The sequence below is a fragment of the Pseudomonas sp. SID14000 genome (assembly GCF_002165135.1).
Classification (GTDB): Bacteria; Pseudomonadota; Gammaproteobacteria; order Pseudomonadales; family Pseudomonadaceae; genus Aquipseudomonas.
Genome location: NZ_NFZQ01000014.1, coordinates 1 through 54,734, shown reverse-complemented (window position 1 = coordinate 54,734; position 54,734 = coordinate 1). Strand labels below are relative to the sequence as shown.

Here is a 54,734-nt window from a genome sequence, read left to right as displayed (position 1 = left end):
TCTGATGCTCGATGCAATCGAACGGCTCGAAGTAAACCTGAAAACTGTAATCGCCCACGTCGTTGGCTACCACGATCCGATGGCATATACAGATGCTCGGTTCATACAGCCGAAATACACCCGGAATTTCACCTCGCGTGGCAAGGTTCGAAACAAATGGAGTGAGTGGGAGAGCAAACAGCGTGAACTACTGAATAGAAGCAGCGAGGACGCTATCCAGTGGCACCGCCTTTCCTGCAGACCTATCCCGTTTTGGGTTGCTGTGGAAGCTTGGGATTTTGGTACGTTGTCTCGCTACTTCGAGATGCTCCGAGGTACCTATCAGAATCAGATTCTGGCAAGGTTCGGATTGGATCATGCGCAGATCTTTGCCCGCTGGTTGCAAGAGATCAACCTGTTGCGCAATCGGTGCGCTCACCACACTCGAATCTGGAATCAGGTATCGCCGAACCCCCTGTCCGCGCTGGCTGTCGACCCGTTCTTCGCGGCTCTTAACTTGGATAACAACGCCCTGACTAGGCCTTACGGGCTAGTGTCCATCATCTGGTTCCTGCTTAAAAAGCTGGCTCCAAATTCTGATTGGATCAGCAAGGTCGCGGATCTGGTTGATCGCAAGCCGAGGCTGCCAGGATGCACTTTTGCATCATTTGGCTTACCCGGCGAGAGCGGATTTCCACGTGCCGCCTTCGGGATTTAGCACCCCGCAGCTTCGGGTCTGCGGGGCTTTTTCGTTGTGGGTTAAACCTACCTGGATCGGTAATGTCCGGCTATTGAACGTATGTAGCCTTTGATGCCTCGTTCAATGCTTGCTTCAAAACCTGAGCATCGTTGGTCTTCATGGCTTCTTGCAGGAACACTTTGATCGTTTCGGAACTATCGAGAAACCTGGAAGCCTCGAAACGCTTGGTGTTGCTCAAATCCAAGTCGAGAGTTGGCATATCGACGTTCATCTTTTCATCATCCCCAATTCGGCATCATCCAACAGCGCCTTGGCCATCGCACTCAGGTAATGCGAGGCCCAGATCAGTTTCTGGTCGCCGTCCATCAGGCCGGTGATGATCAGGTCGCGGACGTAGCCCATCAGTTCGGATGCCTGTTCGCGGGCGTCCTGGCAGGGGATGCCGGGTTCGATGCGGAATAGCGGGTGGGTGTTGTTTTCGCCTTGGTAGAAGCAGGTCTTGCCGACTGTGGTGGGTTGTTTTGTGTCGTCGGTGGGCATTGGTGAATCTCCCGGGGATTTTGGGTGTCTGTACCGGCCTGTTCGCGGGTGAACCCGCTCCCACAGGTACGGCGCAGTACTTGGGGCGCAGCTCATTACCCTGTGGGAGCGGGTTTACCCGCGAAGAGGCCAGACCTGCTTAGTGCAAGGTGCGCGGCTCAACCGGTAGATGTGCCTGCATCTGCAATTGCATCAATGCCGACTCGACCAGCCCCTGTACCGCCTCCATTTCATGGATCACGGCCTGCATCACGATCGAACTTGGGGCAGTGGGTGTGAGTTGCACGGATTGGCGGGCCACGAACAGGGCGCAGAGTACGTATTCTGAGGACTGGACCAGGGTGTCTTGCAGCGCCTGGGTGGAATCGAGGGAGTGGGGTGGATCGGGGACCATCTTGCGCATGTAAGCTCCTTGGGTAAGTGGAGCCGCCTGGCAACGCTGTCAAACGAATGGAGGCAGCTATACATGGGTTGACAGACCGGTACCCAAGGACCCGGCGCACACGAATGTGCCCCATGCACAGCTGCCATAAAGCGCTGCAACGGAAACTTGAGTAATCGGCCTGTCAAAGCCGGTCGTTGATTTTGCAACGACAAGCCGAGACTAGAGCGCGACCCAATCCGTCGCAACAGTTTGAGCGGTTTGCCAGTATGTTTGGGAAATGGCCTACAAGGAAGGGGATGATTCTGAGTTTGGGTTGTAGGACGGGGTCGCTGCGCGGCGCTTTCGCAGCACAAGGCTGCTCCCACAGGTACTGTCCAATGCTTGAGGGCAGTGATAACCCTGTGGGAGCGGGCGTGCCCGCGAAGAGGCCTGGCCTGCTAATGCAAAGTGCGCAGTTCAGCCGGCAATGGGCCCGCATCACAATCGAACTTGGGGCAGTGGGTTACGGCTGTTTCCAAGCACGAGGTGAGCGCACCCTTGCTGTCTGAATCGTGGCCATGCCGTTACCAGTCCAGGGTGTATGCCACGCTGAATGTGCGGCCCTCAGCGTTGGGGTATGGCGCTCTGCCGCTGGCTTGCGTCAGCAGCGTTTCGTAGCTGCGGTTGGTCAGGTTGTGGATGCTCCCCTCCAGGCGGCCCTCGGGCAGATTCAGGGTGCCGATCAGGTCGACCAAGGTGTAGCCGTCGATTTCGCGGCCATTGTTGTCCTTGGCGGCGGCATCGTAATCGGCCAGTTGCATGCCTTGCAGGCGCACGCTGTAGTCATCGTTGGCATAGCCGACGAACAGTGTGGTCTTGGCGGGGGCGATGCGGGTTGCCGGCAGGTCGATCCATTTGCCGTTCTGCTCTGTTTCACCCTTGGCATAGGCGTAGGTACCGCCCACCGACCAGCGCTCGGTCATGTACCAGGTCAGGCTGCTCTCGATGCCGCGCACACGTTCCTTCTGGTTGATCAGGCGCAGCACGCGGTCGTTGGCGTCGAAGAACTGGGTAACATCCGAGGTATTGTTGTACACCGTCACCTGCGCTTGCAGCGGGTTCCAGTTGCCACGCCAGCCGAGTTCATAGCTGTCGACCTTGATCGCTTGCGCATTCAGGTTCTGGATGTTGTAGCTGCTGTTCACGTCGCGCAGGAAGCGCTGGATATCCGGCAGCGAGAAGCCCTGGCTGAAGTTGGCGAACAGGTCCTGGTTCTCGGTGAAGTGGTACACCGCGCCGAGGTTGTACAGGGTGTCGTCGTACTTGAGGGTACCGCCTGGCAACGTGGCCCGGTTGCCGGTCTGGACGATCTCGCCATAGGCGATGCTGTCTTCGACCTTGCTCTCGATCCATTCACGCCGCACCCCGCCACGGAAGGTCCAGTCGCCCACGTCCCAGGCCATTTGTGCGAACAGCGCGCGGGTCGTGGTTTCCAGGTCCGGGCCCAGCTCGTAGGTGGTGCCGGTCTTCTGGTAGTCCAGGCCGTTGACGGTGTACTGATCACCGCGCTGGCGGGCGAATTCGTGGCTGTAGTCCGCACCCCACACCAGGCTGCCCGTGGCTGGCCCGATGTCTGGCAGCGGTGTATCGATGGCCGTGCGTACGCCGTAGACGGTGGTTTCGCTGTCGGTGGCCGAAACGCCGGCGCGCCCGCGTGAGATATCCGGGAAGAACAGGGCTTCGGATTTTCGCCAGTAGCTTTCGATGTTCAGGCCTTGGCCGAAGAAGTCCTGGTCGGTGTAGTTGAGGTTGGCGGCGCGGTTATGTGTCGAGGGCTGGTCATCCAGTTCCAGGCCTTTCACCGCGACTGCTTCGCGGGTGTTGCGCGGGTCCTTGGTGTAGCCCGTGTCCTGCTCGTCCTTGTAGTCCTGCAGGCCGAGGGTCAGCTTCTTGTCGTCATCTAGCGCGAAGCCGAAGCGCCCCTGCAGGTCGTAGGTGTCGGTGTCCATGTTCGACCCCTGCGACGTGTCCTGGGGGATGCGCTTGCCGTCGGCATCGAACTGGTCGTTGCGCTGGGTGTACGCGCCGGACAGGTACCAGTCCACCGGGCCCTGGCGGCCTGTTGCGCTCTGGAAGCCTTCGTAGGCGAAGCCCTTGTGGCTGAAGTTGTCGCCTGTCGTCATCCCCAGCTTGCTGGTGAAGGCGAGGTCCTGGCCTTGGTTGCGCTTGGTGATGATGTTGATCATCCCGCCGGAGGCACCGGCGCCATACACACTGCTGGCCCCGGAGATGACTTCGATGCGTTCGATGCTGTCGGGCGAGATGCTGTTGAGCTGGCGGAAGTTGTCACGGGTGGCGTTCTGCGACACCCCGTCGATCAATACCAGCATGTTGCGACCACGCAGGGTCTGGCCGTAGTTGCTCATGCCGCCGCTGGACGGGGCGAGACCGGGGATGAGTTGCCCGAGGATGTCGGCAACCCGGCGGCCAGCACCCATCTGTTCGCGGATCTGAGGTGCGTCGATGACCTGCACCGAGCCCGGAATGGACGCGATCGTCGATTCGACACGGGTGGCGGAGGTCACCGTCGCTTGCAACTGCACGGCATCGTCGTGCGGCGTTTCTTCGGCCCAGGCTTGTGGGCCGAAGGCGGCGGTCAAGGAAATCAACAGCGAAAGTCGAGAGGGTTTCATGGCAGTGCTTTTCTAGGTGTTATTGGAAGGGGTGGCAGAAAAGAACGAAGGTGAAGCGTTGTGGCTGCGCCGTATGATGCCGATGAACAGCGCGGCACCCAGGTAGGCCAGGGCGACGAACCAGAAGGCATGGTGCAGGCCGGCGATGGCCATGGCGGCGCCACCGAGCACGGTGCCGAGCAAGGCGCCGGCCTTGGCCGCGCTGTTACCCAGGCCCATGGCGAAGCCCTGCTGCTGATGACTGACCGTTGAGGCGATCAGCATGTAGGCCACCGGTAGCAAGGCACCTTGCCAGGCACCCCAGATCAGCCGGGTGGCCAGGAAGGCCGGCCATTCTCCGACCAGGGCCGTCGCGGCCAGGGTGGCGGCGCACAACCAGGCGACCAGCTCGATCACCCTCAGGGTGCGTGCGGGTTGCAGGCGATCAAACAGCCGCCCCCACAGCGGCGCCGAGAGCGCCAGGGTCAGCGCACTGGCGCCATAGGTTGCGCCGATCAGCCAGCTGGGTGCCGCGAGCACTTGTGAGACATACAGGGCATAGAACGGCTGCGGCATGATCTTGGCAGCCTGGATCAGCACGATGACCAGCAGGATCCCGCCGAGCCAGCGCTTGGGCAGGGCCTCGGCTTTACTGCCCGGCTGTTTCGATGGCCGATGATGCGGCGGGTCCGCTGGCAGCCAGAGGGCGGCCAGGGCACACGCCAGGCAGATGCCGGTGGCGCTGAAGCAGAGCAGGGCGAAGCCAGAACTGTCGATCAGCCATCCGCCCAGCGCCGGGCCCAGCAACGACCCCACAGCGGTGGCCGACTGCAGGTGTGCCAGAGTGCGGCCACGCGAGGTGGCATCGCACCAGTGCAGCGCATAGGCCTGGGCCGCGGCGAGAAAGCCGGCCAGTGCACCTTGGGCAATGCGGATAGCGACCAGCCCCCAGGCGTTGCTGATGATCGCTGCCAGGCCCTGGCAAAGTGCCAGGGCCAGCAATGCCCGCAGGATCATGGGCTTGTGGCCGGTACGGTCACCCAGGCGCCCCCAGAATGGGGTCAGCAACATCGCCGCCACCATGGGCCCGGCGTAGACCGCCGAAGACAGTACGGCGGTCAGGTTGCTGCCGATATCACCTGCCAGCGCCTGGATCTGCAGCGGCCAGAAGGGGCCGCTCATTTCCATGGCCCCCATCGACAGCAGCTGGATGACGATCAGCAGTCGCAAGGCGAATGCATTAGCGTTCATCGGCACCTGCTCGCAGGGGGTTGGCCAGGCGCCCGACGATGTCGGCGTGGCCGTCGATCAGGCGCATGCGCATGAACGACTTGGCCGGCCAGTCCAGTTCGAGCAAGGCTTCACGTTCCTGCACCCAGCGCTCGGGGCGCACCTGCGATTCGAGCGACGAGAAGCAGTTTTCGACCTGGCGGGCGAGCAGCGCCCAGAGGTCGTCCTCCGCTGCCTCCCAGTGACGCGCACAGAGCAGCACCAGTTCACCCAGGTGGCACATGAAGGTGGTGTGCAGCAGCTTGTCGCGGACGAAGGCGTCGTCGTCGAACAGGGTCATCTTCGGGTCATGCAAAACCAGATCGAGGCCGTGGGCGTGGAGGCTCGCACGGTCGATGCGGATATCGCCGAAGTCGCGAATCAGCAGGCGTGCCGGCGCGCCATCGGTGCCCATGACCATGAAACTGTTCTGCTGGTGGGCTTCGAACGCCACACCGTACTTGAGGTACATGCCGAGCAGGGCGGGGACGGCGATACCGATGTAGCGGGTGAAGAATTCCACCATGGCCGCGCGGTCGTCACGGCCGGTCGTGAGCTTCACCCATTGGCGTACCAAGGGGTTCTGCGCTTCGTCCGTGGCGAACAGGCTGCCCACGGGGATCGCGATTTCACCCTCCGCCAGCCGGCTCCAGGGGTTGTCGCGGTACAAGGTGCCGAGATGACGGGCGTGATCATCGTTGGCCGGGGCGGGGGTGTAGTGGACGCCGATGCGCTCCGGCACGATGTCCAGCAGCGCCGCAAGGTCGGGTTCACGCTCCAGAATCTGCAGCAGCAGGTGGCTTATCCGTGGGCCCATGCGTGCCGAGCGTGGCGATACCGTGCGCTGCACGCTGGTGAGTCGCAGCGAAACCGGCAACTTGACCATCGGGGCGGTGCGGCTGGCTTGCGGCAGCACGGTCCGGAAGGACATGGTCGGGGCCGCGTTGAAGGCGACGATATCGGTCTTGATCAACAGGCGATCCGACATTTCCCCGGTGAAATCCTGGGCCAATGCCTCGTCGGCTTGCCAGGGGTGCACCGGCAAGGGCAAGTAGTCGTCAATGGCCAGGCCGCAGGCCGTCAGATGATGTTCGAGTTGCCGCGCGGCTTCAGGGAAGTGTTCGCTCCACCAGTGCCAGTAGTCTTCGGTGCCAGGCAACTTTTCCACATGAGCGTACTGGCGATGAAGTGCATACAGTTGAATATCAAGTGTTGCGCAGAACTCAGGCGAATAGTTGATAACTTGGTCGGTATTCAATCCTAACTTGGTCTTGTAGTTGGGATGCCACGGGTGCCCGAGTGTGCCCCATTGTTCCAGAAGAATTGACGGGTTGAACGGCGCATCCATGCGCTGCAGGGCGGCCAACAGACCTGCGTTACCGCTTTGTTCTGCCAGGGATCGTGACCAGTTGTCGTGATAGGCCAGGCACAGCGTGTCATTGATCAGGCTGTCGTCCAGTTCGACCGCCAGCCTTTTGATCACGGCCTGGCTGGGCGCTTGTTCGAAGGCATCACTCAAGACAGTCAGGAGTTCTGACGGCCAGGCGATGCGGTGATCGGCAGCGTTTGTGCGGTGAACGTAAACGTAACCGCGCAGATCCCAGCTATTCATGCCGCCGGGGCGCAGGTAGTCGAAGCTGACGCTCGATGTTCCCCCTGGCAGGTCGATGCGCGGGGTCGGTAAGGAAAGCGAGGCGCTGTTACGAATCAGGCCTTCTCTGAGCAGCGCCTGGGTCAGGCGTTGCAGGCTGCGGTTGCGAGCCGGCTCTAGTGCGGCCTGCAAGTGCGAGAGGGTAATGGACCGGGCTTCGAATTGTGGCGTGCACAGGGCCTGTGCCCAGCGAGACAGCAGCAGCTGCTCCGAAGGTTTGGAGAGGGGGAACATACGAAATCCTTGTCGCGGAAGTTTGGCGGCGGGCAGAGACTACAAAGGCAAAGATGCAAATGCAAGAGATTATCAATTTTATTTACGTGTTCTTTTTACGCATGCCACCAACTAGGCTTACTTGGCCTAAGGGAATCTACGTGCTGGCCATTACATGGCATGAACTTGACTGTTTTATCAATTTTCATGTCGGTTTTCTGCGCCGCAACAAAGTGTTTTGGTACAACTCTAACTATCAACGGCGAGGTGTTTTGGCGGGGCAAGCAAGCAGTCGGCAGAGGCGTCGCACGCTGAGCTCACATTGCCAATCCGGGCCTGATCGACCGGCTTCGTCAATCCCTATCTTTCCGTCATACAAGATGAAGCCCCCGGAAACGAAAGTTTTCAGGGGCTTTTTATGGTGTCGTCGGTGGGCATTGGTGAATTTCCCTTGGATCCTGGGTGTCTGTACCGGCTTCTTCGCGGGCACGCCCGCGAAGAAGGCCATGCGCTGCTTGGATCCATTGCCCAGGTTCTGTATCATCCCGTCGCCATCAGACGATGGCCGAAGATGATTCATATAAAGGATTTAGTATGAAAAAGCTGTTCAAGGCTACCGTAGCCGTTGCTGTCGTTTCGGGTGTTGCCCTGCTGTCGGGTTGCACTGGTCAGGTTTACAACCAGCCGAAAAACTGCACCTACGACTACCTGTTCCACCCTTCGGTTTCCATCTCCAAGATCATCGGTGGCTGCGGCCCGATCGATAAACTGCCTCAGCAGCAGTAATCTTGGCGGTACCCAGATCGCGACGCTTGCGGCGTGATCCAAGGCCCCCGGTCATGTAGATGATCGGGGGTTTTTGTTTTTCGGCGTGACAATCTGCCACTGGGGCAACCCGTCGCCTTGACGTTCCGACCGGTAATTTGTTTGCGCTGGCATTTAAGCTACAATCGGAAAAACGATTCAGCCATGTCGGTCAATTCGACAAAAGGCCGAGTCGTTTTCTGGTTCTCTGGCTGCTGAACAATGATCAACAACAAGCTTGCGCTGCAGAACACGCTTTACCTGGGCCAGCCACAGGCCCGCCCTCTGTTCTCCTGACTGGAATTGATCAATGTTCAAGAAAGCTGGCAAGACCTTGCTAGGTCTGGCTGTCGCTGCAAGCTTCATGCAAGCGCACGCCGCAGAAACCAAGAAAGTAGACGTGCTGCTGGTCGGCGGCGGCATCATGAGCTCGACCCTGGCCGTGTGGCTGCACGAGCTGGAGCCAAGCTGGTCGATGGAAATGGTAGAGCGCCTGGATGGCGTGGCCGAAGAAAGCTCCAACGGCTGGAACAACGCCGGTACCGGCCACTCCGCGCTGGCCGAGCTGAACTACACCCCGGAAGACAAAGACGGCAACGTCAACATCGCCAAGGCCATCGAAATCAACGAGGCCTTCCAGGTCTCCCGCCAGTTCTGGGCCTGGCAGGTCCGCCAGGGCGTGCTGAAGAACCCGCACTCGTTCATCAACACCACGCCGCACATGAGCTTCGTGTGGGGCGATGACAACATCAAGTTCCTGAAGAAGCGTTACGACGCGCTGCAGGCCAGCCCGCTGTTCCGCCCGATGCAGTACTCCGAGGACCATGCGCAGATCGCCAAGTGGGTCCCGCTGATGATGGAAGGCCGCGACCCGAACCAGAAGCTGGCCGTGACCTGGACGCCGATCGGCACCGACGTCAACTTCGGCGAGATCACCCGACAGTTCGTCGGCCACCTGAAAACCCAGAAAAACTTCGACCTGAAGCTGTCCAGCGAAGTGCAGGACATCACCCGCAACAAGGACGGCTCGTGGCACGTCGAGTACAAGAACCTGAAGGACGGTAGCGAATCGGCCACCGACGCCAAGTTCCTGTTCATCGGTGCCGGCGGCGGCGCGCTGAAGCTGCTGCAGAAGTCGGGCATTCCTGAAGCCAAGGAATACGCAGGCTTCCCGGTGGGCGGCTCGTTCCTGGTGACCGAGAACCCGACCGTGGCCATGCAGCACATGGCCAAGGCCTACGGCATCGCCTCGACCGGCGCGCCACCCATGTCGGTTCCGCACCTGGACACCCGCGTGCTGGATGGCAAGCGCGTGATCCTGTTCGGCCCATTCGCCACCTTCTCGACCAAGTTCCTGAAGAACGGCTCGTACCTGGACCTGCTGAGCAGCACCACCACCCACAACGTGTGGCCGATGACCAAGGTCGGCATCGATCAGTACCCGCTGGTGGAATACCTCGCTGGCCAGCTGATGCTGTCTGATGATGACCGCTTCGAAGCCCTGCGCACCTACTTCCCGAACGCCAAGAAGGAAGACTGGCGCCTGTGGCAGGCCGGCCAGCGCGTGCAGATCATCAAGCGTGATGCCGAGAAAGGTGGCGTGCTGAAGCTGGGCACCGAAGTGGTTGCTTCCGAAGACCGCACCATTGCCGGCCTGCTGGGTGCATCGCCAGGTGCTTCGACTGCTGCACCGATCATGCTGAACGTGCTGGAAACCGTGTTCAAGGAGAAGGTCGCTACCCCTGAGTGGCAGGCCAAGATCAAGCAGATCGTGCCTAGCTACGGCACCAAGCTGAACGAGTCGGCGGCAGCCACCCAGAAAGAGTGGAACTACACAGCTGAAGTGCTGCAGCTGGAGAAGCCACCGGTGATCGACGAGAGCGTCGGCACCACGGTTGCACCGAGCCAGCCGGTTGAGAGCAAGCCTGAGAATGACATGGCGCTGTAAGCGGCTATTGTTGTGAGAGAAGCCACGGGGGAGACCTCGTGGCTTTTTTGTTGCCTGTTCCGGCCCTTTCGCGGGTAAACCCGCTCCCACAGGGATAGCGCCAAGCCTGTGGCCAGCGCGGTCCGTGTGGGAGCGGGTTTACCCGCGAAGAGGCCGGCACAGGAAAATCATTGCTGCCGCAGAATGCAGTCCAGCAACCCGGGAAACCGCTCCGCCAGCATCTCGCTACGCAACGAATTCATATGCATAGTCCCCACATTGCGGGTATGCACCAACCCCGCATCACGCAGCACGCGAAAATGGTGGGACATGCTCGACTTCGGCCGGCCGCCGTCCAGCTCGCCGCAGCTGGCTTCGGCCACGCCCGCCAGGTGGCGCACGATACCCAGGCGCACCGGGTCGCTCAGGGCATAGAGCAGGCGTTCCAGGGTGAGGTCTTCAGAATTGGGATGTTGATAGGCTCGCATGGTCGTCATGATAACGGGGCTATCATTAATTGCCATAGTTCGATTATGATCGAACAATCGTAATCAAACAGCCCGGGAGCTTCCCCATGTCCGCCTTGTTCGAACCGTACACCCTCAAGGACGTTACCCTGCGCAACCGCATTGCCATCCCGCCGATGTGCCAGTACATGGCCGAGGACGGCATGATCAACGACTGGCACCACGTGCACCTGGCCGGCCTGGCCCGTGGTGGTGCCGGCCTGCTGGTGGTCGAGGCCACTGCCGTGGCACCGGAAGGGCGCATCACCCCCGGTTGCGCCGGTATCTGGAGCGATGCCCACGCCCAGGCTTTCGTGCCAGTGGTGCAGGCAATCAAGGCCGCCGGTTCCGTGCCGGGTATCCAGATTGCCCATGCCGGGCGCAAGGCCAGCGCCAACCGCCCGTGGGAAGGCGATGACCACATCGCTGCCGGCGACCCCCGCGGTTGGGAAACCATCGCCCCGTCCGCCATCGCCTTCGGTGCACACCTGCCGCAAGTGCCGCGCGAGATGACCCTGGACGACATCGCCCGGGTCAAGCAGGACTTCGTCGATGCCGCCCGCCGGGCGCGTGATGCCGGCTTCGAGTGGATCGAGCTGCACTTTGCCCATGGTTACCTGGGCCAGAGCTTCTTCTCCGAGCACTCCAACAAGCGTATCGATGCCTACGGTGGCAGCTTTGACAACCGCAGCCGCTTCCTGCTGGAAACCCTGGCTGCGGTGCGTGAGGTATGGCCAGAAAACCTGCCACTGACCGCGCGTTTTGGTGTGCTGGAATACGATGGCCGCGATGAGCAGACCCTGGAAGAGTCGATCGAGCTGGCGCGCCGCTTCAAGGCTGGCGGCCTCGACCTGCTGAGCGTGAGTGTCGGCTTCATCATTCCCGACACCAAGATCCCGTGGGGCCCGGCGTTCATGGGGCCGATTGCCGAGCGCGTGCGCCGTGAGGCGAAGCTGCCGGTGACCTCGGCGTGGGGTTTTGGTACGCCGCAACTGGCGGAAGCGGCGCTGCAGGCCAACCAGCTGGACCTGGTATCGGTAGGGCGTGCGCACCTGGCAGACCCGCACTGGGCATATTTTGCGGCCAAGGAGCTGGGGGTGGAGAAAGCCTCCTGGACCTTGCCGGCACCATATGCGCACTGGCTGGAGCGTTATCGCTAAGGCATGAAGGGGCTGCTTTGCAGCCCATTCGCGGGTAAACCCGCTCCCACAGGATCTCCACTGCTCTCAAGGCCTGTGCGATCCCTGTGGGAGCGGGTTCACCCGCGAAGAGGACAGTACAGGCTAAAACCGGTCCAACCGGTAAGCCGCCATATCAGCCCCACTGTCCCTGTCAGCCAACCGCCCCACCCACTCCGCCGTCACCGCCGCCTGGGTCAATCCCAGGTGCTGATGCCCGAATGCCAACAGCACTCGCCCATCACACACCCGGTCGATCACCGGCAACGAATCCGGCAACGAAGGCCGGAAGCCCATCCATGGTGTCGCTCCCTCCACACTCAGATCCCGCTGGAACAAGCCCTTGCTCAACCGGTGCAACTGCCACGCCCGCTGCATGCTTGGCGGCGCGTCGAGCCCGGCGAATTCCACCGTGCCGGCCAGACGCAAGCCCCCGGCCATGGGCGTCATGATGAACTTGCGCTCCAGTGAAGTAACTGCAAACGGCAAACGCTGATGCTCGCCAGGCAACATCAGGTGATAGCCGCGCTCGGTGTCCAGTGGCACCTGCTTGCCGGTCAACGCGCTGGTCAACCGCGCAGAGTGCGCGCCACAACTGATCAGCACCTGGCGGGCATCGAGCGTGCCCTGGTCGCAGGCCAGGCTGACCCCGCCGCTGTGCAGCCGTCCGCCATCGACCTGTGCCTGGACAAAACGCACGCCGCTGGCCTTGGCCGCTTCGAACAATTCGCACACCACCCGGTAGGGGTCGATGAAGTGGCCGGTACGCGGGAAGAACAGCCCGCCCAGCAGTGACGGGCTCAGTTGCGGCGCCGCTGCGCGTACGGTTTCTGCCGACCAGAAGTCCACCGCTACCGCCTGCTGTTGCATGCGTGCACGCAAGGCCTCCAGCACCTGGCGCGACTCCGGTCGCTCGAACACCAGCAACGAGCCATCTTCCTGGAACAGTTCGCTGCGCCCGATCGAGCCCAGCAACCGCTGCCAGGCACCCAGGCTGCCTTCGTTCAATGTGCGAATGCCGGCCACGCTGCGCTGAAACGGGCCCGGGCGCAGGTTGAGCAGCAGGCGGGTGAACCAGGGCATGGCCTTGGGCAGGTACTTCCAGTCCAGGCGCAGCGGGCCCATCGGGTCCAGCAGCATGCGCGGCAGGCGTTTGAGGATCGACAGGTCGGCAATCGGGAACACCTGCTCGGTTGCCAGGTGCCCGGCATTCCCGTAGGACGCGCCCTGGCCGGGTGCCTGGCGGTCGACCAGCGTTACCCGGCGGCCCTGGCGGGCCAGTTGCAGGGCACAGGCGACGCCGACAATGCCGGCGCCGACCACGGCGATATCGGTTTCAGCGGTTTCGAGCATCCTTAGCCTTCCCGTTTACCGTCGAGCAGGCGCCGCAGGTGCAGCGGGTTGCCGTGCTTCAGCGCCTGCGGCAGCAGGGCATCGGGGAAGTCCTGGTAGCACACCGGGCGCAGGAAGCGCAGGATCGCCGCCGTGCCCACCGAGGTGGTGCGGGCATCGGAGGTGGCCGGGAACGGCCCGCCGTGGACCATCGCGTCGCACACCTCTACACCGGTCGGCCAGCCATTGACCAGGATGCGCCCGGCCTTGCGTTCAAGGGTTGGCAGCAGGGCGCGGGCGCTGTCGATGTCGGCGTCGTCCAGTTGCAGGGTGGCGGTCAACTGGCCTTCCAGATGTTCGGCCACCTGGCGGACCTGCTCATCGTTGGCGCAGGCCACCACCAGCGACGCCGCGCCGAAGATTTCGGCCTGCAAGGCCGGGTCGGCAAGGAACGCTTCGGCCTGGGTCACGAACAGCTGCGCCTGGCACTGGTTGGGGCCTTGCCCGGCCTGGCCACTGGCGGCGGCCTGGGCATTGGCGTTTGCGGCCAGGGCGCCGACACCGGCCTGGTAGGCACTGAAGATGCCCGGGGTGAGCATGGTCTGTGCAGCAGCCTGGCGCACGTGTTCGCTGGCGGCGTCGATGAAGCGCTGCAACGCCGGCCCTTGGCGGGCTATCACCAGGCCGGGGTTGGTGCAGAACTGGCCAGCGCCCTGGGTCAGCGAGGCGACGAAGCCTTGTGCCAGTGCCTCGGCGCGGGTTTGCAGGGCGCTGTCGAACAGGAACACCGGGTTGATCGAGCTCATTTCGGCGTACACCGGGATCGGCTCCGGGCGGGCCTGGGCCGCCTGGCACAGCGCAATGCCACCGCTACGCGAGCCGGTAAAGCCAACGGCCTTGATGCGTGGGTCGCTGACCAGCGCAATGCCCACTTCACGACCGGAGCCGTACAACAGCGAAAACACACCGGCCGGCAAGCCGCACTGCTTCACGGCCTTTGCCACTGCCTGGCCGACCAGTTCGCTGGTGCCCGGGTGGGCGCCGTGGGCCTTGACCACCACCGGGCAACCGGCGGCCAGGGCCGAGGCGGTGTCGCCACCGGCCACCGAGAAGGCCAAAGGGAAATTGCTGGCGCCGAATACCGCCACCGGCCCCAAAGCCACCTGGCGCTGGCGCAGGTCGGCGCGCGGCAGGGGCTGGCGCTCGGGCAGGGCGTTGTCTACCCGCACGTCCAGCCATTCGCCGGCCCGCACCACACGGGCGAAGGTGCGCAGCTGGGTGCAGGTGCGGCCACGTTCGCCCTGGATGCGCGCCTTGGGCAGGCCGCTTTCGGCCACGGCGCGGTCGATCAGGGCATCGCCCAGCGCCTCGATCTGCGTAGCGATGGTTTCGAGGAATTGTGCCCGTTGCTCGAGCGAGGTTTCACGGTAGGCATCGAACGCTGCCCAGGCCAGAGTGCAGGCCTTGGCCACGTGTTCGCCGGTGCCGCCGAGGTAGGCCGGTTCCAGCGCCTGGCCGGTGGCCGGGTCGATGGCGCGGATGGCTTCGCGGCTGCCGGTTACCGGCGTCTGGCCGATCAGCAGGTTGCCTGTGAGGGTCATGGAGCCTCCTTTGGAATCAATATCAAGGGAGACCGCAACTCTTGAGGGAGCGGGTTTACCCGCGAAGCAGGCGACTCGGTGCCTGGCACCGGCTTCGCCGGTGTTCGCGGGTGAACCCGCTCCCACAGGGGCTGCGGCTCGGCCTGGAATCAGGCGATCAGGCGATGTTCTGCTCAGCCGACCAGCTGGCGTACCAGGTGCGGAACAGCGCGTACTGCTGCTCGGCATAGTTGCGCTGGGCGTCGGTCAGCACGTCGGTCTCGTTGAAGTGCAGGCTGTATTCGCTGTCACCATTCAGCACCATCAGGTGCTTGTAGTAGAGGACCAGGTCGCAGCCTTCATCGAACGATGACAGCACCGCCAGTGCCGCTTCCAGTTCCCGTGCCAGGCGGCGGGCCTTGGCATCACCCTTGGCCGCCTGCTTGCTCAGGCTCACCAGGTGCAGCACCTCACGCGGCAGGGCGTTGCCGATGCCGGTGATGGCGCCGGTGGCGTTGCAGTTGACGAAGCCATGCACCACCTGGGTGTCGACGCCGACCATCAGGGTCACGTCGTCATCCTTGGAGGTGATGTGCTCGGCGGCGTAGCGCAGGTCGGCGCCACCGCCGAACTCCTTGAAGCCGATCAGGTTGGGGAACTCGCGGCGCAGTTCGAAGAACAGGTCGGCGCGGGTGGCAAAACCATAGTAGGGGCTGTTGTAGATCACCGCCGGCAGCTTCGGCGCGGCAGCCAGGATGGCCGAGAAGTGGTGCTTCTGGGCAATCAGCGAGGCGCCGCGGCTGAGCACGCGGGGGATGACCATCAGGCCGGCGGCACCGACCTTGGCCGCGTGGGCGGCGTGAGATACCGCCTCACGGGTGTTCACCGCGCCGGTACCGACGATGGTCGGGATGCCGGCGGCCACCAGGCGCGCCACGCCCTCCTGGCGCTCGGCTTCGGTCAGCAGCGGCCAGTCGCCCATCGAGCCGCAGTACACCACGGCGCTCATGCCAGCTTCGATCAGCTCGCGGCCCTTGCGCACCAGGGCGTCGAAGTCCGGCTTGCGCTCGGCGGTGCAGGGGGTCATCAGGGCGGGCATGGTGCCGGTGAAGATGTTGTTGGTCATTGTTGTCACTCCTCGCGATATTCGATTTTCTGGAAAAAGCCGGGGTCAGATGCCCCAGGCGAACGGGTCCTGTTCGTCGATCAGCAGGGTGCTGTCGGCGGTCATGTAGGCGCGGCCGGTGATGAACGGGCGAATGCGTTCGCCATCGCGCTCGTAGCGGCCCTGGAACTGGCTGCCGGTGATACTGGCCTGTACCCAGGTCTGGCCTTCGTCGAGCTTGCCGTCGGCGGCCAGGCAGGCCAGCTTGGCGCTGGTGCCCGTGCCGCAGGGCGAGCGGTCGTAGGCCTTGCCGGGGCACATCACGAAGTTGCGGCTGTCGGCGTTGGCATCGTCGGCAAACAGTTCGATGTGGTCGATGGGGGCGCCGTTTTCACCGGTGATGCCCTGGGCTTCGAGGGCCTTGAGCATCGCCCAGGTGTACTCGGTCAGCGCTTCGCGGTTGCCCAGTTCGATGTGCTGGCCGTGTTCTGAGACGAGGAAAAACCAGTTGCCACCCCAGGCGATGTCGCCGCGTACCTGGCCATGGCCGGGCACCTCCACCAGCACTTGCTGGCGATAGCGGTAGGACGGCACGTTGCCGACGGTGACGGCACCGTCTTCATGCAGGGTGGCGCTGACCTGGCCGACCGGGGTGTCGATCTTGTGCACGCCCGGTGCGATCAGGCCCAGGTGCTGCAACGAGGCGACCAGGCCGATGGTGCCGTGGCCGCACATGTTCAGGTAGCCAGCGTTGTTGAAGAAGATCACCCCGCACGTGGCGTCGGCCGACACCGGTGGGCAGTACAGCGCACCGACCAGCACATCGTTGCCGCGAGGCTCCAGCAGGCAGGCGCGGCGCCATTGGTCGTGCAGCTCGCGCAGCTCGTCGCGCTGCTCGGCCATGCTGCGGCCATGCAGTTGCGGGAAGCCTTTCATCACCAGGCGGGTCGGTTCCCCGCCGGTGTGCGAGTCGATGACGTGAATGTGTTTCATGGGCATATCCATTCGAGAGTAGGTCAGGAGGCGACGGCGGCAGGGCGCTGGCCTGGGTAGCTTTCGGCGGAGGCTTCGCTTTCATCCTCGCCCTCCAGGCGCACCAGGTGCGCAGGTACGCCGGTGGCCGCGCCCCAGTAGTAGATGCCCAGCGCACAAGCGGCCACGACCACGGTGTCGAGCGGGTGGTCGAGCACTCCCAGGCCGCCGAAGCTGCCCAGCCACGACAGCAGGATGGTCACCGCGTAGAAGCCGATCAGCCACGCCGACGAGCGCACTTGCTGGGTCAGCGACAGGTGCTGGGTCGGCACGAAACGGCCGCACAGCAGGTACAGGACGAACATGACGATCTGCAGGGCCAGCAGCCACGACACGGTCTTCCAGCCCGACCAGTACACGATCAGCGCGGCGATGATGAACGACAGCGGGCCGAGCACGCTCATGCCCTTGACCCGGAACGGGCGCGGCATGTCGGGGGCGTTGCGGCGCAGTGCGGCGACGGTGACCGGGGCCACGGCGTAGCTCAGTACCAGGGCGGCGGAAACCACGTTGATCAGTGCTTCCCAGGACGGGAAGGGCAGGGTCCAGAACACCGACAGGCCGAAGGTCAGCCACAGCGCCGGGCGCGGGATGCCGGACTCGGCATCGATGCGGGTGAAGTACTTGAAGAAGGTGCCGGTCTGCGCCCAGCCGTAGACCACGCGCGGGGTGGCGTTCATGTAGATGTTGCCGCAGCCGCTGGGCGAGATCACCGCGTCGGCCACCACCAGGTAGGCCAGCCAGCCCACACCCAGGGCCAGGGCGATGTCGCGGTAGGGCAGGGCCAGTTCCTTGGTCACTGCGGCCCAGCCGTTGCTCAGCATTTCGGTCGGCACGCTGCCGAGGAAGGCCAGTTGCAGCAGGGCGTAGATCGCGGTGGACAGCAATACCGAGAGGATCAGCGCGATCGGGATGGTGCGCTGTGGGTTCTTCACTTCACTGGCCACCGAAATGATCGGCGTCAGGCCCAGGTAGGCGAAGATGATGCCACCGGCCGATACCGCCATTTCAACGCCGGACAGACCGAACGGGGCAAAGCCCTGGACCTCGAAGTTTTCCGGCTTGAAGAAGGTGAACAGCACGCCGATGACCAGCAGCGGCACGATGAACTTGAACACGCTGACCAGGTTGTTCGCCTTGGCGAAGGTTTTCACGCTGCGGTAGTTGAGGAAGAAGAACAGCCCCAGCAGGGCGAACTGCACCAGCCAGCCGAGCACAGTCGGGTCGCTGGAGCCGGCCTTGGTCAGCCCGGGGAACCAGGCGGCGGCGTATTGGCGCGAAGCGACCACTTCGATGGCGATCAGGCTGGAAAAGGCGATCAGGGTAATGAAGCCCATCAAGTAGCCCAGCAGCGGGCCATGGGAGTAAACCGGGTAGCGCACCACGCCCCCGGCGCGCGGCAGGGCAGCACCCAGTTCGCAATAGACGATGCCCAGCAACAGCACGGCGAAGCCGCCAAGGAACCAGGACAGGATGCCGGCCGGGCCGGCGATGGCCGAGACGTGGCTGGCGGCGAACAGCCAGCCGGAGCCGAAGATGGCGCCTAGGCCGATGAAGGTGAGGTCCAGCAATGACAACTGTTTCTTGAATTTGCCTGACATGGGTTCGCCTTTTTGTTGGTTATTGGATAGGCAGGTCTGATGTCACGAGATGCGGCTTTTCGGGCCGCGCTCTTGTAGGACTTGGGGCGGCTTGCGTGGGGCATAGAGTGGACCGATCAGGGCGGCGGATCTTGATGGTTTTCTGCAGGGCTGATGACGAAATCGGCACAGTTGCAGAAAAACAGTGGCGAGAGGAACGGGGGGTGAATAGGCTGTAAGCCATACCGCATAAGGGTTTTAGACATTTACTCGCTGTGCCGGCCCTTTCGCGGGTAAACCCGCTCCCACAGGTACCCCCGCAGCTTCGAGGGCTGCGCAGTACCTGTGGGAGCGGGTTTACCCGCGAAAGGGCCGGCACAGCAGACCGAGACAGAGCAGATGACCAACACCCCCCTGGCAACCCTGTACCAGTCCCTCGACCAGCACCGCCCCGCCAGCCTCGAGGCGCTGCTCGCCGGTGTCTCCCTGCTGCTGCCAATCCTCGACGCCATCCCCAACGCCGCGATCTTCATCAAGGACCCGGCCGCCCGCTACGTGCTGGCCAACAACACCCTGGTCCAGCGCTGCGGCCTCAAGCGCCTGCAACCGCTGCTAGGCAAGACCAGCGCCGAAGTGTTCCCGGCACAGCTGGGCCCCGGTTACACCGAGCAGGATCGTCGTGTTCTCAAGGAAGGGCTGGTGCTGGAGGACCAGCTGGAGCTGCACTTGTACGGCAGCCGCGAACCTGGCTGGTGCCTGACCCACAAGCGCCCGCTGTACGACCAGGCCGGCGAGATCATCGGCCTGGTCGGCATCTCGGTCGATTTGCAATCAGCCGCCGACAGCCACCCCGCCTACCAACGCCTTGCGGCGGTGGACGAGCATATCCGCCGGCATTTCCACCAGCCGATCAGCATGGGCGAGCTGACCCGTATCGCCGGCATTTCCGTGGCCCAGCTGGAGCGCTACTGCAAGCGGGTGTTCCACCTCACGCCACGGCAGATGATCCACAAGGCGCGCCTGGAGCACGCCCACCGCCTGCTGCACTCGGAACTGCCGATCACTGAAGTGGCGATGTGCTGTGGCTATACCGACCACAGCGCCTTCAGCCGCCAGTTCAAGCAACTGACCGGCTTCACCCCGCGCCAGTACCGCCAGGCGACCAGCGCTCAGCTGGCCTGAAACAGCGCCCGCGCCTCATCGAAGCACTGCTCGGCAATGGCCGAGCGCGGCTCGCTGCGGCGCAGCAGCAGGCCGACCGGGCTGTGGATGGCGGCATCGGCCACCGGCAGGATGCGCAGGTGCTCGCTCAGGTCCTCCAGGCCGCAGTCCAGCGGCATGACTGCGCAGCACATGCCGGTGTTGATGGCCTGGATCAGCTGGAAGCTCGAGTCGCTTTCCAGCACCGCATTCGGCTCCAGGCCACGGCTGCGGAAACTCAGGTCCAGCGATTGGCGGTAATGCATGCCCTTGCTCAGCAGGCCCAGCGGAATGTTGCCTAGCTCGTCCCAGCGCAGGGTGTCGCTGGTGAACTGGAAGTGCCGGGTATCGTGCAGCAGGCCCATGGTGGTGGTGCCCAGTTCGATCACTTCGAAGAAGCTGGTGTTGACCTGGTCCAGGTAGCAGATGCCCAGGTCGAGCTGGTTGCGGCTGAGCCCGTCGATGATCTGTTCCGAGCTCAGCGAGCTGAGCTGGAAGTGCAGTTCGGGGTATTTTTCACGCAGCGGCAGCAGCAGGTGCATGGGGTTGAAACTGGCCAGCGGCACCGTGCCCAGGCGCAGGCTGCCGACCACCTGGCCACGGCAGCTGGCGGCCTCGGCCTGCAGGCCGTCGTGGGCGGCGAGCAGGGTGCGGGCCCAGGCCAGGATGCGCTCGCCGGCCTCGGTGAAACCTTCGAAGCGCTGGCCACGCTTGACCAGCACCAGGTCCAGTTCGTCCTCCAGGTTGCGCAGGCGCATGGACAGCGTCGGCTGAGTGATATGGCACAGCGCCGCTGCCTGGCCGAAGTGGCGGGTCTGGTCGAGGGCGATGAGGAACTTGAGCTGCTTGATGTCCATGGAAGTGCCTGGTATCGGGTTGTGCAGACCATAACTCAGGTCTGCGATAGATGTCATTGATCAGCCGGTATGCCATATCGATTGGACGCCCCCGGGCCATGCCTCTAGCGTGGCGGCATGCCATTCGAGGAGCCTCACCGTGCGCGTCCAGCTCGACGCGGTCTTCGTACCGCTCAATATCGCCGTTCTGACCGTCAGCGACACCCGTACCTACGAAAACGACACCTCTGGCGAGCTGCTGGCCAGCCGCTCGGTGGAGGTCGGCCACCGCCTGGTAGCGCGGGCGTTGCTCAAGGACGACCTGTACAAGATCCGCGCCCAGGTCGCCACCTGGATTGCCGACGAGCAGGTGCAGGTGGTGCTGATCACCGGCGGTACCGGTTTTACCGGCCGTGACAGCACGCCGGAAGCGGTCGAGTGCTTGCTGGACAAACGCATCGATGGCTTTGGCGAACTGTTCCGTGCATTGTCGATTCTCGATATCGGCACCTCGACGGTGCAGAGCCGGGCGTTGGCCGGCCTTTCGAACCGGACGTTGGTGTGCTGCCTGCCGGGCTCCACCGGGGCCTGCCGTACGGCGTGGGAGGGCATCCTGGCGGAGCAGCTGGATGCGCGGCACCGGCCGTGCAACTTCGTCAAGCACCTGAAGCCGATCGAGGCCTGTGCAAGCCGGGGCTGAGTTTTCTCCTGTCCTGGCCTCTTCGCGGGTAAACCCGCTCCCACAGGTAACGCGCAGGGTTCGAAACCTGTGGGGGCCCTGTGGGAGCGGGTTTACCCGCGAAAGGGCCGGCACAGGCCACTGCATTCGGTCAGCTCAAAACATGGTCCACCGGCAACAACGCCGGCGGCAGCTGTTGTTCTCCCAACCCCGCCAGCACATCGCGCTCCACGGTCCGCACCATGGCATCGGTCGGCAGGTCGTTCTCATCGCGCCCGAACGGGTCTTCCAGCTCATTGCCAATCGCATCCAGCCCGAAGAACGTGTACCCCACGATGGTGGTGAACAGCGGCGCCAGCCAACCCAGCGGCTCGGCCAGGGCAAACGGCAGCAACAGGCAGAAGATGTAGATGGTGCGGTGCAGCAACAGCGTGTAGGGGAACGGCAACGGTGTGCCCTTGATCCGCTCGCAGGTGGCCTGCACTTCGGTCAGGCCCACCAGCCGCTGTTCCAGCAGGCTGTAGCGCCAGTCACTGATGTGCTGCTGTTCGGCCAGCCGCGAGCAGTGCCCGCCGATTTCGCGCAGGATGGCGTCGCACACGTTGTGCGGGCTGATAGCTTCGGGCCGGGCCAGCCAAGGCCGGGCGGCGGCCAGTTCGTCCTCGCTGCGCAGCCGTGCATTCAGTGCATGGGCAAAGCCGCACAGGCTGCGCAACAGTTCGGCACGCAGGGTTTCGTCGGTAATCACCAGGCTTTCGCGCACGAACGAGCGGGTTTCGATGATCAGCTTGCCCCAGGCCTTGCGCCCCTCCCACCAGCGGTCATAGCAGGCGTTGTTGCGAAAACTCATGAAAATCGACAGCGACAGGCCGAGCAAGGTGAACGGCGTGGCGCTGACCGGGTAGAAAAATGCCGGGAAATGTCGCTCGACCAACACGATCAGCGCGGCCAGCAGGGTGACTGTCAGGCAGCGCAGGGCAATGCGCTTGACGATCGAACCCTTGAGGGTGAACAGCACACGCAGCACATCGGGGGTGGGGTGGACGATCATGGAAATCCAGAGGCGGCTGGCTAGCCGCCGGTCATGTTCATGAAACGCAGGATCTGCACATCGCCACCGACTTCGAAGTGATGGCGGTAGGGCTTGAGGTGCAACGAGTCACGAATGGCCTTTTCCAGGCGTTCAGGGTTGCCGGGGTGGGCGCGCAGCACCTGTTTCAGGTCCACCGAGTGTTCATTGCCCAGGCACAGCAGCAGGCGACCTTCGACAGTGAGGCGCACGCGGTTGCAGGTGGCGCAGAAGTTGTGGCTGTGTGGCGAAATGAAGCCGACCCGAGTGTTGGCGGCTTCGGCCAGGCGCCAGTAGCGGGCCGGGCCTTGGGACGACTCGGTCGACTCGACCAGGGTGAACTGCTCGGCCAGCAGCGCGCGTACTTCATCGCTGGAGCAGAACGACTCGCCGCGTTCATGTTCGCTGATCACGCCCAAGGGCATTTCTTCGATGAAGGTGATGTCCAGTTCGCGGTCGATGGCAAAGCGTACCAGGTCGACCAGCTCGTGGTCGTTGCGGCCCTTGAGGACTACGCAGTTGAGCTTGGTGCGCTTGAAGCCGGCCTGGCGGGCGGCGTCGATGCCGGCGATCACCTGGTGCAGGTCGCCGGTGCGGGTCAGTTGTTTGAAGCGTTCGGCGTCCAGGCTGTCGAGGCTAATGTTCAGGCGCGTGACACCGGCGTCGAACAGCGGTTGGGCCAGGCGCCCGAGTTGCGAGCCGTTGCTGGTCAGGCACAACTCGCGCAGGCCGGGCAGGGCAGCGATGCGCCCGCACAGGTCGACGATGCCCTGGCGCACCAACGGCTCGCCGCCGGTCAGGCGGATCTTGCGGGTGCCGAGAGCGACGAAGCGCTCGGCCACCAGGAACAGTTCTTCGAGGCTGAGGATTTGCTGGCGCGGCAGGAACTGCATGTCTTCGGCCATGCAGTACACGCAACGGAAGTCGCAGCGGTCGGTGACCGACATCCGCAGGTAGTCGATTTTCCGGTTGAAGCCGTCGATCAGGGGCCGGCTGTTCTGTTCCACGTTCGCGCTCGAATGGGTTGGGACTTGAGTCCAAGCTATAACCTGGCCGCAGGGCCGTCAAATTGCTTTGTCCGACCGATTGATCGATGGCCTCTATCACTTGGCGCAGCATCTTCAGCGCCTATGAGATCGAGCGCCGCCCGCGCGGCGCTTCGCGGCACAAGGCCGCTCCCACATTTGTTTCGGGCCAGTTATTCCTGTGCCAGGTGGGTTGCAGCTTTGGTGCATGGCTGGAGATTGATGGGGTGCAGTGGCGTACCGTTCGATATCGAATGGAACAAACAAAGCGGACAGAGGTGAAACCACAGGAGTGACTGGCCCGAAACAAATGTGGGAGCGGCCTTGTGCCGCGAAGCGCCGCGCGGGCGGCGCTCGATCTCATAGGCGCTGAAGATTCTGTGGCAAGCACCTGGCAGCCCCAACACATCTCCAGAAAATACCCATGATCGAAACCACCTATCACCCCGTAAGATCTTTCGATTGGACGGCTCTCCCCCACGCTCCATAGGCTGAAAAAAAGCATCGAAGCGTGAGGATTCATCGCATGAGCCAGGACCAACACATCAGGGACTACAAGGGCGCCGCCGCCGGCTGGGGGGCGCTCAAGAGCGTGACCAAGAGCTGGCTGGGCAGCGAAAATGCCTTCAAGAACCTGCGGGCCATGCTCAAGACCAACCAGAACGGTGGCTTCGACTGCCCCGGCTGCGCCTGGGGCGAGTCGCCGGAAAACGACATGGTCAAGTTCTGCGAGAACGGCGCCAAGGCGGTCAACTGGGAGGCCACCGGCCGCTCGGTGGACCCGGCGTTCTTCGCCAGGTACAGCGTCAGTGCGCTGGCCGAACAGACTGACTACTGGCTGGAGTACCAAGGCCGCCTGACCCACCCGATGCGCTATGACGCGGCCACCGACCACTATGTCGAAACCAGTTGGGAAGAAGCTTTTGCGCTGATTGCCCAACATTTGCGCGCACTCGATTCGCCCGACGAGGCCGAGTTCTACACCTCGGGCCGGGCCAGCAACGAGGCGGCGTTCCTCTACCAGCTGTTCGTCCGTGCCTACGGTACCAACAACTTCCCCGACTGCTCGAACATGTGCCATGAGGCCAGCGGCGTGGGCATGTCGGAAACCCTCGGCGTGGGCAAGGGCACGGTGGTGTTCCACGACCTGGAGCTGGCCGACGCCATCTTCGTCATCGGCCAGAACCCCGGCACCAACCACCCGCGCATGCTCGAACCGCTGCGTGAAGCGGTGAAACGTGGTGCCCAGGTGGTCTGCTTCAACCCGCTCAAAGAGCGCGGCCTGGAGCGCTTCCAGCACCCGCAGCACCCCTTCGAGATGCTCAGCAATGGCTCCGAGCCAACCAACACGGCCTACTTCCGTCCGGCTTTGGGCGGCGACATGGCAGTGATGCGCGGCATCGCCAAGTACCTGCTGCAGTGGGAGCGCGAAGCACAGGCCAATGGCGAACCGGCGGTGTTCGACCATGCCTTCATCGCCGAGCACACCAGTGGTATCGACGCTTACCTGGACGTCGTGGATGCCACGCCCTGGGCGCACATCGTCGAGCAATCGGGCCTGACCCAGGCCGAGATCGAACTGGCTGCGCGCATGTACCGCAAGGCCGAACGGGTGATCATGTGCTGGGCCATGGGCGTCACCCAGCACCGCCACTCGGTGCCGACCGTGCAGGAAATCGTCAACCTGCAGTTGCTGCGCGGTAACGTCGGCAAGCCCGGCGCCGGCCTGTCACCGGTGCGTGGCCACAGCAACGTGCAGGGCGACCGCACCATGGGCATCGACGAGAAGCCCGGGGCTGCGCTGCTCGATGCCATTGAAAAGCGCTTCCGGTTCCGCGTGCCGCGCGCCCACGGGCACAATGCGGTGCTGGCGATCAAGGCCATGGAAGAGGGGCGGGCCAAGGTGTTCATAGGCCTGGGTGGCAACTTTGCCCAAGCTACGCCGGATACGCCACGCACCCATGCGGCGATGCGCAATTGCGCGCTGACCGTGCAGATTTCCACCAAGCTCAACCGCTCGCACCTGGTCACCGGCCGCGATGCGCTGATCTTGCCGTGCCTGGGCCGTACCGAAATCGACATGCAGGCCAGCGGGCCGCAAGGGGTGACCGTAGAGGACACCTTCAGCATGGTGCACATCTCCCACGGCCAACTGCGCCCGCGCTCGCCGCACCTGCGCTCGGAGCCGTGGATCATCGCCGGCATGGCTCAGGCGACCCTGGGCAAGCAGCCGATCGACTGGGAATACGCTGTTGCCGACTACGGCCGTATCCGCAGCATGATTGCCGATGTGATCCCCGGTTTTACCGATTTCAACGAGCGCCTGCAGCACCCGGGCGGCTTCCACCTGGGCAACAACGCCGCCGACCGTACCTGGCGCACGGCCACTGGCAAGGCGCGCTTCAGCTTGCACCAGCTGCCGGAGCAGTTGGTGAATGCCAAGGTGCTGGCGCGCGGTGACAAGCCCGACCTGATCCTGCAAACCCTGCGTTCGCACGACCAGTACAACACCACCCTCTATGGCCTGGACGACCGTTATCGCGGGGTGTTCGGCCTGCGTGAAGTAGTGTTCGTCAACGAGGTCGACATCCGCCGGATGGGCTTCGAGCCGGGCGAGCATGTGGACCTGGTGTCGCTGTGGGAGGATGGCGTGGAGCGGCGGGTGTCGGGCTTCCGCCTGGTGGCGTATGACGTGCCCGAGGGGCAGGCGGCGGCCTATTACCCGGAGACCAACCCGCTGGTGCCGCTGGAAAGCTATGGCGAGGGGACCTATACCCCGACCTCGAAGTTCGTGGCGATCAAGGTCGAGAAGGCCAAGGCCGGGAACCGCATTGCGGCGGTGCTGGCCTCGGATTGATCGGTTGCCTGTGCCGGCCTCTTCGCGGGCAAGCCCGCGAAGAATCCAGCACCGATTAGGAACGATGCACCGGGTAAGCCGTGGTGTACTTCATCTGCTCCATGGCAAAACTGGACGTGATGTTCGACAGCCCGTCAGTACTGGTAATCAGCTTTTTATAAAACCGGTCGTACGCCGCAATATCCCCCACCACCACCCGCAGCATGTAATCCCAGTCGCCGGACATACGGTAGAACTCCATCACTTCCTCGAACCCGGTCACGGTCGCGGCAAACTGCTCCAGCCAGGCGCTGTCGTGGCGCTGGGTCTTGAGCTGGACGAACACCGTCAGCCCCAACCCCAGCCGTTCCGGGTCGAGCAGGGCGACGCGACCGACAATGTAGCCGTCTTCCTCCAGGCGCTTGACCCGCTTCCAGCACGGCGTGGTGGACAAGTTGACGGCCTCGGCCAGGTCCTTGAGCGAGATCGAGGCGTCGCGCTGAAGCAGGGTGAGAATGTGCTGGTCGAAACTGTCCATATCGCGCGTGGGCCGTGGAGAAAAATTTTTCACAGATTACCCCAAGGCCAGAAGATTTGGGTTGTGCGATAGTGGCAACTTTCATTCTGCCAATGGGCCTGACCATGTCCGACAAGCCGCGCAATTTCGCCACCCGTACCATTCACGCCGGTGAGCAGTTCAGCGTCGCCGATAACGCTATTTTTCCGGCGATCGTCACTGCCAGCTCGTTCACCAAGCGCAGCCTGGACGACAAGCCGGAATACTCCTACAGCCGCGTCGGCAACCCCACCCGGCATGCCTACGAAACCTGTGTCGCTGCCCTGGAAGAAGGGGTTGGCGCGGTCGCCTGCGCCTCGGGTGTGAACGCCACCGCCACCGTGCTGGAGCTGTTGCCCAAGGATGCCCACGTGGTGGTGATGAACGGTGTGTACGGCGGTACCTTCCGCATCCTCGAAGACTACCGCAGCCGCACCTCGGGCCTGACCACCACCTACGTCGACCTCAACGACCTCGAGGCGGTGGCTGCCGCCATCAAGCCGGAAACCCAGCTGATCTGGATCGAATCGCCGACCAACCCGCTGCTGCACCTGGTCGATATCAAGGCTGTGTGCGACCTGGCCAAGGCGCGGGGCATCCTTACCTGCATCGACAACACCTTCTGCTCGCCGTGGAACCAGCGCCCGATCACCCTGGGCGTGGACCTGGTGATGCACTCTGCCAGCAAGTACATCGGCGGCCACTCCGACCTCACCGGCGGCGTGGTGGTAGCAGCCAATGATGCGCTGTTGGCGCGCTTGCGCCGTATCAGCATGGCGATTGGTGCGGTACAGGGGCCATTCGACTGCTACCTGGCCCTGCGCGGTCTGAAGACCCTGGATGTTCGCATGGAGCGCCAATGTGCCAATGCCCTGCAGGTAGCACGTTTCCTCGAAAGCCACGCGCAGATCGAGCAGGTGTATTACCCGGGGCTGGAAAGCCACCCGCAGCATGAGCTGTGCAAACGGCAGATGCGCAGTGGCGGGGCGGTGGTGGCGATGAAGGTCAAGGGCGACCGGGCCGCGCTCAACCGGCTGGTGGAAGCGCTGCAGATCTTCGTGCTGGCCGACTCGCTAGGCGGGGTGGAGAGCATGATCAACCACTCCTGGAGCATGTCGCACTGCTCGCTGAGCCCGGAGCAGAAGGGCGTGATGGGAATCAGCGAGAACCTGCTGCGATTGTCGGTGGGGATCGAGGATTACCGTGACCTGGTCGAGGACCTGGATGGGGCGTTGAAGGCTGCGGCTGCTATGTGAGGGTTGCTGGCCTCTTCGCGGGTAAACCCGCGAAGAGGCCGGTGGATTCAATGAATTCCTGTCAGGATTTGGGCGGATGAATGATCCGTTCGATCTTGTCCTTGATCAGCAACCGTTCCTTGCGCAGGCGGTTGACGGCCTCGTCGTTGGTACCGTTGCCTTCGGCGGCGACCACCTCCTTGTCTTTTGCGTTGTATTCCTTGTGCAGTGAGTGCAGTGTCTGGTCCTTTTCCATGAGCGCCTGGAATGCATCAGCGGTAACGTGCAGGTCAGCGAGCAGATCATGCGGAACTGGCATTTCTTCACCTCTGTCGGGGTTGGCGAATGGTCCTGATCTTTGAGGATAGTCGTCTTTGCGCAGGTAGGGGGCTGGGGTAGGATGTCGCATCTCCCCGTGACCCGGAACCTGTGCCATGCCTCACCTGAACCTGGAATACAGCGGCAACCTGCGCGAGCTGAACATCGATACCTTGCTGCTGCGCCTTAACCAGGCCCTGGCCGGCAGTGGCCAGTTTCCCGACGAGGCCGACATCAAGAGCCGTGCCCAGGCCTTCGGCCAGTTTCGCCTGGGCACCGCGCCCGGCGAGCGCGCCTTTGCCCATGTGCGCCTGGCCATCCTCAGTGGGCGCTCGGCCGAGGTGAAGAGGCAACTGTCCGCCAGCCTGCTGGAAGTACTGCGTGAAGCCATTCCCGAGCAGCCCGGGCTGGACATCCAGCTGTGCGTGGAAGTGCTGGACATCGACCGCGAGCCGTACGCCAAGGCACGCCTGCCAGGCTGAACAAGCGCTACATGAACTTCTTTTAATGTTGAAAAGGCGCCCGCTCACGAATTTGTTGGCGTCTTTTTCACAAAATATTGATGGCACGCTTTCTAGAGTTCAGCCAAGTTTCCCCGGTGCCGCGCTGGCCCTTGGGCTGATAATCACTCTTGATTGCGAACGCTGATGCTCAACTTCAAATCCCTGCGGACTGAATGGGTCACGTTGCTGGCCAGCCTTTACCTGCTGATCGGCTTCAATGTCTTTCTCTGGCAGCATCTTGAACAGGTCGTGCCGCCCGGTTTGCCGGGGCTTTGGCTGAGCCTGGCGTTTGCCGTGCTGATGCTGTTCGCGTTCAACCTGATCCTTACGTTGTTCGCCTTCCGTTATATATTGAAACCGATACTTATCGTGTTGTTCATGAGTGGAGCGGGTGTGGCTTACTTCATGAACCAATACGGTGTGCTTATTGACGCGGGTATGTTTCGCAATATCGCGGAAACCAACGTGGCGGAAGTGCGTGACTTGCTTTCGTTAAAGTTTGCCTTGTATATCCTGGGCCTCGGCGTAGTACCTTCGGTACTGTTATGGAAGGCACCAATCGCCTACCGCGCCTGGCACCGTGAACTGCTCGGCAAGCTGGTGGTTGGCGGTGCCTGCGTGGTGGCACTGGGCTCGGTGGCACTGGTTAACTACCAGGGGCTGTCGTCGCTGTTTCGCAACCACCACGAACTGCGTCTGATGCTCACCCCGAGCAATATCGTGGGTGCCTCCATCGGTTATGTCAGCGAGCGCGTCGGTACCGCATCGCGGCCCTTCCAGCATTATGGCGAAGATGCCAAACGTGATGCCGCCTGGCAGAAGCATGAACGTAAGTCGCTAACGGTACTGGTGGTGGGTGAAAGTGCACGGGCAGACCACTTCGGCGTGCTCGGCTACAACCGCGATACCACGCCGAATCTTGCCAGGGAGCAGGGCTTGCTGGCGTTCTCCGATGTGCACTCCTGCGGCACGGAAACCGCCGTCTCGGTGCCGTGCATGTTCTCTGGCATGAAGCGCAAGGACTACGATGCCCGCGTGGCGAAGAACCGCGAAGGGTTGCTGGACATCCTCCAGCGTACCGGCCTGGCGGTGCAGTGGCGTGACAACCAGTCGGGCTGCAAGGGCACCTGCGACCGCGTGCAGTTCGTCGATGTCAGCAACCTGAAGGACACGCAACTGTGCGCTGAGGGTGAATGCCATGACCAGATCCTGCTGCAGGGCCTGGGTGAGCTGATCGATAACCTCGACAAGGACACCGTGCTGGTGTTGCACCAGATGGGCAGCCACGGGCCTGAATATTTCAAGCGCTACCCGGCCGCCGACCAGCGCTTTGCCCCGGTGTGCCAGAGCAACGCGCTGGACCAGTGCAGCGAGCAGGAAATCGTCAACGGCTACGACAACACCCTGGCCTATACCGACAAGGTGCTGGCCTCGCTGATCGACACCCTGCGCAGCAAGCAGGACAAGGTCGACACGGCGATGATCTACCTGTCCGACCATGGCGAGTCGCTGGGTGAGTACAACCTGTTCCTGCACGGTACGCCGTACGCCATCGCCCCCGAGCAGCAGAAGCACGTGCCGCTGCTGACCTGGTTCTCCGACAGCTACAAGGAGGACTTCGGCGTTGACACCGACTGCCTGGCCAAGCTCAGCGATGCACCGCTGTCGCAGGACAATCTGTTCCATTCGATGCTCGGCCTGTTGCAGGTGCATACCGAGGTTTACCAGCAGTCGCTGGACATGTTCGCCAGCTGCCGACCATGGCTGACCGCCAAGCGCTGAGTCTGGCTTCATGCGGTCACTGTAGGAGCAGCCTCGTGCTGCGAAGAGGCTGGTACAGCCAACACGGTACCATGATCAGTGCAGCGGCCCTTTCGCAGCACAAGGTTGCTCCTACAAAAGGCGACGGTGCGGCACCGTTTATCTATTCCAGGGATGGCGCAGGTTTCACCAGCAGTGCCCGCGCCGTATATACTGCGCGCCAATGTTAGTGGGAGAGCCTCGTGGCCATCGAAATACACTGGATCCGTGACGACCAGAGCCTGGCCGAACACTGCCGGAACTGGCACGAACTGCCCTTCGTCGCCGTCGATACCGAATTCATGCGGGTCGACACCTTCTACCCGAAAGCCGGGCTGATCCAGATCGGCGACGGCCAGCGTGCCTTCCTGATCGACCCGCTGCTGATCGGCAACTGGCAACCCTTGGCCGATCTGCTGGATGACAGCGGCGTGGTCAAGGTGCTGCATGCCTGCAGCGAAGACCTCGAAGTGTTGCTACGCCTGACCGGCAAGCTGCCACAGCCGCTGTTCGACACCCAGCTGGCCGCCGGCTACCTGAACCTGGGCTTCTCCATGGGCTATTCGCGCTTGGTGCAGGATGTACTGGGTATCGAGCTGCCCAAGGGTGAAACCCGCTCCGACTGGCTGCAGCGTCCGCTGTCCGACACCCAGGTCAGCTATGCCGCCGAGGATGCCGTGCACCTGGCCGAACTGTTCACCGTATTGCGCCCACGGCTGTCCGACGACAAGTACGCCTGGGTGCTGGAAGATGGCGCCGAGCTGGTCGCGCAGCTGCGCCGCGAAGTCGACCCCGAGAGCCTGTACCGCGACGTCAAGCTGGCCTGGAAGCTGGCCCCCCAGCAACTGGCAGTGCTGCGTGAACTGTGTGCCTGGCGCGAGCGTGAAGCACGCAACCGCGACGTGCCGCGCAACCGCATCCTCAAGGAGCACTCGCTGTGGCCCATGGCCAAGAGCCAGCCGAACAACCTGTCGGCCCTGGCCAAGATCGACGAGATGCATCCGCGCACCATTCGTCAGGACGGTGAGTTCCTCATCCAGCTGATCAAGCGTGCTGCCAGCCTGCCAGCCGAACAATGGCCACAGGCCTTGCCCGAGCCTTTGCCGATCGAGGCCGCTGGCATCCTCAAGCAGCTGCGTGCCATCGGCCAGGCCGAAGGCGAGCGTCTGGGCATTGCCCCCGAGCTGATGCTGCGCAAGAAAGCCCTGGAAGCGCTGCTCAAGAGCGGCTACCCCAATGGCCCCTATCAATTGCCCGATTCGCTGCGCGGCTGGCGCCGTGAGCGCATGGGCCAGGCCCTGCTGGACAGCCTGGCAGGCGCCGGAGAGACCCGATGAAACGCATTTGCTCTATCTACAAGAGCCCCCGCAAGAACGAAATGTACCTGTACGTACTCAAGGCTGACGGCCTGGAGCGCGTGCCCGAAGGCCTGCTGCCGTTCTTCGGCACACCCATGCATGCTTTCGACCTGGTGCTTACCCCCGAGCGCAAGCTGGCCCGCGAGGACATCGCCAAAGTACTGGAAAACCTCGACAACCAGGGCTATCACCTGCAGATGCCGCCGCCGGAAGACGACTATATCGAGCATCTGCCCGAAGAGTTGCTGCGCCGTAACGACCCGGCCTGATCATGCGAGTACTGATTGCTGAGCATGATCATGCTCGATACGCCGAGATTTTGCGCGCAGCCGCGCCTGAACTGGAAATCCTGACCAGCGGCGACTCCGCCGAACTGGCCCGCCAGGCGCCACAGTGCCCGGTGTGGCTAGGCCAGCCGGACCTGCTGGCGAGCCTGCTGCGCCAGGGCCACAAGCCGGGCTGGATGCAGTCCACCTGGGCCGGTATCACCCCGCTGCTGGCCGAGGGCCTGCCGCGTGACTATCGCCTGACCCGCGCCGTGGGCATCTTTGGCCAGGTGATGGCCGAGTACATGCTCACCTACATGCTCGGCCATGAACGCGAGGTGCTGTCGCGCCTGGTCAGTCAGGTCGAACGGCGTTGGGACGACCGCCCGGGGCGTACCCTGGAAGGGCGCAAGGTGCTGATCGTCGGCACTGGCGACATTGGCCAGCGGGTGGCCGAGTTCCTGCAGGCGTTTGGCGTGGTCCTGTATGGCGTTGCCAGCAGCGCCCGCGAGCAGGCGCCGTTCGTCGAGGTAGCGGCGTTGGCCGACCTGCCGCGCATGGTTGGCCAGGTCGACTACGTGCTCAACCTGCTGCCGGATACCCCGGCAACCCATGACCTGTATGACGCGGCGCTGTTCAAGTGCTTCAAGCCCACGGCGCTGTTCATCAATGCCGGGCGTGGTGTGGCGGTGGTCGACGCGGACCTGGTCGAGGCACTGAAGGAAGGGCACCTGGCGGGCGCGGTGATCGATGTGTGCCGGCAGGAGCCGCTGCCCAGGCAGCACCCGTTCTGGACGGCGTGGGGGTTGCTGCTGACCGGGCACAGCTCGGCGCCCACCTCGCCGGCGGCGATGGTGCGGTTATTTGTCGAGAATGTGCGGGCGTATGTGGCGGGGCAGGAGTTGCGTGGGGAAGTGGACTTCGCCCGGGGCTATTGATTTCTGTTGCCTGTACCGGCCTCTTCGCAGCACAAGGCTGCTCCTACAGGATTTCCACTGCGCTGTAGGAGCAGCCTTGTGCTGCGAAGAGGCCTGTTCAGCCAATAAAAGGCTTACAGGCTGAAATCACCTTCGGCAGCCAGTTCGCTCAGTGGCTTGCGCGGGCTGGGCACTTCACGCGCCTGCAGTGCCTCGGTCAGGCTGGCCTTGTCACCCAGTTTGCCGATCGCCACCATGGCATGCAGCACGTAGCCCTCAGGCACCTTCAGCTCCTGACGCGCCAGCGCCTGGTCGAAACCGGCCATGCCGTGGGTGTGCCAGCCGCTGATGCTGGCTTGCAGGGCCAGGTGCCCCCAGGCGGAGCCTGTATCGAAGGTGTGCCACAGCGCCGGTTTTTCTTCCGTGGTGCCCGGGGCGGTGAATGTGGTCTTGGAAATGACCAGCACCAGCGCCGAAGCCTGTTGCGCCCAGCTGCGGTTGGCTGGCACCAGCAGGTTCAGGTAACGCTCCCAGTTCGGCGTGTCACGGCGGGCGTAGAGGAAGCGCCAAGGTTGCGAGTTGTTCGCCGACGGCGCCCAGCGCGCGGCTTCGAGGAAGCTCAGCAGGGTCTCTTCGCTGATCGGTTCGGCAGTGAAGGCGCGGGGCGACCAGCGGTTGATGAACTGCTCGTTGATGGCGTAATCGGCAATGCGAGGGTTGGCGCTCATGGCGGCTCCTGCAAAAGGACGGGAAACGCGCACGCTACTGCCTCGCGTCGTGACTGACAAGCGGTCTGGCTTTGCCGAAGGCCAGGCTCTAGACTGGCGCCGCCGCGCGCCGTGGCCCCAAGATGAATGCAGGAAACCCGTGTCATGATCGCTGAAAACGCGCCGTTCTGGCGGCGCAAGACCCTCGAGCAACTCAGCCCGCAAGAGTGGGAGTCGCTGTGTGACGGCTGCGGCCTGTGCTGCCTGCAAAAGCTCGAGGACGAGGACGACAACAGCGTCTACTACACGCGCATCGCCTGCAAGCTGCTGGATCTGGACACCTGCCAGTGCAGCGATTACCCCAACCGCTTCGCCCATGTACCTGACTGCATCCAGCTCACTCCGGGCAAGGCCGACCAGTTCAAGTGGCTGCCGAGCACCTGTGGCTACCGCCTGGTCAGCGAGGGCAAGGACCTGCCGGCCTGGCACCACCTGGTCTGCGGCGATCGCCAGCAGGTCCATGAACAGCGCATCTCCCAGTCGGGGCGCATGCTCAGTGAGCACGATGTGCACGAAGACGACTGGGAAGACCACCTGATCTTCCGCGCCAGCTGACCGGCGCGGCCCGCTGCCACGGGAAACAAGGAGTTTCTGTATGCGTTGCCAGCTGTTGTTGCTGTTGGGCCTGATGGCCAGTTCGCCGGCCTGGGCGAAAAAGGTCGACCTCGACTATCAGGTGCGCCTGTTACCGGCCAGCGGCCAGGCGGAAGTCCGCCTCACCTTTGCCGAAGGCAGTGCCGTGCGCAGCCTGGACTTTGACCTGGGCAAGGCCGGGGCCTATAGCGGCTTCCAGGCTGATGGCCAATGGCATCTGCAAGGCCAGCGCGGCGTGTGGCAACCGGCGGCCGGCAAGACCAGCCTCAGCTACCGCGTGCAACTGGACCAGAAGCGCGGCAGCGGCGCCTATTCGTCGCGCATCACCCCGCATTGGGCGCTGTTCCTCGGTGACCAGCTGGTACCGCCTGCGCGCCTCGACCAGCAGGATGGCACCGAGCTGGTGGCGCGTCTGGCGTTCGACCTGCCCGAGGGCTGGAAGAGCATCGAGACCTCCTGGCCGCGCATCGGCAAGGACAAGTTCCGCATCGACAACGTTTCGCGCCTGTTCGATCGCCCCACTGGCTGGATGCTCGCCGGTGACCTGGGTAGCCGCCGCGCCCGCCTGGGCGAAACCGAGGTGACTGTGGCCGCCCCGGTGGGGCAGGGTATGCGGCGCATGGACAACCTGACCTTGCTGACCTTTGTCTGGCCGCAATTGCAGGCGGTATTCCCGCGTAACCCGCCGAAGCTGCTGTTGGTCGGTGCCCGCGACGGCATGTGGCGAGGGGCGATGGCCGCACAGGGCTCGCTGTACCTGCACAGTGCCCGGCCGATGGTCAGCGAGAATGGCAGCAGCCCGTTGCTGCGCGAAGTGGTGCAACTGTTTGCACAGATCCATGGGCGTGACGGCAGTGACTGGCTGGTAGAGAGCCTGACTGACTACTACGCCAGCGAGTTGCTGCGCCGCTCGGGCGGGGTGAGTGATGACCGTTACCAGGCCTGGCAGGCGCGCCTGAGCAAGCAGGGCGCCAAAGTCACCCGGCTCAAGGGCGAGCATGCCACCCCGGCGCAGGTGGCGCGCGGGGTGATGTTGCTTCAGGCGCTGGACAAGGAAATCCGCATCCACACCCAGGCCAAACGCTCGCTGGACGATGTGGCACGCGGGCTGATGCGCCTGCCCAGTGTCAGCACGGAGGACTTCGTGCAGATCAGCGAGAACGTGCTGGGGCGGCGCTCCGAGGTGTTGCAGAGCAAGGCGTTGCGCTAGCCATCTCTGTACCTGTGCCGGCCTCTTCGCGGGTGAACCCGCTCCCACAGGGCATGCACAGTCTGTGGGAGCGGGTTCACCCGCGAAAAGGCCGGTCCTGCTGCCGCAGTGGCGGCCTTTTTACTACTTGAACCTTGGCCCCGAACGGGTATTCAGCCCCTTGGCCATGCGGTCGTACAGCACTACATTCACCGTCGCCGCCAGGTTCATGCAGCCCTCGGTCGGAATGTAGATGGTCTCTTCGCACCACGCCCGCACATCGGCACTGAGGCTGCCGTCTTCCGGCCCGAAGATGTAGATGGCCCGGTCCGGGTGGGTGTATTCCGGCAATGGCCGCGCACCCTCCACCAACTCCACTGCCACTGGCGTGCAGCCCAGCGGGATGATGCGTTGCAGGTCATCGATGCCGATCAGTGGGATATCGTAGTGCACACGCTTGGTGTCGGTGACGAAGTCACGGGCGCGTTCGTAGCGTTTGCCGGTGTAGAACACCGAGTTGACGCCGTAGCAACCCGCGGCGCGCATCACCGAACCGACGTTTTCTGCCGACTTGGGGTTGAACAGGCCGATGCAGCTGTATCGTTTGTTTGCCACGTACCGGGGCCCTTCGCGAAAAAAGCGCAATTATACGGGCTGCCCGGTAGCAGCGGGGGGAATCGATGGTCAGTCTTTCTTCAGCATGCCCGCCAGCCCGGCGAACGGGTTGTGTGTGGCCTTGGCGATGCTCGGGGTGCTGGTGGAGCCTTCGCTGAAGTATTGCTGGTCGGTGTAGCGCGAGTGCTCGTTGTCGTGGCAGTACAGGCACAACAGTTCCCAGTTGGAGCCGTCCTGTGGGTTGTTGTCGTGGTTGTGGTCGCGGTGGTGCACGGTCAGCTCGCTCAGGCGCTTGCCGGAGAACTCGCGGGCGCAGCGGCCGCAGACGTGCGGGTACATTTTCAGGGCCTTGTCGCGGTAGCCCATTTCCTTGTCGCGCTTGGCATCGGCCAGGATGCGGTCCAGGCGCGCGGTGGCGGCGGCGGAAGAGGTGGAGCTCATGGTGTTTCCTTTGTTCTGATCAGGCAAATGACGGTTATGCCATTGAGTCTAGCGCGCTTGCGGGGCCGGCGGACAGGCGAAAGCTTCGATTTAGGCGTAGCCTGTAGGAAGGTTCCCGACAGGAGGTTGCTGATGTTTCGCGCGATCCTCGCTGTGCTGTTGTTGGCCGGCCTGCCCATGGCTGAAGCCGCCAGCACGCCACCCCGGTTGACCACGCCGGTGCCCGGTGCACCGGGTACGCCGACGCCCACGCCATACCCGCAGATTACCCCGAGTACGCCGCCCAAAGCCTATGACAACCAGCCTGGAGCACCACTGCTACCGCCGATGCCGGTGCCCGGGCCACCGAAGGACCAGCCATTGCCGGGGTTGCGCCAGGACCCGCCGAAGCCGCCGGTGCAGGATGATTGACTGAGAGGGCTGTGTTGGCTGTGCGATCCTGGGGCTGCTTTGCAGCCCATCGCGACACAAGGCCGCCCCCACAGGGATCGCGCAGGATTCAGGGCATGCGCGATCCCTGTGGGAGCGGCCTTGTGTCGCGAAAGGGGCGCAAAGCGCCCCCAGATAACTCAAACGATACCTAGCTCGCTGAATACGAACGCATACTCAAGGGCCACATCCTTCAGCCCCTGATATCGCCCGCTCATCCCGCCATGCCCAGCCCCCATCTCGGTCTTGAGCAGCAGTGGGTTGCCGTCGGTCTTGCGCGTGCGTAGCCGCGCCACCCACTTGGCCGCTTCCCAGTACTGCACGCGGCTGTCGTTGTAGCCCGCCACCACCAGCATCGCCGGGTAGGCCTGTTCCTTCACGTTCTCGTACGGCGCGTAGGCCTTGATCCGCTCATACACCTCCGGCTCTTCAGGGTTGCCCCATTCGTCGTACTCGGTCACGGTCAGCGGCAGCTCGGGGTCGAGCATGGTGTTCAACACGTCGACGAACGGCACTTCGGCAATCGCACAGCGAAACAGCTCGGGACGCAGGTTGAGCACCGTGCCGATCAGCAGGCCACCGGCGCTGCCGCCACTGATGGCCAGGCGGTCGGCAGCCGTCACACCCTCGGCGATCAGGTGCTCGGCACAGGCGATGAAATCACTGAAGGTGTTGTGCTTGTGTTCCTGCTTGCCGGCGCGGTACCAGGCTTCGCCCAGTTCACCGCCGCCACGCACATGGGCAATGGCGAAGGCCACGCCTCGCTGCAGCAGGCTCAGGCGCGCATGCGAGAACCACGGGTCGAGGCTTTCGCCATAGGCGCCGTAGCCATACAGGTACAGCGGCACGGTCCGGCCAAGGTCCTGGCGGCGACGTACCAGGCTGATCGGCACCTGGGTGCCGTCCGCTGCCGTGGCCCAAAGGCGCTCGCTGACATAGTCGTCGGCATCGAACGGGCCCAGCACCGGGGTTTGCTTGAGTACCGCCTGGGCACCGCTGGCCAGCTCCAGCTGACGCACCTGGGCGGGGCGGTTGAGTGCTTCGTAGCGCAGGCGCAGGCGTGGGCTGGCGAACTCCAGGCTGTCCTGCACGTACAGGCTATAAGCGGCGTCGGGCAGCTCGACGCGGTAGGCCGGCAGGCCCTGCGGGTGTACCTCGATGATCGGCAGGCCGCCTTCGCGCAGGCTCAGGGTCAGCGCGCCGGCATTCAGGCTGAGGCCTTCGAGCATGATCGCGTCGCGGTGTGCTACCAGTACCTGCCATTGCTCACGGCTGGGCACTGGTGTGACCGGGGCGTGGTACAGGGCGAAGTTGATGCCGTCCTGGTTGGTGCGGATGAACCAGCGCCACTGGCCGTCGAGCTGACCGTGGTCGGGGAAGTACTCGTGACCTTCGACGCGTGGCGCCAGGCAGGTGAACGACGCCTGCGGGGTTTCTGCGTCCAGCACCCAGGCTTCGCTGGTGGTCTTGCTGTTGAGCAGCAGCACCAACTGGCGCTCGGAGCTGGTGCGGTAGCAGTGCAGGAAGAAGCGCCCATCGGGCTCCTCGAACACGGTCTGCGCGCCTTCGTTGCCCAGGGTGTGGCGACGCAGGCGCCACGGGCGGTGGGTGTCGTCCAGTTCGGCGAAGAACAGCGTCTGGCTGTCGTTGGCCCAGGTCAGGCTGCCGTCGCAGTCGTCGAAGGGCAGGGTGGTGACGCTGCCATCGGCCAGGTCCTTGACGTACAGGGTGAAGATTTCGTCGCCGCTGGTGTCGAGGCTGTAGGCCAGCAGGCGGTGGTCGGGGCTGACGTTGAATGCGCCGAGTGACAGGAAGCCGCCGTTGGCCAGGGCGTTGGGGTCGAGTAGCAGTTGCTCCCGGCTTTCATCGACCGTGTTGGAGTCATCGGCAGGGCGCGGGCAGCGGTAGTGGCGCGGGTACTCGTCACCAGCGGTGGTGCGGGTGTAGTACAGGTAGGGGCCCCAGGGCGCCGGCAGCGACAGGTCGGTTTCCAGGATGCGGCCCTTGATCTCTTCGAACAGTTGCTCGCGCAGCGGCGCCTGGTCGGCCAGGCAGGCTTCCTGGTAGGCGTTCTCGGCCTGCAGGTAGGCAAGCACCTCGGGGGTGTCGCGCTGTTGCAGCCAGGCGTATGGGTCGGCGGTATGGGCCTGGTGGGCAATCGGGGGTTGGGGCTTGGTTGGCATTGAGGATCTCTTGATTGGGGGGCCTGTACCGGCCTCTTCGCGGGTAAACCCGCTCCCACAGGAACACCACAGCTCTTGAAAGCTGTGCGGTCCCTGTGGGAGCGGGTTTACCCGCGAAGAGGCCGGCACAGGCAAACACTGTCTGCGCCCGGAAAAGTGTTTATCATAGGCATCTCTTTGCCTGGCTTGCACGAACACCATGACCGAGAACGACTACACCCTCGCCTGGGGCCTATACGCCATTGCCGCCCTGGGCTGCCTGCTGGTGGGCTTCAAGCTCACCGGCTGGATGTGGCGCTGGCTGCGCGAACCGCTGCGGGTGGTGCTGGCGGTGCTGCTGCTGACCCCGACCATCGTCGACCCGGCCAAGGACAGCTTCGCCCCGGCCATTGCCATCACTGCTCTGGATGTCGCCTTCAAGGTCGGCAACAACGCCTGGCGCGCGGTATCCGACTTCGCCATGTACGGTATGGGCGCCTTTTCCTTGTATTTCCTCTTCGTACTGCTGCGCTTTCCGCTGGAAAAACGCGCCCGTGAGCGCCGCGTACAGGCTGAGGCTGCTGCCCGGCGCCAGGCTGCCGAAGATGACCAGCTCGTAGACCAGGCCCCCCTGGCCGCCGAGCGCCGCGACCGTTACCGTGATGCGCCACCTCCAGGCGCCCCGGCCACCCTCCGTGGCGGTGGCCGGGTAGAGCCCCGTCTGTAAGCGGAGACATCTATGTGCGAACTGCTGGGCATGAGTGCCAACGTCCCCACCGATATCGTCTTCAGCTTCACCGGCCTGATGCAGCGTGGTGGCCGTACCGGCCCGCACCGTGACGGCTGGGGCATCGGCTTCTACGAAGGCCGTGGCCTGCGCCTGTTCCAGGACCCGGCCGCCAGCAGCGAGTCGGAAGTGGCCAACCTGGTGCAGCGCTACCCGATCAAGAGCGAAGTGGTCATCGGCCACATCCGCCAGGCCAACGTCGGCAAGGTGTGTCTGGCCAATACCCACCCCTTCGTACGGGAAATGTGGGGCCGCAACTGGTGCTTCGCGCACAACGGCCAACTGGGCGACTTCAAGGGGCAGGCCAGTTTCTACCGGCCGGTGGGCGACACCGACAGCGAGGCGGCCTTCTGCGACCTGCTCAACCGCATCCGTAGCGCCTTCCCAGAGCCCGTGCCGGTGGAACAGCTGCTGCCGGTGCTGGTCGATGCCTGTGCCGGTTACCGTGGCCAGGGCGTGTTCAACTGCATGCTCAGCGACGGTGACTGGCTGTTCTGCTTCTGTTCTACCAAGCTGGTGCACATCACCCGCCGTGCACCCTTTGGTGCGGCGCGGTTGAAGGATGTCGACCTGATCGTCGATTTCCACACCGAAACCACCCCCAACGACGTGGTCACGGTGATCGCCACCGAAGCCCTGACCGAGAACGAGACCTGGCAGCGCTACGAGCCGGGGCAGTGGGCCCTGTGGCGGCACGGCGAGTGCGTGGCGCACGGCCAGAGCTAAGGACGCGGCATGTTCAGAAGTTACCTGCGGTTGCTACTGTTCACTTTCGGCCTGTTGGCCGGTATCCAGGTCCCGGGGCTGGTCAAGGACTACAGCCAGCGGGTAGAGGCGCACCTGTTCGAATCGCGTGAGGCGCTCGACGGCTTCCGGCAGACCGCCGAACGCTTCTTCAATGGCGACCTGCAGGCGCTGCTGCGGCATTACCGCAGTAGCGACGACCCGGTGTTCCTCAGTGACGCCAACAGCATCGAAAGCCTGATGATCCGCAACGAACTGCTGGAAAACGAATGGCAGGCGCTGCAAGGGCCATGGGTGCAGCGTACCTGGCATGTGCTGGTGCAGGCGGACTCGCAGTTGCGCGAAGAAACCCTCAATGGCTACAGCTACCAGATCCTGCTGGTGCCCGAGGCGGTTGGCTGGGGGCTTGGTGCAGGGTTTGTGCTGGCCTTCGTGGTCGAGAGCCTGCTGCTGGGGATTGGCTGGGTGATCCTGGGTGGGCGGCGTGGGGCGGTGAAAGAGAGCTGGCGCTGATTTTTGCTGTGCCTGTGCCGGCCCTTTCGCGGGTGAACCCGCTCCCACAGGTACTGCGCAGCCCTCAAGACCTGTGGTGACTCTGTGGGAGCGGGTTTACCCGCGAAGAGGCCAGCACAGGCACTGCAAATCTGTCAGACCAACACAATCCGCTGCCCACCCACATCCCGCGCATACCGCTCCAGCACCTGCCGGCAAACCCCGACCACTTCATCCACCAACGCCACCCCGGTCTGCCAGGCCACCACCAGCTCCAGGCTGGGCGGCGGTTGCAGCCCCTGCAGCAATACCAGCTCACCCCGGCTCAACTCGGCATCCACCAGCGCCGGTGGCAACGCACCAATGCCAAACCCGTCGCGCAACAGCCGGGTAATCGCCGCCACCGAGTTCACGCAGTTCAGCCGCGGCGTTTCGGCCCCGGCACTCAGCAGCAGGCTCAGCACTTCCTGGTGCGGCCGCGAGTTCTTCGAGAAGGTGATGATCCGCTCACGCCCAAGCTCGGCCAGTGAGGTGTAGTCGCGGTGCTGGTGCGAACCGGCGGCCACCACCCAACCCATCGGGTAACGCGCCAGGTCCAGGCTGCGGATCGACTGCTCACGCAGCAGGTCGGTCTGCAGGATCACGTCGAGAAAGCCCTTCTGCAATTGCTCGCGAAGGTTCAGCGCAGTGTCGGCCACCAGTTCGATCTCCACCTGCGGGTAACGCTCGGTCAGCTCCGCCACCAGCGCGCTCATCCAGGTGTGGATCACCGTGTCCATCACCCCGATACGGATACGCCCGACCTTGGTCCGGTCGCTGTCCAGCGACTGTTTCATGGCCTTGGCGGTTTCCAGCATGCGCTCGGCATACTCCAGTACCTTGCCGCCCTCCGGGGTCAGGCTGACACCGCGTGAATCGCGCAGCAGCAGCTTCACGCCCAGGTCGGCCTCCAGCGCGGCAATGCGGCTGGACACCGAGGCCTGGGTGGTGAACAGCTTTTCCGCGGTCAGACGGAAGCTCTTGAGCCGGGCGACCCAGACGAAGGTTTCGAGGAAGCGAAGGTTCATGATCAGTTTTTCTTGTTCCAGACCGGCGGTTTTTCTCGTTGGACGCAGGTGGTGCGGCCTTTGAACAATGACAGCCAGGCCGCGACCCTTTGTCGCCCATAAAACAATACCAACAAGCCGAGGCAAGCATGAACCCCACCGGCGTGCAGCAGCAGGTCAGCTCCCCCTCTTCGTCCGGGCCTTTCGCCTGGTATCGCGACATCGACTCACAGCAGCGTCGGACATTCTGGAGCTGCAAGATCGGCTATGGCCTGGACGGCATGGACACGCAGATGCTCAGCTTCGTCATCCCCACGCTGATCATGCTGTGGGGCATCACCACCACAGAAGCCGGGTTGATCCACACCAGCACCTTGATCGCCTCGGCCGTGGGTGGCTGGGTAGCCGGCATTCTCTCCGACCGCATTGGCCGCGTGCGCACCCTGCAACTGACGGTGCTGTGGTTTGCCTTCTTCACCTTCCTCTGCGGCTTCGCCCAGAACTACGAACAGCTGTTGATCGCCCGTACCCTGATGGGCTTCGGCTTTGGCGGTGAGTGGACCGCCGGCGCGGTACTGATCGGCGAGGTGATCCGCGCCCAGGACCGTGGCAAGGCGGTTGGCATGGTGCAGTCCGGCTGGGCCCTTGGCTGGGGCCTCACCGCCATCCTCTACGCGCTGCTGTTCTCCTGGCTGCCGGCAGAGCAGGCCTGGCGCGCGCTGTTCCTGCTGGGCCTGGTACCGGCGATCTTCGTGATCTTCGTACGCCGCCTGGTCAAGGACCCCGAGGTATACCGCGAGGCCAAGGCGGTGGAGAACGCCGAGGCACCTGCACGGTTCTACGAAATCTTTGCCCCTGGCATGCTCTGGACCACCGTGCGTGCGTCCCTGCTAACCACCGGCGCACTGGGCGGCTACTACGCCATTACCTCGTGGCTGCCGACCTTCCTCAAGAACGAGCGCGGCCTGAGCGTGCTGGGCACCGGTGGCTACCTGGCCATGGTGATCGTCGGCTCCTATGTCGGCTATGTGGTCAGTGCCTACCTGTCCGACCTGCTGGGGCGCAAGAAGAACTTCATCCTGTTCGCCGTGGGCTCGTTCGTCATCGTGCTGTTGTACACGCAAATGCCGGTCAGCGACGGCGTGATGCTGTGGCTGGGCTTCCCGCTGGGCTTCTTCGCCTCGGGCATCTTCAGCGGCATGGGCGCTTTCCTCACCGAACTGTTCCCCACGCGTATCCGCGGTTCGGGGCAGGGCTTCTGCTACAACATCGGCAAGGTAATCGCGGCGCTGTTCCCGTTGCTGATCGGCGTGCTCGGCCAGAAAGTGCCGCTGGGCCTGGCTATCGGCGTGTTCTCTGCGGTGTCGTACGGCGTGGTGATCGTAGCGGCGCTGAGCCTGCCGGAAACCCGCGGCAAACAGCTGCAGGCGCGGTAAGGTAGGTATATGAACAACGACAATGGAGGCCGCGCTGTGGAACGCCTGCTACTCAATTGCGACATGGGCGAGAGTTTCGGCAGCTGGCGCATGGGCCAGGATGCCGAGGTCATGCCATACATAGATTGCGCCAACATCGCCTGCGGCTATCACGCCGGGGACCCTGGCATCATGCGTCGCACCGTGGCCCTGGCGCTGCAGCACGGGGTGACCATCGGCGCGCACCCGGCCTACCCGGACCTGGTCGGCTTCGGTCGTCGTTCCATGGCCTGCAGCCCGGAGGAAATCCGCGACCTGCTGCATTACCAGATCGGTGCGCTGGACGGCATCTGCAAAGTGTTGGGCGGGCGCGTGGCCTATGTGAAGCCCCATGGTGCGCTGTACAACGACATGATGGCCGACCCCCTCAAGCTGCGTACCGTACTGGAGGCTGTGGCGGCCTACGGCGGTGACCTGCCGCTGATGCTGATGGCCACCGCCGACAACCGTGCCGCCCAGGCCCTGGGCGATGAAATTGGCGTGCCGCTGTGGTTCGAAGCGTTCGCCGACCGCGCCTACACTGCCAGCGGCCATCTGGTGTCGCGGCGCCTGCCCGGCGCGGTGCACCATGACCCGGCGCTGGTGGTGGAGCAGGCCGTGCGCCTGGCCCGCGGCGACACGCTGGTAGCGGACGATGGCAGTGCACTGAGGCTTGCGGCCAGTACCCTGTGCGTACACGGCGACAACGACAGTTCGGTGGCGGCGGTGCGGCAGATTCGCCAGGCCCTCGATGCCCTGGAGTCGTGATGAAACCTCGTATTGAAGTCGTCGCCATCGACAGCCTGATGGTGCGCCTGTTCGATTGTATCGACGAAGGCAACATGCCGTGGATGCTTGCCGCCAGCCAGCGCTTGCACGCGACGTTCGGCGAGCACTTGCTGGACCTGGTGCCGTCCTACACCACGCTGATGGTGCAGTTCGACCTGCCGCCGGGTGAGGCGAGGGCGCTGATCATCCGTGCGCTGGAAGGCTTGCAGCCAGACACGGGCAGCGGTGGCCGCCGCCATGAGATCCCGGTGTGGTACGACGCCAGCGTCGGCCCGGAACTGCCGGTGTTGGCGGCCCGTAGCGGCTTGAGTGAAGCAGAGGTGATCCGCTTGCACAGCGAGCGCGAGTACCCGGTGTTCGCCCTGGGCTTCGCCCCCGGTTTCGGCTTCATGGGCCTGGTTGACGAGCGCCTGGCCAGCCCGCGCCTGAGCACCCCGCGCAAGCGCGTGGCGGCTGGCAGCGTCGGCATTGCCGAGCGCCAGACGGCAGCCTATCCGGCGGTATCGCCAGGAGGCTGGAACCTGATCGGGCGTACCCCGGTGCGCCTGTTCGACCGTGAACGCGAGGGCTACAGCCTGCTGCAACCCGGTGATCGGGTGCGCTTCGTGCCGGTTTCGCGCAGCGAATTCCTGGCCTTGGGCGGTGATGTGGAGGCACAAGCATGAAGCAGTTGAAGATCGAGGCCGGTACGCCGCTGTGCCAGTTGCAGGATGCCGGGCGCGTTGGCGTACGCCATCTGGGCGTGACCCAGGGCGGGGCGCTGGACTGGGTGGCGATGCACTGGGCCAACTGGCTGCTGGGCAACCCGTTGGCGGCGCCGGTGGTCGAGGTGGCGCTGGGTGGTTTCTGTGTGGTCGCCGAGCAGGATTGTGTGCTGGCCCTGGCCGGTGCCGATCTGGATGCGCGGGTCGATGATCAGCCGTTGGCACCCTGGCGCAGCTTCGCGCTGGTCAAGGGCCAGCGGTTGACCCTGAAGCAGCCGAAGCAGGGTGTGCGAGCGTATCTGGCAGCACCTGGCGGGTTCCAGGGCGAGTATGTGCTGGGCAGTTGTGCCACAGTTGTGCGGGAAGCACTTGGCGGTATCGATGGTCAGGGTTCTGCGCTTGGCAAAGGCCATGTGCTGGCATTCTCAGGCACATCGCCGACCCTGCGTGAGGTACCCGAAGCGCTGCGGCCACAGTACCCACAAAAGCCTGTGCTTGACCTGGTGATGGGCGCACAGATCGGTGACTTCAGCGGTACCAGCCTGTTCGAGGCGTTCAACCGCGAGTGGACGCTGGATAGCCGGGCCGACCGTATGGGCATCCGCCTGCTGGGGCCGCAACTGGTCTACCAGGGCGCGCCGATGATTTCCGAGGGGATTCCGCTGGGGGCGGTGCAGGTGCCGCCGGATGGGCAGCCGATCGTGTTGCTCAATGACCGGCAGACCATTGGCGGCTATCCGCGGCTGGGGGCGTTGACGCCGTTGGCGCTGGCGCAGCTGGCGCAGTGCATGCCGGGGGCTGTGGTGCGGTTCCGGGCGGTGGTGCAGGACGAGGCCTGGCGGGAGCAGCAGCGTTACCTGGGCCGTTGGCGTTAAGGCTGCCGGCCTCTTCGCGGGTTCACCCGCGAAAGGGCCGGCACTGGCAACATCACTTGGACAGGTAACGCATCCCTTCCTCCAACCCCTGCAAGGTCAGCGGGTACATCTTGTCCTCGATCAAGTCCCGCACCAGATGGGTCGATGCGGTGTAGTCCCAGGCCTGCTTCGGATACGGGTTGATCCAGATGATCTTCCTGAACTTCTCCATGAAACGCTGCATCCACACATACCCGGCTTCTTCGTTCCAGTGCTCCACGCTGCCACCCGGCTGGGTGATCTCGTAGGGCGCCATGGCAGCATCGCCGACGAACACAACCTTGTAGTCATCGCCGTACTTGTGCAGCAGGTCGAACGTGGAATAGCGCTCCGAGGTGCGGCGCAGGTTGTTCCTCCACACCGACTCGTACACGAAGTTGTGGAAGTAGTAGTACTCCATGTGCTTGAACTCGGTCTTGCACGCCGAAAACAGTTCTTCGCAGACCTTGACGTGGGCGTCCATCGAACCGCCGATGTCGAACAGCAACAGCAGCTTCACCGTGTTGCGCCGCTCGGGGCGCATCTGGATGTTCAGCAGCCCGGCATCCCGCGCGGTGTGGTCGATGGTGCCGTCGATGTCCAGCTCTTCGGCGGCGCCTTCACGGGCGAACTTGCGTAGCCGGCGCAAAGCCAGCTTGATGTTGCGGGTGCCCAGCTCCACCTGGTCGTCCAGGTTCTTGTATTCGCGCTGGTCCCATACCTTCACCGCCTTGCCCTGGCGCTTGCCGGCCTCGCCCACGCGAATGCCCTCGGGGTTGAAACCGCCCGAACCGAACGGGCTGGTGCCACCAGTGCCGATCCACTTGTTGCCGCCGGCATGACGTTCCTTCTGCTCTTCGAGGCGCTTCTTGAACTCCTCGATCAGTTTGTCCAGGCCACCCAGCGACTGGATCTGCGCGCGCTCCTCATCAGTCAGCGAACGCTCGAACTCCTTGCGCAGCCACTCTTCGGGGATCAGCGCTTCGATGTGGCGGTCGAGGTTCTCCAGGCCCTTGAAGTAGGCGGCGAAGGCGCGGTCGAACTTGTCGAAGTGGCGCTCGTCCTTCACCAGGATGGCGCGGGCGAGGTAATAGAACTCGTCCATGTCGGCGAACACCACGCGCTTTTGCAGGGCCTGGTGCAGGTCAAGCAGTTCGCGCACCGACACCGGTACCTTGGCCGCGCGCATTTCGTTGAACAGGTTGAGCAGCATGGCCCGGCTCCTGTCAGCGGTTGCCGCGCCGGCTCATGAAGGCCAGGCGCTCGAGCAGTTGTACGTCCTGCTCGTTCTTCACCAGCGCGCCGGCCAGTGGCGGAATGGCCTTGGTCGGGTCGCGTTCGCGCAGCACCGCTTCACCGATGTTGTCGGCCATCAGCAGCTTGAGCCAGTCGACCAGTTCGGAGGTGGACGGCTTTTTCTTCAGCCCTGGTACCTTGCGCACGTCGAAGAACACGTCCAGCGCCTCGCTGACCAGCGACTGGCTGATGTTCGGGTAGTGCACGTCGACGATCTGCTGCAGGGTGGTGCGGTCGGGGAAGGCGATGTAGTGGAAGAAGCAGCGGCGCAGGAAGGCGTCCGGCAGCTCCTTTTCGTTGTTGGAGGTGATGATGATGATCGGGCGCTGTCTGGCCTTGATGGTCTCGTCGATTTCGTAGACGTAGAACTCCATCTTGTCGAGCTCCTGCAGCAGGTCGTTGGGGAACTCGATGTCGGCCTTGTCGATTTCGTCGATCAGCAGGATGACCCGTTCCTCAGCCTCGAAGGCTTCCCACAGCTTGCCCTTTTTCAGGTAGTTGCGCACATCGTGGACCTTGTCCACGCCCAGCTGCGAGTCACGCAGTCGGCTGACGGCGTCATACTCGTAGAGGCCTTGGTGGGCCTTGGTGGTGGACTTGATGTGCCAGGTGATCAGGCGCGCACCGAACGAGGCCGCCAGCTGCTCGGCGAGCATGGTCTTGCCGGTGCCTGGTTCGCCCTTCACCAGCAAGGGGCGTTCGAGGGTGATGGCCGCGTTTACTGCCAGTTTCAGGTCGTCTGTGGCGACGTAGTCGCGGGTGCCTTCGAACTTCATGGGTCTGTCCTCTACTGGAAGCCTGCACCGGCCCTTTCGCGGGTAAACCCGCTCCCACAGGTATTCCACAAACCTAAAGAAAGGTGGGTACCTGTGGGAGCGGGTTTACCCGCGAAGAGGCCGGAACAGGCAGCACATATTTTTGATTTGTCACCGACTATAACGCGGGGTTCGCCGACTGGAAACGCAGACCAGGTATTCAGTCCCTGAATGCCCCGTCACGCCCGCTCAGTCAGACTTCGGCGCCGGCTGCTCGTACTGCGCATTGAACGCCTGGATAAAGCCGTTGCGCAGGATCTGCAAAAACGCCTCGAAGGCGCTGATATCCTGCTTGCGCACGCTGCCATTGAGCTCCACCCGGGTGGCGAACTGGTTTTTCGGCTGGTTCTTCAGCACGGTCTGGGTCGCACCCACCAGCGCCTCCCACACCGAGCGGAAAAAGCCTTTGTCCTCTTCCTGCACATCCTGGTGCCAGTTGAACACCTCCACATCGCGCAGCAGCGGCTTGATATAGCCGGTCAGCCGGCCATTTTCGGCCTGGGCCTCGATCACCAGGTCGCCGTGCCCGGCATTGAAGTCGAACTTGCCATAGGCACCGGAAAAGTCATTGAGCTTGCGCAGCTCGATGCCCGTGGCGCGCAGGCGGAACTGGAAGTCGTCGAAATCGCTGAACGGGTCGAAGGTGGCGCGGCTTTCCACCTTGGCATCCCCCAGTAGTAGGGCGCTGGCGTCCAGGCTGGCGTCGCGCCGGCCCTTTTTGTCGCGTACGTTGGTCAGGTTGCGGATGTTGGCGTTCAGCTGGGTGGCCTTGAGGTCGACCGGTGGCTTGGCGTTGAAGTTGCGGAAGGTCAGCACACCGTTGTCGATAAGCACTTCGTTGAGGGTGATCGGCAGCAGTTTTTCCAGCTGTTGACGCCAGTCGGTGCCTTGGCCGGTCTGCGATGCCTGTTCGCTGCCACCGTCGACGAAGTTCAGCTCGGGCCGCACGAACGTCACCTTGGCGACTATGGCCTTGTCGTACCACAGCGAACGCCAGCTCACCGACAGGTCAATCAGCGGTGCGTCGAGAAACGGTACTGGCACCTTGCCGGTGGTCTTGACGATCTTCAGCCCGTTGATCTGGTACGCGCCGCGCCACCAGGCGAGGTCCACATCGGCCACCTGGCCACGGTAGTCGCCCATGTCGGCCAGTTTATCGTTCAGGTAGTCGCGCACCAGGTAGGGCAGGGCCAGGTGCAGGGCCACCAGCAACACGACCAGGCTGGCGAGGGCGACCAGCGGCCAGCGGTAGTGACCTTTCATTGCAGGCTCTCCAAGGTGGGCTCATAAAGACGCTTGTGTGGTTGACCGCGGGCTTTGCCACGGAGTTCGAACAGGCTTTACGGGCCACCGGCCGGGGCTTACCCTTGAGATCTTTCCCTGCTTTTTTTCATGCCAAGGACTCCTGCCATGAGCCGTATCTTTGCAGACAACGCCCATTCCATCGGTAATACACCGCTGGTGCAGATCAACCGCATTGCCCCGCGTGGCGTGACCATCCTGGCCAAGATCGAAGGGCGTAACCCGGGCTATTCGGTCAAATGCCGCATCGGCGCGAACATGGTCTGGGACGCCGAAAGCAGCGGCAAGCTCAAGCCGGGCATGACCATCGTCGAACCGACCTCGGGCAACACCGGCATCGGCCTGGCCTTCGTCGCCGCCGCCCGTGGCTACAAACTGATGCTGACCATGCCCGCCTCGATGAGCCTGGAGCGCCGTAAGGTGCTGAAGGCGCTGGGCGCCGAGCTGGTGCTGACCGACCCGGCCAAGGGCATGAAGGGCGCCATCGAGAAGGCCAACGAGATCGTCGCCTCCGACCCGGCCCAGTACTTCCTGCCGGGCCAGTTCGAAAACCCGGCCAACCCGGCGATTCACGAAAAAACCACCGGCCCGGAAATCTGGAACGACACCGACGGCGCGGTCGACGTACTGGTGGCGGGCGTCGGCACCGGCGGCACGATCACCGGCGTGTCGCGTTACATCAAGCATACGCAGGGCAAGGCGATCCTGTCGGTGGCGGTGGAACCAGTGGCATCGCCGCTGATCAGCCAGACCCTGGCCGGCGAAGAACTCAAGCCCAGCCCACACAAGATCCAGGGCATCGGCGCCGGCTTCGTGCCGAAGAACCTCGACCTGTCGATCGTCGACCAGGTGGAGACGGTGACCGATGAAGAGTCCAAGGCCATGGCCATCCGCCTGATGCAGGAAGAGGGCATCCTCTGTGGCATTTCCTGCGGTGCGGCGATGGCAGCAGCCGTGCGCCTGGCAGAAAAGCCGGAAATGCAGGGCAAGACCATCGTCGTGATTCTGCCGGACTCGGGCGAGCGCTACCTGTCGAGCATGCTGTTCAGCGACATGTTCAGCGAGCAGGAAAACCAGCAGTAAACGGCCTTGCCGCTGATCCGGCGCAAGGTTCGGCGGCTTGCTTTATTGCAAAATCTTCATGAATGAGTTGCCGCCCAGGCTGTTTTTACCCCGGTGGCATCGGTTTATGATGGCAGGATGATTTTCAGGAGAGCAGGGCGCGCCGCCCTGTCTCTTCCTCAAGGAGTGAAAGCATGACCTTTTCCTTTGCAGCCAAGGCGGGTGTCTTGCTGGTGTTTTTCGGCAGCGTGCTGTTCGTGCACCTGCGCGGCAAGGCTCGCTTGCCGGTGTTGCGCCAGTTCGTCAACCATTCGGCGCTGTTCGCCCCCTACAACAGCCTGATGTACCTGTTTTCCGGCGTACCGTCCAGGCCTTACCTGGACCGCCAGCGTTTCCCCGAGCTGGACGTGCTGAAGGATAACTGGCAGGAAATTCGCGAAGAGGCCATGCGCCTGTTCGACGAGGGCTACATCCGCGCCGCCGAGAAGGATAACGACGCCGGCTTCGGTTCGTTCTTCAAGAAGGGCTGGAAGCGCTTTTACCTGAAGTGGTACGACAAACCGTTACCTTCTGCCGAAACCCTGTGCCCGCGCACCGTCGAACTGGTCAGCAGCATCCCCAACGTCAAGGGTGCGATGTTCGCCCTGCTGCCAGGCGGCAGCCACCTGAACCCGCATCGTGACCCGTTCGCCGGTTCCCTGCGCTACCACCTGGGCCTGTCCACCCCCAACTCCGATGCTTGCCGCATCTACGTCGATGGCGAGGAATATGCCTGGCGTGATGGCGAGGACGTGATGTTCGATGAAACCTACGTGCACTGGGTCAAGAACGAGACCGACGTAACTCGGGTGATCCTGTTCTGCGACATCGAGCGCCCGCTGAGCAGCCCGCTGATGACCCGTATCAACCGTAAGGTCAGCGCCTTCCTTGGCCGTGCTACTGCACCGCAGAACACTGACGACGAGCGTGTGGGCGGGATCAACCAGGCGTATGCCTGGAGCAAGCGCTTCAGCAACCGGATCAGTGGCCAGGTGAAGCAGTTCAAGCGCGCCAACCCCAAGGCCTACCGGGTGCTGCGGCCGGTGCTGGCGGTGGGAGTGGTCTACCTGTTGTATCACTGGTTGTTCTGATTCTGCCTGTTGGGGGCGTTTCTCGGGCATGCCGCTTCCACAGGGAGTGCGGCAGCTTTGAGATATCGAGCAGTGCAGTTGCCCCACACAGTGACATGCGCAAGGTTGAACCAGGCAGGGGAGGTTGCCAGCTGCCTGGCACCGGGCTATAGTCCAGCCCACTGTTCTCTTCCTGAAGACCTGTTCATGCCAGCCAGCCCTTCCACCACAAGCTTTGCCACCGCGCCCGTCGCGGGCATGGTCGTGCGTGGTTGCCAGCAGCCGGCGATGATCAGTCACTATCCACCACCACCTGTCAGTGGCGTCGTAGGCGGCGTAGCTCCGCCTCCTTGCGTGGTCGTGCTGGGCTGATCGGCTTCTGGCCGCATCCCTTCGCACACGCAACCTACTGAACACGGTCGGCGACTTCCCACGCTGAAGCGCACGCCGTCCGTTTGGCTTATTCGCCTTATATCAGGTGGCAATACATGTCTGTCCTTAGCAAAGCATCCGTGGCCTCGGCGGCCACTACCAGCCTGTTCGTCCTGCTGTGGAGCAGCGGGGCGATCGTCTCCAAGCTGGGCCTGGCGCATGCCAGCCCGTTCGCCTTCCTGCTACTGCGCTCGGCGCTGGCCCTGGCTGGCCTTCTGCTGATCGGCCCGTTGCTGGGGCTGCGCTGGCCGCGCACTCGCGGGGCCATCCTGCGGGCCCTGGGTACCGGCTGTGTATTGCTCGGCGCCTACCAGATCTTCTACCTGCTGGCGCTCGACACCCATGTCACCCCAGGTGTCATGGCCACGGTGATGGGCGTACAACCGATCCTGACCGTGGTGCTGATGGAACGCCAGCGCTCCTGGAGCCGCTTGTTCGGCCTGGGGTTGGGGCTTGGCGGCTTGATCATGGTGGTTTACCAGGGCATCAACCTGGGCGGGGTGTCGCTGGTCGGGATGCTGTTCGCCTTGCTGGCGCTGGCCAGCATGACCTTTGGCTCGATCCTGCAGAAGCGCATCACCGACAACCCCATGGGTACGCTGCCGCTGCAGTACCTGGCCGGCTTCGCCATGTGCGCGCTGTTCGCACCGCTGCAACCGCTGCATGTGGAGTGGACTGGCGGTTTCGTCGGCGCGCTGCTGTGGATGGGGCTGGTGGTTTCGCTACTGGCGACCCTACTGCTGTACCGGCTGATCGCCAAGGGTAACCTGGTCAATGTCACCAGCCTGTTCTACCTGGTGCCGGCAGTGACCGCGGTGATGGACTTGCTGATCTTTGGCAACCGCCTGGCGCCGCTCAGTTTGCTGGGCATGGGGCTGATCGTGGTGGGCCTGCTGTTCGTGTTTCGCAAGCCCGCTGCGCGCCTGGCCGAGGCGTAGGCCCTAGCGGAATTCTTCGGGGATGGCGTGGCGCAGTACGCCTTCCTCGAAGTCCAGCAGGCCGGCTTCGCGCTGGGTGAGCAGGTAGTAGAGCAAGGTGTCGAGCGAGCGCTGCGGCGGGACCTCGACCGCCAGCATCTTCACCGCCTGCTCGGTTTCGCAGTTACAGCCGAAGTCGTGCAAGGCCGTGCGTACCTGGTCCAGTGTTTCCGGGGGCTTGACGATAACCCGGAACACCGAGCTGCCGCTGCTGCGGCGCAGTTCGGCGAACCAGGTTTCGCCGGCTTCTTCACGGGTGCCGATCACGTCGCCCGGGGCGATGCCGTAGACATGGAAGGGGATGTTATCGACGGCATGACCGCCTTCCACGGCCTTGGCCCACAGGCCCTCGACCGAGGCCGGCGGGTAGCCATTCTCGTCCTGCTCCAGGCGGAACAGGACCTTCTTGTACGCACTGTTCATCGTGTACCCCGCTTCAGCTGCGCGCCGGGCGCAGCACCAGCCACAATGCCACGCCAATCATCAGGCCGCCGTACAGGTGCGCCATCGACAGCGGTTCGTCCAGCAGCCACGCCCCCCACAATACGCCGAATACCGGGATCAGGAAGGTCACGGTGCTGGCCTTGACCGGGCCGATCTCCTCCAGCAGGCGGAAGTACAGGATATAGGCGAACGCTGTGCACAGTAGGCCCAGGCCCAGCAGCGACAGCCACACCTGCCAGCCGCCCCAGCTGGCTGGTGGCTGGCTCAGCGCGCTCCAGGCGAACAGCGGGCTCAGCATCAGGGTGGCGCCGAGCATGCTGCCCAGTGCCGACAGGCGGCTGTCCAGGCCGCTGACCCAGCGGCGGGCCAGGAAGCCGGCGAAGCCGTAGCAGGTAGTGGCTGCCAGGCAGGCGAGGGCGCCTTGCAGCAGGGCCAGGTCCAGGGCCACCGGGCCAGCGCCGCTGAGGATGCCGACGCCGAACAGGCCCAGGAAGATGCCGCAGAGCTTGGCCGGGGTCATCGGTTCGCGGAAGAACAGCGCGCCTACCAGCACGCCCATCAGCGGCGTGGTGGCGTTGAAGATGGCCGAGTAACCGGCGGGCAGCACCTGGGCGGCCACGGAGTAGAAGGTGGCGGGAATACCGGAGTTGATCATGCCCAGCACCAGGCAGGCGCCGAGCTTGCCCTGGAAGTTCCAGCGCACGCGGGCTGCGGCGAGCAGTGCAACCAGGCCCAGGCAGGCGATGGACACGCGGAAGAACGCCGTCGGCACCGTGCCCAGCTCGGGGGCGATGATGCGCATGAACAGGAAGCTCGCCCCCCAGACGGCGGCAAGGGTCAGCAGGCGGGCTAGGGCGATGGGGCTCACAACGGTCTCCGGAGGCAGGGCAGGGGCGCGAGTGTACGCCAGGGGGCCTGGGGATTCTTGTGCTTTCTTGCGGTGTGAACCTGTGCCGGCCTCTTCGCGGGTAAACCCGCTCCCACAGGGATAGCGTCGCATTTGAAATGCTGCGCAGTACCTGTGGGAGCGGGTTTGTTCTGGTCAAGTATTTCCGGACACCGGTTACGGTGATCAAGCCGCCTGCTGCTCCATAGCTATTGGTGACAGGTAGTCGTTGTAGCTGTGGAGCCTGATTCGGTTGTAGCGCATGAAGAAGCTGG

At 63.5% G+C, this 54,734-nt stretch carries 53 protein-coding genes and 1 pseudogene (1 of these 54 running past the window's edge); 27 read left to right on the top strand and 27 right to left on the bottom strand.

Going from position 1 to position 54,734, the window contains the following annotated elements; translation table 11 throughout:
• A protein-coding gene (locus CAY82_RS20485) for an Abi family protein (protein ID WP_087502825.1) crosses the window boundary here: on the top strand, positions 1-697 show its 3' portion. 227 nt of this gene lie to the left of the window's left edge; 697 of the gene's 924 nt are visible here — the last part of the coding sequence; the start codon falls outside the window, past its left edge; the stop codon is at positions 695-697.
• 85 nt (positions 698-782) lie between these two features.
• On the opposite strand, the pseudogene CAY82_RS20480 reads toward CAY82_RS20485, so the two are convergent.
• From CAY82_RS20480 to CAY82_RS20455, 6 genes and pseudogenes are all read right to left on the bottom strand, one after another.
• Positions 783-950 (bottom strand): annotated as a pseudogene (locus CAY82_RS20480) (putative addiction module antidote protein); the annotation flags it as partial.
• Entirely contained in the window at positions 947-1,219 is a 273-nt protein-coding gene (locus tag CAY82_RS20475) for a DUF3077 domain-containing protein (protein WP_085665261.1), read from the bottom strand. The gene CAY82_RS20475 and the pseudogene CAY82_RS20480, both read right to left, overlap by 4 nt.
• A gap of 139 nt (positions 1,220-1,358) precedes the next feature.
• The gene (locus CAY82_RS20470) at positions 1,359-1,622 is read right to left on the bottom strand and encodes a hypothetical protein (protein ID WP_087502823.1); all 264 of its coding nucleotides are present in this window, start codon (positions 1,620-1,622) and stop codon (positions 1,359-1,361) included.
• Between the two features lie 545 nt (positions 1,623-2,167).
• A complete protein-coding gene (locus CAY82_RS20465) occupies positions 2,168-4,276 on the bottom strand; it encodes a TonB-dependent receptor (protein WP_087502822.1) in 2,109 nt (702 codons plus the stop codon).
• 12 nt (positions 4,277-4,288) lie between these two features.
• Complete coding sequence (locus CAY82_RS20460; RefSeq protein ID WP_087502821.1) at positions 4,289-5,506, bottom strand: MFS transporter; 1,218 nt, start codon at positions 5,504-5,506, stop codon at positions 4,289-4,291.
• The gene (locus CAY82_RS20455; RefSeq protein ID WP_087502820.1) at positions 5,496-7,409 is read right to left on the bottom strand and encodes an IucA/IucC family siderophore biosynthesis protein; all 1,914 of its coding nucleotides are present in this window, start codon (positions 7,407-7,409) and stop codon (positions 5,496-5,498) included. The genes CAY82_RS20460 and CAY82_RS20455 overlap by 11 nt, the downstream gene beginning before the upstream one ends.
• Before the next feature lie 573 nt (positions 7,410-7,982).
• On the opposite strand from CAY82_RS20455, the gene CAY82_RS20450 reads away from it, so the two are divergent.
• Together CAY82_RS20450 and mqo are read left to right on the top strand one after the other, a co-directional pair.
• The gene (locus CAY82_RS20450) at positions 7,983-8,174 is read left to right on the top strand and encodes a YhfL family protein (protein WP_003254720.1); all 192 of its coding nucleotides are present in this window, start codon (positions 7,983-7,985) and stop codon (positions 8,172-8,174) included.
• A 328-nt stretch (positions 8,175-8,502) separates the two neighbouring features.
• Positions 8,503-10,140 (top strand): malate dehydrogenase (quinone), encoded by a 1,638-nt coding sequence (mqo, locus tag CAY82_RS20445; protein WP_087502819.1) that lies wholly within the window; start codon positions 8,503-8,505, stop codon positions 10,138-10,140.
• Positions 10,141-10,307: 167 nt separating this feature from the next.
• On the opposite strand, the gene CAY82_RS20440 is transcribed toward mqo, so the two are convergent.
• Positions 10,308-10,643, bottom strand: a complete 336-nt coding sequence (locus tag CAY82_RS20440) for a helix-turn-helix transcriptional regulator (protein WP_087502818.1) — start codon at positions 10,641-10,643, stop codon at positions 10,308-10,310.
• Between the two features lie 50 nt (positions 10,644-10,693).
• Between CAY82_RS20440 and xenA the strand changes: the two genes are divergently transcribed.
• Positions 10,694-11,785 (top strand): xenobiotic reductase XenA, encoded by a 1,092-nt coding sequence (xenA, locus tag CAY82_RS20435; protein ID WP_087502817.1) that lies wholly within the window; start codon positions 10,694-10,696, stop codon positions 11,783-11,785.
• A 123-nt stretch (positions 11,786-11,908) separates the two neighbouring features.
• Here the strand turns inward: xenA and CAY82_RS20430 are convergent, their stop codons facing one another.
• The 5 genes from CAY82_RS20430 to CAY82_RS20410 all read right to left on the bottom strand — a co-directional run bounded on the left by CAY82_RS20430 (position 11,909) and on the right by CAY82_RS20410 (position 18,453).
• Positions 11,909-13,156, bottom strand: a complete 1,248-nt coding sequence (locus CAY82_RS20430) for an FAD-binding oxidoreductase (protein WP_087502816.1) — start codon at positions 13,154-13,156, stop codon at positions 11,909-11,911.
• A gap of 2 nt (positions 13,157-13,158) precedes the next feature.
• Positions 13,159-14,736: an aldehyde dehydrogenase (NADP(+)) gene (locus CAY82_RS20425; protein ID WP_087502815.1), complete on the bottom strand. Its 1,578-nt coding sequence runs from the start codon at positions 14,734-14,736 to the stop codon at positions 13,159-13,161.
• A 157-nt stretch (positions 14,737-14,893) separates the two neighbouring features.
• Positions 14,894-15,841 carry a dihydrodipicolinate synthase family protein gene (locus tag CAY82_RS20420; protein WP_087502814.1) on the bottom strand — a complete coding sequence of 316 codons (948 nt, stop codon included), beginning with the start codon at positions 15,839-15,841 and terminating at the stop codon, positions 14,894-14,896.
• A gap of 45 nt (positions 15,842-15,886) precedes the next feature.
• Positions 15,887-16,813, bottom strand: coding sequence for a 4-hydroxyproline epimerase (locus CAY82_RS20415; RefSeq protein WP_087502813.1), 927 nt, complete (start codon positions 16,811-16,813; stop codon positions 15,887-15,889).
• A gap of 23 nt (positions 16,814-16,836) precedes the next feature.
• Positions 16,837-18,453 carry an APC family permease gene (locus CAY82_RS20410; protein ID WP_087502812.1) on the bottom strand — a complete coding sequence of 539 codons (1,617 nt, stop codon included), beginning with the start codon at positions 18,451-18,453 and terminating at the stop codon, positions 16,837-16,839.
• Between the two features lie 378 nt (positions 18,454-18,831).
• Between CAY82_RS20410 and CAY82_RS20405 the strand changes: the two genes are divergently transcribed.
• Positions 18,832-19,614, top strand: a complete 783-nt coding sequence (locus CAY82_RS20405) for an AraC family transcriptional regulator (RefSeq protein WP_087502811.1) — start codon at positions 18,832-18,834, stop codon at positions 19,612-19,614.
• On the opposite strand, the gene CAY82_RS20400 is transcribed toward CAY82_RS20405, so the two are convergent.
• Positions 19,602-20,489: a LysR family transcriptional regulator gene (locus CAY82_RS20400; RefSeq protein WP_087502810.1), complete on the bottom strand. Its 888-nt coding sequence runs from the start codon at positions 20,487-20,489 to the stop codon at positions 19,602-19,604. The two genes, CAY82_RS20405 and CAY82_RS20400, sit on opposite strands and share 13 nt — an antisense overlap.
• Positions 20,490-20,628: 139 nt before the next feature.
• Here CAY82_RS20400 and moaB point away from each other — a divergent pair, with 139 nt between their 5' ends.
• A complete protein-coding gene (moaB, locus tag CAY82_RS20395; protein ID WP_087502809.1) occupies positions 20,629-21,168 on the top strand; it encodes a molybdenum cofactor biosynthesis protein B in 540 nt (179 codons plus the stop codon).
• Between the two features lie 130 nt (positions 21,169-21,298).
• Here the strand turns inward: moaB and CAY82_RS20390 are convergent, their stop codons facing one another.
• Together CAY82_RS20390 and moaA are read right to left on the bottom strand one after the other, a co-directional pair.
• Positions 21,299-22,198: a bestrophin family protein gene (locus CAY82_RS20390; RefSeq protein WP_087502808.1), complete on the bottom strand. Its 900-nt coding sequence runs from the start codon at positions 22,196-22,198 to the stop codon at positions 21,299-21,301.
• 20 nt (positions 22,199-22,218) lie between these two features.
• Complete coding sequence (gene moaA / locus CAY82_RS20385) at positions 22,219-23,223, bottom strand: GTP 3',8-cyclase MoaA (RefSeq protein WP_087502807.1); 1,005 nt, start codon at positions 23,221-23,223, stop codon at positions 22,219-22,221.
• 86 nt (positions 23,224-23,309) lie between these two features.
• On the opposite strand from moaA, the gene CAY82_RS26285 reads away from it, so the two are divergent.
• Both CAY82_RS26285 and CAY82_RS20380 read left to right on the top strand, forming a co-directional pair.
• Entirely contained in the window at positions 23,310-23,537 is a 228-nt protein-coding gene (locus tag CAY82_RS26285) for a hypothetical protein (RefSeq protein ID WP_140399128.1), read from the top strand.
• 230 nt (positions 23,538-23,767) lie between these two features.
• Complete coding sequence (locus CAY82_RS20380; RefSeq protein WP_087502806.1) at positions 23,768-26,098, top strand: FdhF/YdeP family oxidoreductase; 2,331 nt, start codon at positions 23,768-23,770, stop codon at positions 26,096-26,098.
• Between the two features lie 55 nt (positions 26,099-26,153).
• Here the strand turns inward: CAY82_RS20380 and CAY82_RS20375 are convergent, their stop codons facing one another.
• The gene (locus CAY82_RS20375) at positions 26,154-26,615 is read right to left on the bottom strand and encodes an Lrp/AsnC family transcriptional regulator (RefSeq protein WP_039613985.1); all 462 of its coding nucleotides are present in this window, start codon (positions 26,613-26,615) and stop codon (positions 26,154-26,156) included.
• A gap of 92 nt (positions 26,616-26,707) precedes the next feature.
• Between CAY82_RS20375 and CAY82_RS20370 the strand changes: the two genes are divergently transcribed.
• Complete coding sequence (locus CAY82_RS20370; RefSeq protein WP_087502805.1) at positions 26,708-27,889, top strand: PLP-dependent aspartate aminotransferase family protein; 1,182 nt, start codon at positions 26,708-26,710, stop codon at positions 27,887-27,889.
• A gap of 61 nt (positions 27,890-27,950) precedes the next feature.
• Here the strand turns inward: CAY82_RS20370 and CAY82_RS20365 are convergent, their stop codons facing one another.
• Positions 27,951-28,187 carry a YdcH family protein gene (locus CAY82_RS20365; RefSeq protein WP_087502804.1) on the bottom strand — a complete coding sequence of 79 codons (237 nt, stop codon included), beginning with the start codon at positions 28,185-28,187 and terminating at the stop codon, positions 27,951-27,953.
• 115 nt (positions 28,188-28,302) lie between these two features.
• Between CAY82_RS20365 and CAY82_RS20360 the strand changes: the two genes are divergently transcribed.
• The 5 genes from CAY82_RS20360 (at position 28,303) to CAY82_RS20340 (ending at position 33,051) form a co-directional block, all read left to right on the top strand.
• Positions 28,303-28,668, top strand: coding sequence for a 5-carboxymethyl-2-hydroxymuconate Delta-isomerase (locus tag CAY82_RS20360; protein WP_087502803.1), 366 nt, complete (start codon positions 28,303-28,305; stop codon positions 28,666-28,668).
• 165 nt (positions 28,669-28,833) lie between these two features.
• Positions 28,834-30,471 carry a phosphoethanolamine transferase gene (locus tag CAY82_RS20355; protein WP_087502802.1) on the top strand — a complete coding sequence of 546 codons (1,638 nt, stop codon included), beginning with the start codon at positions 28,834-28,836 and terminating at the stop codon, positions 30,469-30,471.
• 221 nt (positions 30,472-30,692) lie between these two features.
• On the top strand, positions 30,693-31,826 hold the full coding sequence (gene rnd, locus CAY82_RS20350; protein ID WP_087502801.1) for a ribonuclease D: 1,134 nt from the start codon (positions 30,693-30,695) through the stop codon (positions 31,824-31,826).
• The gene (locus CAY82_RS20345; protein ID WP_063912980.1) at positions 31,823-32,116 is read left to right on the top strand and encodes a YcgL domain-containing protein; all 294 of its coding nucleotides are present in this window, start codon (positions 31,823-31,825) and stop codon (positions 32,114-32,116) included. The genes rnd and CAY82_RS20345 overlap by 4 nt, the downstream gene beginning before the upstream one ends.
• A 2-nt stretch (positions 32,117-32,118) precedes the next feature.
• Positions 32,119-33,051 carry a D-2-hydroxyacid dehydrogenase gene (locus CAY82_RS20340; protein ID WP_087502800.1) on the top strand — a complete coding sequence of 311 codons (933 nt, stop codon included), beginning with the start codon at positions 32,119-32,121 and terminating at the stop codon, positions 33,049-33,051.
• 113 nt (positions 33,052-33,164) lie between these two features.
• On the opposite strand, the gene CAY82_RS20335 is transcribed toward CAY82_RS20340, so the two are convergent.
• Complete coding sequence (locus CAY82_RS20335) at positions 33,165-33,758, bottom strand: nitroreductase family protein (protein ID WP_087502799.1); 594 nt, start codon at positions 33,756-33,758, stop codon at positions 33,165-33,167.
• A gap of 144 nt (positions 33,759-33,902) precedes the next feature.
• On the opposite strand from CAY82_RS20335, the gene CAY82_RS20330 reads away from it, so the two are divergent.
• Together CAY82_RS20330 and CAY82_RS20325 are read left to right on the top strand one after the other, a co-directional pair.
• Positions 33,903-34,352, top strand: a complete 450-nt coding sequence (locus CAY82_RS20330; RefSeq protein WP_087502798.1) for a YcgN family cysteine cluster protein — start codon at positions 33,903-33,905, stop codon at positions 34,350-34,352.
• A gap of 40 nt (positions 34,353-34,392) precedes the next feature.
• Complete coding sequence (locus CAY82_RS20325; RefSeq protein WP_087502797.1) at positions 34,393-35,601, top strand: hypothetical protein; 1,209 nt, start codon at positions 34,393-34,395, stop codon at positions 35,599-35,601.
• 123 nt (positions 35,602-35,724) lie between these two features.
• Here the strand turns inward: CAY82_RS20325 and CAY82_RS20320 are convergent, their stop codons facing one another.
• Both CAY82_RS20320 and CAY82_RS20315 read right to left on the bottom strand, forming a co-directional pair.
• Positions 35,725-36,195: an RNA methyltransferase gene (locus CAY82_RS20320; protein ID WP_015271348.1), complete on the bottom strand. Its 471-nt coding sequence runs from the start codon at positions 36,193-36,195 to the stop codon at positions 35,725-35,727.
• Between the two features lie 69 nt (positions 36,196-36,264).
• Positions 36,265-36,636, bottom strand: coding sequence for a YajD family HNH nuclease (locus tag CAY82_RS20315; protein ID WP_003259546.1), 372 nt, complete (start codon positions 36,634-36,636; stop codon positions 36,265-36,267).
• Positions 36,637-36,768: 132 nt separating this feature from the next.
• Here CAY82_RS20315 and CAY82_RS20310 point away from each other — a divergent pair, with 132 nt between their 5' ends.
• Positions 36,769-37,047 (top strand): hypothetical protein, encoded by a 279-nt coding sequence (locus CAY82_RS20310; protein ID WP_087502796.1) that lies wholly within the window; start codon positions 36,769-36,771, stop codon positions 37,045-37,047.
• A gap of 158 nt (positions 37,048-37,205) precedes the next feature.
• Here the strand turns inward: CAY82_RS20310 and CAY82_RS20305 are convergent, their stop codons facing one another.
• Positions 37,206-39,248, bottom strand: coding sequence for a S9 family peptidase (locus tag CAY82_RS20305; RefSeq protein WP_087502795.1), 2,043 nt, complete (start codon positions 39,246-39,248; stop codon positions 37,206-37,208).
• 199 nt (positions 39,249-39,447) lie between these two features.
• Here CAY82_RS20305 and CAY82_RS20300 point away from each other — a divergent pair, with 199 nt between their 5' ends.
• Genes CAY82_RS20300 through CAY82_RS20290 form a run of 3 tightly spaced genes read left to right on the top strand, consistent with a single transcriptional unit; the run spans position 39,448 to position 41,271 of the window.
• A complete protein-coding gene (locus CAY82_RS20300; RefSeq protein WP_087502794.1) occupies positions 39,448-39,954 on the top strand; it encodes an MFS transporter in 507 nt (168 codons plus the stop codon).
• A 12-nt stretch (positions 39,955-39,966) separates the two neighbouring features.
• Positions 39,967-40,740, top strand: a complete 774-nt coding sequence (locus CAY82_RS20295) for a class II glutamine amidotransferase (protein ID WP_087502793.1) — start codon at positions 39,967-39,969, stop codon at positions 40,738-40,740.
• A 9-nt stretch (positions 40,741-40,749) separates the two neighbouring features.
• Complete coding sequence (locus CAY82_RS20290; protein WP_087502792.1) at positions 40,750-41,271, top strand: DUF2937 family protein; 522 nt, start codon at positions 40,750-40,752, stop codon at positions 41,269-41,271.
• 134 nt (positions 41,272-41,405) lie between these two features.
• Here the strand turns inward: CAY82_RS20290 and CAY82_RS20285 are convergent, their stop codons facing one another.
• Positions 41,406-42,317 carry a LysR family transcriptional regulator gene (locus CAY82_RS20285; RefSeq protein ID WP_087502791.1) on the bottom strand — a complete coding sequence of 304 codons (912 nt, stop codon included), beginning with the start codon at positions 42,315-42,317 and terminating at the stop codon, positions 41,406-41,408.
• Positions 42,318-42,445: 128 nt separating this feature from the next.
• Between CAY82_RS20285 and CAY82_RS20280 the strand changes: the two genes are divergently transcribed.
• From CAY82_RS20280 to CAY82_RS20265, 4 genes are read left to right on the top strand one after another with little or no spacing between them, the layout of a single operon-like run.
• Positions 42,446-43,732, top strand: a complete 1,287-nt coding sequence (locus CAY82_RS20280) for an MFS transporter (RefSeq protein ID WP_087502790.1) — start codon at positions 42,446-42,448, stop codon at positions 43,730-43,732.
• A 9-nt stretch (positions 43,733-43,741) separates the two neighbouring features.
• Positions 43,742-44,518 carry a 5-oxoprolinase subunit PxpA gene (locus tag CAY82_RS20275; RefSeq protein ID WP_087502789.1) on the top strand — a complete coding sequence of 259 codons (777 nt, stop codon included), beginning with the start codon at positions 43,742-43,744 and terminating at the stop codon, positions 44,516-44,518.
• Positions 44,518-45,204: a 5-oxoprolinase subunit PxpB gene (gene pxpB, locus CAY82_RS20270; RefSeq protein ID WP_087502788.1), complete on the top strand. Its 687-nt coding sequence runs from the start codon at positions 44,518-44,520 to the stop codon at positions 45,202-45,204. Before CAY82_RS20275 ends, pxpB begins: the two co-directional genes overlap by 1 nt.
• Complete coding sequence (locus CAY82_RS20265) at positions 45,201-46,118, top strand: biotin-dependent carboxyltransferase family protein (RefSeq protein WP_087502787.1); 918 nt, start codon at positions 45,201-45,203, stop codon at positions 46,116-46,118. Before pxpB ends, CAY82_RS20265 begins: the two co-directional genes overlap by 4 nt.
• 52 nt (positions 46,119-46,170) lie before the next feature.
• On the opposite strand, the gene CAY82_RS20260 is transcribed toward CAY82_RS20265, so the two are convergent.
• From CAY82_RS20260 to CAY82_RS20250, 3 genes are all read right to left on the bottom strand, one after another.
• Positions 46,171-47,349, bottom strand: coding sequence for a VWA domain-containing protein (locus CAY82_RS20260; protein WP_087502786.1), 1,179 nt, complete (start codon positions 47,347-47,349; stop codon positions 46,171-46,173).
• A 13-nt stretch (positions 47,350-47,362) separates the two neighbouring features.
• Positions 47,363-48,208, bottom strand: a complete 846-nt coding sequence (locus tag CAY82_RS20255) for a MoxR family ATPase (protein WP_013973748.1) — start codon at positions 48,206-48,208, stop codon at positions 47,363-47,365.
• A 228-nt stretch (positions 48,209-48,436) separates the two neighbouring features.
• On the bottom strand, positions 48,437-49,510 hold the full coding sequence (locus tag CAY82_RS20250) for a DUF748 domain-containing protein (RefSeq protein ID WP_087502785.1): 1,074 nt from the start codon (positions 49,508-49,510) through the stop codon (positions 48,437-48,439).
• A 147-nt stretch (positions 49,511-49,657) separates the two neighbouring features.
• Between CAY82_RS20250 and cysK the strand changes: the two genes are divergently transcribed.
• The 3 genes from cysK (at position 49,658) to CAY82_RS20235 (ending at position 53,090) form a co-directional block, all read left to right on the top strand.
• A complete protein-coding gene (gene cysK, locus CAY82_RS20245) occupies positions 49,658-50,632 on the top strand; it encodes a cysteine synthase A (RefSeq protein WP_013973746.1) in 975 nt (324 codons plus the stop codon).
• A gap of 173 nt (positions 50,633-50,805) precedes the next feature.
• Positions 50,806-51,741, top strand: coding sequence for an aspartyl/asparaginyl beta-hydroxylase domain-containing protein (locus tag CAY82_RS20240; RefSeq protein WP_087502784.1), 936 nt, complete (start codon positions 50,806-50,808; stop codon positions 51,739-51,741).
• A gap of 467 nt (positions 51,742-52,208) precedes the next feature.
• On the top strand, positions 52,209-53,090 hold the full coding sequence (locus tag CAY82_RS20235) for a DMT family transporter (protein ID WP_087502783.1): 882 nt from the start codon (positions 52,209-52,211) through the stop codon (positions 53,088-53,090).
• A 3-nt stretch (positions 53,091-53,093) separates the two neighbouring features.
• On the opposite strand, the gene CAY82_RS20230 is transcribed toward CAY82_RS20235, so the two are convergent.
• Together CAY82_RS20230 and CAY82_RS20225 are read right to left on the bottom strand one after the other, a co-directional pair.
• Positions 53,094-53,552 carry a DUF4265 domain-containing protein gene (locus CAY82_RS20230; protein ID WP_087502782.1) on the bottom strand — a complete coding sequence of 153 codons (459 nt, stop codon included), beginning with the start codon at positions 53,550-53,552 and terminating at the stop codon, positions 53,094-53,096.
• 13 nt (positions 53,553-53,565) lie between these two features.
• On the bottom strand, positions 53,566-54,441 hold the full coding sequence (locus tag CAY82_RS20225; protein ID WP_087502781.1) for a DMT family transporter: 876 nt from the start codon (positions 54,439-54,441) through the stop codon (positions 53,566-53,568).
• Positions 54,442-54,734: the final 293 nt, after the last annotated feature.

What these genes read in the sequence shown, in the direction of transcription:
- CAY82_RS20475 (WP_085665261.1), bottom strand. Translation starts at nt 1,219, where the DNA reads ATGCCCACCGACGACACAAAACAACCCACCACAGTCGGCAAGACCTGC.
- CAY82_RS20470 (WP_087502823.1), bottom strand. Translation starts at nt 1,622, where the DNA reads ATGCGCAAGATGGTCCCCGATCCACCCCACTCCCTCGATTCCACCCAG.
- CAY82_RS20465 (WP_087502822.1), bottom strand. Translation starts at nt 4,276, where the DNA reads ATGAAACCCTCTCGACTTTCGCTGTTGATTTCCTTGACCGCCGCCTTC.
- CAY82_RS20460 (WP_087502821.1), bottom strand. Translation starts at nt 5,506, where the DNA reads ATGAACGCTAATGCATTCGCCTTGCGACTGCTGATCGTCATCCAGCTG.
- CAY82_RS20455 (WP_087502820.1), bottom strand. Translation starts at nt 7,409, where the DNA reads ATGTTCCCCCTCTCCAAACCTTCGGAGCAGCTGCTGCTGTCTCGCTGG.
- CAY82_RS20450 (WP_003254720.1), top strand. Translation starts at nt 7,983, where the DNA reads ATGAAAAAGCTGTTCAAGGCTACCGTAGCCGTTGCTGTCGTTTCGGGT.
- mqo (WP_087502819.1), top strand. Translation starts at nt 8,503, where the DNA reads ATGTTCAAGAAAGCTGGCAAGACCTTGCTAGGTCTGGCTGTCGCTGCA.
- CAY82_RS20440 (WP_087502818.1), bottom strand. Translation starts at nt 10,643, where the DNA reads ATGGCAATTAATGATAGCCCCGTTATCATGACGACCATGCGAGCCTAT.
- xenA (WP_087502817.1), top strand. Translation starts at nt 10,694, where the DNA reads ATGTCCGCCTTGTTCGAACCGTACACCCTCAAGGACGTTACCCTGCGC.
- CAY82_RS20430 (WP_087502816.1), bottom strand. Translation starts at nt 13,156, where the DNA reads ATGCTCGAAACCGCTGAAACCGATATCGCCGTGGTCGGCGCCGGCATT.
- CAY82_RS20425 (WP_087502815.1), bottom strand. Translation starts at nt 14,736, where the DNA reads ATGACCCTCACAGGCAACCTGCTGATCGGCCAGACGCCGGTAACCGGC.
- CAY82_RS20420 (WP_087502814.1), bottom strand. Translation starts at nt 15,841, where the DNA reads ATGACCAACAACATCTTCACCGGCACCATGCCCGCCCTGATGACCCCC.
- CAY82_RS20415 (WP_087502813.1), bottom strand. Translation starts at nt 16,813, where the DNA reads ATGAAACACATTCACGTCATCGACTCGCACACCGGCGGGGAACCGACC.
- CAY82_RS20410 (WP_087502812.1), bottom strand. Translation starts at nt 18,453, where the DNA reads ATGTCAGGCAAATTCAAGAAACAGTTGTCATTGCTGGACCTCACCTTC.
- CAY82_RS20405 (WP_087502811.1), top strand. Translation starts at nt 18,832, where the DNA reads ATGACCAACACCCCCCTGGCAACCCTGTACCAGTCCCTCGACCAGCAC.
- CAY82_RS20400 (WP_087502810.1), bottom strand. Translation starts at nt 20,489, where the DNA reads ATGGACATCAAGCAGCTCAAGTTCCTCATCGCCCTCGACCAGACCCGC.
- CAY82_RS20390 (WP_087502808.1), bottom strand. Translation starts at nt 22,198, where the DNA reads ATGATCGTCCACCCCACCCCCGATGTGCTGCGTGTGCTGTTCACCCTC.
- CAY82_RS26285 (WP_140399128.1), top strand. Translation starts at nt 23,310, where the DNA reads ATGGCCTCTATCACTTGGCGCAGCATCTTCAGCGCCTATGAGATCGAG.
- CAY82_RS20380 (WP_087502806.1), top strand. Translation starts at nt 23,768, where the DNA reads ATGAGCCAGGACCAACACATCAGGGACTACAAGGGCGCCGCCGCCGGC.
- CAY82_RS20375 (WP_039613985.1), bottom strand. Translation starts at nt 26,615, where the DNA reads ATGGACAGTTTCGACCAGCACATTCTCACCCTGCTTCAGCGCGACGCC.
- CAY82_RS20370 (WP_087502805.1), top strand. Translation starts at nt 26,708, where the DNA reads ATGGGCCTGACCATGTCCGACAAGCCGCGCAATTTCGCCACCCGTACC.
- CAY82_RS20365 (WP_087502804.1), bottom strand. Translation starts at nt 28,187, where the DNA reads ATGCCAGTTCCGCATGATCTGCTCGCTGACCTGCACGTTACCGCTGAT.
- CAY82_RS20360 (WP_087502803.1), top strand. Translation starts at nt 28,303, where the DNA reads ATGCCTCACCTGAACCTGGAATACAGCGGCAACCTGCGCGAGCTGAAC.
- CAY82_RS20355 (WP_087502802.1), top strand. Translation starts at nt 28,834, where the DNA reads ATGCTCAACTTCAAATCCCTGCGGACTGAATGGGTCACGTTGCTGGCC.
- CAY82_RS20345 (WP_063912980.1), top strand. Translation starts at nt 31,823, where the DNA reads ATGAAACGCATTTGCTCTATCTACAAGAGCCCCCGCAAGAACGAAATG.
- CAY82_RS20340 (WP_087502800.1), top strand. Translation starts at nt 32,119, where the DNA reads ATGCGAGTACTGATTGCTGAGCATGATCATGCTCGATACGCCGAGATT.
- CAY82_RS20335 (WP_087502799.1), bottom strand. Translation starts at nt 33,758, where the DNA reads ATGAGCGCCAACCCTCGCATTGCCGATTACGCCATCAACGAGCAGTTC.
- CAY82_RS20330 (WP_087502798.1), top strand. Translation starts at nt 33,903, where the DNA reads ATGATCGCTGAAAACGCGCCGTTCTGGCGGCGCAAGACCCTCGAGCAA.
- CAY82_RS20325 (WP_087502797.1), top strand. Translation starts at nt 34,393, where the DNA reads ATGCGTTGCCAGCTGTTGTTGCTGTTGGGCCTGATGGCCAGTTCGCCG.
- CAY82_RS20315 (WP_003259546.1), bottom strand. Translation starts at nt 36,636, where the DNA reads ATGAGCTCCACCTCTTCCGCCGCCGCCACCGCGCGCCTGGACCGCATC.
- CAY82_RS20310 (WP_087502796.1), top strand. Translation starts at nt 36,769, where the DNA reads ATGTTTCGCGCGATCCTCGCTGTGCTGTTGTTGGCCGGCCTGCCCATG.
- CAY82_RS20305 (WP_087502795.1), bottom strand. Translation starts at nt 39,248, where the DNA reads ATGCCAACCAAGCCCCAACCCCCGATTGCCCACCAGGCCCATACCGCC.
- CAY82_RS20300 (WP_087502794.1), top strand. Translation starts at nt 39,448, where the DNA reads ATGACCGAGAACGACTACACCCTCGCCTGGGGCCTATACGCCATTGCC.
- CAY82_RS20295 (WP_087502793.1), top strand. Translation starts at nt 39,967, where the DNA reads ATGTGCGAACTGCTGGGCATGAGTGCCAACGTCCCCACCGATATCGTC.
- CAY82_RS20290 (WP_087502792.1), top strand. Translation starts at nt 40,750, where the DNA reads ATGTTCAGAAGTTACCTGCGGTTGCTACTGTTCACTTTCGGCCTGTTG.
- CAY82_RS20285 (WP_087502791.1), bottom strand. Translation starts at nt 42,317, where the DNA reads ATGAACCTTCGCTTCCTCGAAACCTTCGTCTGGGTCGCCCGGCTCAAG.
- CAY82_RS20280 (WP_087502790.1), top strand. Translation starts at nt 42,446, where the DNA reads ATGAACCCCACCGGCGTGCAGCAGCAGGTCAGCTCCCCCTCTTCGTCC.
- CAY82_RS20275 (WP_087502789.1), top strand. Translation starts at nt 43,742, where the DNA reads ATGAACAACGACAATGGAGGCCGCGCTGTGGAACGCCTGCTACTCAAT.
- pxpB (WP_087502788.1), top strand. Translation starts at nt 44,518, where the DNA reads ATGAAACCTCGTATTGAAGTCGTCGCCATCGACAGCCTGATGGTGCGC.
- CAY82_RS20265 (WP_087502787.1), top strand. Translation starts at nt 45,201, where the DNA reads ATGAAGCAGTTGAAGATCGAGGCCGGTACGCCGCTGTGCCAGTTGCAG.
- CAY82_RS20260 (WP_087502786.1), bottom strand. Translation starts at nt 47,349, where the DNA reads ATGCTGCTCAACCTGTTCAACGAAATGCGCGCGGCCAAGGTACCGGTG.
- CAY82_RS20255 (WP_013973748.1), bottom strand. Translation starts at nt 48,208, where the DNA reads ATGAAGTTCGAAGGCACCCGCGACTACGTCGCCACAGACGACCTGAAA.
- CAY82_RS20250 (WP_087502785.1), bottom strand. Translation starts at nt 49,510, where the DNA reads ATGAAAGGTCACTACCGCTGGCCGCTGGTCGCCCTCGCCAGCCTGGTC.
- cysK (WP_013973746.1), top strand. Translation starts at nt 49,658, where the DNA reads ATGAGCCGTATCTTTGCAGACAACGCCCATTCCATCGGTAATACACCG.
- CAY82_RS20240 (WP_087502784.1), top strand. Translation starts at nt 50,806, where the DNA reads ATGACCTTTTCCTTTGCAGCCAAGGCGGGTGTCTTGCTGGTGTTTTTC.
- CAY82_RS20235 (WP_087502783.1), top strand. Translation starts at nt 52,209, where the DNA reads ATGTCTGTCCTTAGCAAAGCATCCGTGGCCTCGGCGGCCACTACCAGC.
- CAY82_RS20230 (WP_087502782.1), bottom strand. Translation starts at nt 53,552, where the DNA reads ATGAACAGTGCGTACAAGAAGGTCCTGTTCCGCCTGGAGCAGGACGAG.